The organism is Roseateles aquatilis, from assembly GCF_002205645.1.
Taxonomy (GTDB): domain Bacteria; phylum Pseudomonadota; class Gammaproteobacteria; order Burkholderiales; family Burkholderiaceae_C; genus Roseateles; species Roseateles aquatilis.
In genome coordinates this window covers 57,672-114,071 of the sequence record NZ_NIOF01000013.1, presented here as the reverse complement: position 1 = coordinate 114,071, position 56,400 = coordinate 57,672, and the positions used below count along the sequence as shown (strand labels likewise).

48 protein-coding genes, 1 tRNA gene and 1 other RNA gene (2 of these 50 running past the window's edge) are annotated in these 56,400 nt (G+C 69.4%); 22 read left to right on the top strand and 28 right to left on the bottom strand.

Annotated elements, in window-relative coordinates; all coding sequences use genetic code 11:
• Positions 1–2,410: the 5' portion of a TonB-dependent receptor gene (locus CDN99_RS22485; RefSeq protein ID WP_088387150.1), read on the bottom strand. It extends 32 nt beyond the left edge of the window; the window shows 2,410 of its 2,442 coding nt (coding positions 1–2,410); it begins with the start codon at positions 2,408–2,410; the stop codon falls past the left edge of the window.
• Positions 2,411–2,757: 347 nt separating this feature from the next.
• On the opposite strand from CDN99_RS22485, the gene CDN99_RS22480 reads away from it, so the two are divergent.
• Positions 2,758–4,326, top strand: a complete 1,569-nt coding sequence (locus tag CDN99_RS22480; protein ID WP_088387149.1) for a tryptophan halogenase family protein — start codon at positions 2,758–2,760, stop codon at positions 4,324–4,326.
• Positions 4,327–4,419: 93 nt separating this feature from the next.
• Here CDN99_RS22480 and CDN99_RS22475 read toward each other — a convergent pair whose 3' ends face one another.
• From CDN99_RS22475 to CDN99_RS22440, 7 genes are all read right to left on the bottom strand, one after another.
• The gene (locus CDN99_RS22475) at positions 4,420–5,484 is read right to left on the bottom strand and encodes a LacI family DNA-binding transcriptional regulator (protein ID WP_088387148.1); all 1,065 of its coding nucleotides are present in this window, start codon (positions 5,482–5,484) and stop codon (positions 4,420–4,422) included.
• A 249-nt stretch (positions 5,485–5,733) separates the two neighbouring features.
• Positions 5,734–5,818 (bottom strand) — tRNA-Leu (locus tag CDN99_RS22470).
• 80 nt (positions 5,819–5,898) lie between these two features.
• A complete protein-coding gene (locus CDN99_RS28415) occupies positions 5,899–7,308 on the bottom strand; it encodes an FAD-binding oxidoreductase (protein WP_158218928.1) in 1,410 nt (469 codons plus the stop codon).
• Positions 7,302–8,375, bottom strand: coding sequence for a 2-oxoadipate dioxygenase/decarboxylase family protein (locus tag CDN99_RS22455; RefSeq protein ID WP_088387147.1), 1,074 nt, complete (start codon positions 8,373–8,375; stop codon positions 7,302–7,304). Before CDN99_RS22455 ends, CDN99_RS28415 begins: the two co-directional genes overlap by 7 nt.
• 16 nt (positions 8,376–8,391) lie before the next feature.
• Positions 8,392–9,897 (bottom strand): L-piperidine-6-carboxylate dehydrogenase, encoded by a 1,506-nt coding sequence (gene amaB / locus CDN99_RS22450; protein WP_088387146.1) that lies wholly within the window; start codon positions 9,895–9,897, stop codon positions 8,392–8,394.
• 109 nt (positions 9,898–10,006) lie between these two features.
• A non-coding RNA gene (locus CDN99_RS22445) (sX9 sRNA) lies at positions 10,007–10,080 on the bottom strand.
• 142 nt (positions 10,081–10,222) lie between these two features.
• Entirely contained in the window at positions 10,223–11,317 is a 1,095-nt protein-coding gene (locus tag CDN99_RS22440) for a saccharopine dehydrogenase family protein (RefSeq protein ID WP_088387145.1), read from the bottom strand.
• Between the two features lie 175 nt (positions 11,318–11,492).
• Between CDN99_RS22440 and CDN99_RS22435 the strand changes: the two genes are divergently transcribed.
• The 3 genes from CDN99_RS22435 (at position 11,493) to CDN99_RS28410 (ending at position 12,529) form a co-directional block, all read left to right on the top strand.
• The gene (locus tag CDN99_RS22435; protein ID WP_088387144.1) at positions 11,493–12,002 is read left to right on the top strand and encodes an Lrp/AsnC family transcriptional regulator; all 510 of its coding nucleotides are present in this window, start codon (positions 11,493–11,495) and stop codon (positions 12,000–12,002) included.
• Between the two features lie 126 nt (positions 12,003–12,128).
• On the top strand, positions 12,129–12,263 hold the full coding sequence (locus tag CDN99_RS29540) for a hypothetical protein (RefSeq protein ID WP_259374726.1): 135 nt from the start codon (positions 12,129–12,131) through the stop codon (positions 12,261–12,263).
• A 35-nt stretch (positions 12,264–12,298) separates the two neighbouring features.
• Positions 12,299–12,529: a hypothetical protein gene (locus CDN99_RS28410; protein WP_141100928.1), complete on the top strand. Its 231-nt coding sequence runs from the start codon at positions 12,299–12,301 to the stop codon at positions 12,527–12,529.
• A 41-nt stretch (positions 12,530–12,570) separates the two neighbouring features.
• Here the strand turns inward: CDN99_RS28410 and CDN99_RS22430 are convergent, their stop codons facing one another.
• The 3 genes from CDN99_RS22430 to CDN99_RS22420 are packed head-to-tail and all read right to left on the bottom strand — an operon-like array spanning position 12,571 to position 14,737.
• Positions 12,571–13,470, bottom strand: a complete 900-nt coding sequence (locus CDN99_RS22430; protein ID WP_088387143.1) for a hypothetical protein — start codon at positions 13,468–13,470, stop codon at positions 12,571–12,573.
• Positions 13,471–13,517: 47 nt separating this feature from the next.
• Positions 13,518–14,390, bottom strand: coding sequence for an ABC transporter ATP-binding protein (locus CDN99_RS22425; RefSeq protein ID WP_158218927.1), 873 nt, complete (start codon positions 14,388–14,390; stop codon positions 13,518–13,520).
• Complete coding sequence (locus CDN99_RS22420) at positions 14,387–14,737, bottom strand: GntR family transcriptional regulator (protein ID WP_088387141.1); 351 nt, start codon at positions 14,735–14,737, stop codon at positions 14,387–14,389. The genes CDN99_RS22425 and CDN99_RS22420 overlap by 4 nt, the downstream gene beginning before the upstream one ends.
• A gap of 291 nt (positions 14,738–15,028) precedes the next feature.
• On the opposite strand from CDN99_RS22420, the gene CDN99_RS22415 reads away from it, so the two are divergent.
• The 4 genes from CDN99_RS22415 (at position 15,029) to CDN99_RS22400 (ending at position 18,817) form a co-directional block, all read left to right on the top strand.
• Positions 15,029–15,328: a PadR family transcriptional regulator gene (locus CDN99_RS22415; RefSeq protein ID WP_088387140.1), complete on the top strand. Its 300-nt coding sequence runs from the start codon at positions 15,029–15,031 to the stop codon at positions 15,326–15,328.
• Between the two features lie 89 nt (positions 15,329–15,417).
• Positions 15,418–16,347 carry a hypothetical protein gene (locus CDN99_RS22410; RefSeq protein ID WP_088387139.1) on the top strand — a complete coding sequence of 310 codons (930 nt, stop codon included), beginning with the start codon at positions 15,418–15,420 and terminating at the stop codon, positions 16,345–16,347.
• Positions 16,348–16,349: 2 nt separating this feature from the next.
• Entirely contained in the window at positions 16,350–17,252 is a 903-nt protein-coding gene (locus CDN99_RS22405) for an alpha/beta hydrolase-fold protein (RefSeq protein ID WP_088387138.1), read from the top strand.
• 401 nt (positions 17,253–17,653) lie between these two features.
• A complete protein-coding gene (locus tag CDN99_RS22400) occupies positions 17,654–18,817 on the top strand; it encodes a serine hydrolase domain-containing protein (RefSeq protein WP_088387137.1) in 1,164 nt (387 codons plus the stop codon).
• Positions 18,818–18,884: 67 nt separating this feature from the next.
• On the opposite strand, the gene CDN99_RS22395 is transcribed toward CDN99_RS22400, so the two are convergent.
• Genes CDN99_RS22395 through glnE form a run of 3 tightly spaced genes read right to left on the bottom strand, consistent with a single transcriptional unit; the run spans position 18,885 to position 23,161 of the window.
• A complete protein-coding gene (locus CDN99_RS22395) occupies positions 18,885–19,769 on the bottom strand; it encodes a DMT family transporter (protein WP_088387136.1) in 885 nt (294 codons plus the stop codon).
• 9 nt (positions 19,770–19,778) lie between these two features.
• Positions 19,779–20,396 (bottom strand): rhombosortase, encoded by a 618-nt coding sequence (rrtA, locus tag CDN99_RS22390; protein ID WP_141100927.1) that lies wholly within the window; start codon positions 20,394–20,396, stop codon positions 19,779–19,781.
• Positions 20,397–20,407: 11 nt separating this feature from the next.
• A complete protein-coding gene (gene glnE / locus CDN99_RS22385) occupies positions 20,408–23,161 on the bottom strand; it encodes a bifunctional [glutamate--ammonia ligase]-adenylyl-L-tyrosine phosphorylase/[glutamate--ammonia-ligase] adenylyltransferase (protein ID WP_088387134.1) in 2,754 nt (917 codons plus the stop codon).
• 74 nt (positions 23,162–23,235) lie between these two features.
• Here glnE and CDN99_RS22380 point away from each other — a divergent pair, with 74 nt between their 5' ends.
• The 8 genes from CDN99_RS22380 (at position 23,236) to CDN99_RS22345 (ending at position 36,479) form a co-directional block, all read left to right on the top strand.
• Positions 23,236–27,411, top strand: a complete 4,176-nt coding sequence (locus CDN99_RS22380; RefSeq protein ID WP_088387133.1) for a YhdP family protein — start codon at positions 23,236–23,238, stop codon at positions 27,409–27,411.
• The gene (locus CDN99_RS22375; RefSeq protein WP_088387132.1) at positions 27,408–28,337 is read left to right on the top strand and encodes a carbon-nitrogen hydrolase family protein; all 930 of its coding nucleotides are present in this window, start codon (positions 27,408–27,410) and stop codon (positions 28,335–28,337) included. The genes CDN99_RS22380 and CDN99_RS22375 overlap by 4 nt, the downstream gene beginning before the upstream one ends.
• A 135-nt stretch (positions 28,338–28,472) precedes the next feature.
• Positions 28,473–29,066: a hypothetical protein gene (locus CDN99_RS22370; RefSeq protein ID WP_141100925.1), complete on the top strand. Its 594-nt coding sequence runs from the start codon at positions 28,473–28,475 to the stop codon at positions 29,064–29,066.
• A 285-nt stretch (positions 29,067–29,351) separates the two neighbouring features.
• Positions 29,352–30,359: a methionine ABC transporter ATP-binding protein gene (locus CDN99_RS22365; RefSeq protein ID WP_088387130.1), complete on the top strand. Its 1,008-nt coding sequence runs from the start codon at positions 29,352–29,354 to the stop codon at positions 30,357–30,359.
• On the top strand, positions 30,356–31,039 hold the full coding sequence (locus CDN99_RS22360; protein WP_088387129.1) for a methionine ABC transporter permease: 684 nt from the start codon (positions 30,356–30,358) through the stop codon (positions 31,037–31,039). The genes CDN99_RS22365 and CDN99_RS22360 overlap by 4 nt, the downstream gene beginning before the upstream one ends.
• Before the next feature lie 134 nt (positions 31,040–31,173).
• Positions 31,174–31,956, top strand: a complete 783-nt coding sequence (locus CDN99_RS22355; RefSeq protein WP_088387128.1) for a MetQ/NlpA family ABC transporter substrate-binding protein — start codon at positions 31,174–31,176, stop codon at positions 31,954–31,956.
• Between the two features lie 462 nt (positions 31,957–32,418).
• Positions 32,419–35,493 carry an MHYT domain-containing protein gene (locus CDN99_RS22350; protein ID WP_088387127.1) on the top strand — a complete coding sequence of 1,025 codons (3,075 nt, stop codon included), beginning with the start codon at positions 32,419–32,421 and terminating at the stop codon, positions 35,491–35,493.
• Positions 35,490–36,479, top strand: a complete 990-nt coding sequence (locus CDN99_RS22345; RefSeq protein WP_088387126.1) for an HD-GYP domain-containing protein — start codon at positions 35,490–35,492, stop codon at positions 36,477–36,479. The genes CDN99_RS22350 and CDN99_RS22345 overlap by 4 nt, the downstream gene beginning before the upstream one ends.
• On the opposite strand, the gene CDN99_RS28755 is transcribed toward CDN99_RS22345, so the two are convergent.
• Positions 36,427–38,040, bottom strand: coding sequence for a hypothetical protein (locus tag CDN99_RS28755; RefSeq protein WP_158218925.1), 1,614 nt, complete (start codon positions 38,038–38,040; stop codon positions 36,427–36,429). The genes CDN99_RS22345 and CDN99_RS28755 overlap by 53 nt on opposite strands.
• A 54-nt stretch (positions 38,041–38,094) precedes the next feature.
• Positions 38,095–39,552 (bottom strand): hypothetical protein, encoded by a 1,458-nt coding sequence (locus CDN99_RS22335; protein WP_141100924.1) that lies wholly within the window; start codon positions 39,550–39,552, stop codon positions 38,095–38,097.
• A 261-nt stretch (positions 39,553–39,813) separates the two neighbouring features.
• On the opposite strand from CDN99_RS22335, the gene CDN99_RS22330 reads away from it, so the two are divergent.
• Entirely contained in the window at positions 39,814–41,061 is a 1,248-nt protein-coding gene (locus CDN99_RS22330; protein WP_088387123.1) for a spore maturation protein, read from the top strand.
• A gap of 61 nt (positions 41,062–41,122) precedes the next feature.
• Here the strand turns inward: CDN99_RS22330 and CDN99_RS22325 are convergent, their stop codons facing one another.
• The 3 genes from CDN99_RS22325 to CDN99_RS22315 form a co-directional block, all read right to left on the bottom strand.
• Positions 41,123–42,238 (bottom strand): GGDEF domain-containing protein, encoded by a 1,116-nt coding sequence (locus CDN99_RS22325; protein ID WP_238139660.1) that lies wholly within the window; start codon positions 42,236–42,238, stop codon positions 41,123–41,125.
• Between the two features lie 72 nt (positions 42,239–42,310).
• Positions 42,311–43,132, bottom strand: a complete 822-nt coding sequence (locus tag CDN99_RS22320) for a LytR/AlgR family response regulator transcription factor (protein ID WP_088387121.1) — start codon at positions 43,130–43,132, stop codon at positions 42,311–42,313.
• A 47-nt stretch (positions 43,133–43,179) separates the two neighbouring features.
• Positions 43,180–44,322: a sensor histidine kinase gene (locus tag CDN99_RS22315; RefSeq protein ID WP_238139659.1), complete on the bottom strand. Its 1,143-nt coding sequence runs from the start codon at positions 44,320–44,322 to the stop codon at positions 43,180–43,182.
• A 194-nt stretch (positions 44,323–44,516) separates the two neighbouring features.
• Here CDN99_RS22315 and CDN99_RS22310 point away from each other — a divergent pair, with 194 nt between their 5' ends.
• From CDN99_RS22310 to CDN99_RS22295, 4 genes are all read left to right on the top strand, one after another.
• On the top strand, positions 44,517–44,885 hold the full coding sequence (locus CDN99_RS22310) for a YciI family protein (protein ID WP_088387120.1): 369 nt from the start codon (positions 44,517–44,519) through the stop codon (positions 44,883–44,885).
• A gap of 108 nt (positions 44,886–44,993) precedes the next feature.
• Positions 44,994–45,407: a YciI family protein gene (locus tag CDN99_RS22305; protein ID WP_088387119.1), complete on the top strand. Its 414-nt coding sequence runs from the start codon at positions 44,994–44,996 to the stop codon at positions 45,405–45,407.
• Between the two features lie 95 nt (positions 45,408–45,502).
• Positions 45,503–45,913: a VOC family protein gene (locus tag CDN99_RS22300; RefSeq protein ID WP_088387118.1), complete on the top strand. Its 411-nt coding sequence runs from the start codon at positions 45,503–45,505 to the stop codon at positions 45,911–45,913.
• Between the two features lie 42 nt (positions 45,914–45,955).
• Positions 45,956–47,248, top strand: a complete 1,293-nt coding sequence (locus tag CDN99_RS22295; RefSeq protein ID WP_088387117.1) for an RNA polymerase sigma factor — start codon at positions 45,956–45,958, stop codon at positions 47,246–47,248.
• 11 nt (positions 47,249–47,259) lie between these two features.
• On the opposite strand, the gene CDN99_RS22290 is transcribed toward CDN99_RS22295, so the two are convergent.
• The 4 genes from CDN99_RS22290 to CDN99_RS22275 form a co-directional block, all read right to left on the bottom strand.
• Positions 47,260–47,682 (bottom strand): type II toxin-antitoxin system VapC family toxin, encoded by a 423-nt coding sequence (locus tag CDN99_RS22290; protein ID WP_088387116.1) that lies wholly within the window; start codon positions 47,680–47,682, stop codon positions 47,260–47,262.
• A complete protein-coding gene (locus tag CDN99_RS22285; RefSeq protein ID WP_088387115.1) occupies positions 47,663–47,998 on the bottom strand; it encodes a hypothetical protein in 336 nt (111 codons plus the stop codon). The genes CDN99_RS22290 and CDN99_RS22285 overlap by 20 nt, the downstream gene beginning before the upstream one ends.
• 203 nt (positions 47,999–48,201) lie before the next feature.
• Entirely contained in the window at positions 48,202–49,806 is a 1,605-nt protein-coding gene (locus CDN99_RS22280; protein WP_088387114.1) for a GGDEF domain-containing protein, read from the bottom strand.
• Positions 49,807–49,830: 24 nt separating this feature from the next.
• Positions 49,831–50,790 (bottom strand): LysR family transcriptional regulator, encoded by a 960-nt coding sequence (locus tag CDN99_RS22275; protein WP_088387113.1) that lies wholly within the window; start codon positions 50,788–50,790, stop codon positions 49,831–49,833.
• Between the two features lie 125 nt (positions 50,791–50,915).
• Here CDN99_RS22275 and CDN99_RS22270 point away from each other — a divergent pair, with 125 nt between their 5' ends.
• Entirely contained in the window at positions 50,916–51,707 is a 792-nt protein-coding gene (locus tag CDN99_RS22270) for an SDR family NAD(P)-dependent oxidoreductase (RefSeq protein WP_088387112.1), read from the top strand.
• Between the two features lie 53 nt (positions 51,708–51,760).
• Here the strand turns inward: CDN99_RS22270 and CDN99_RS22265 are convergent, their stop codons facing one another.
• The 5 genes from CDN99_RS22265 to CDN99_RS22245 all read right to left on the bottom strand — a co-directional run.
• Complete coding sequence (locus tag CDN99_RS22265) at positions 51,761–52,066, bottom strand: hypothetical protein (RefSeq protein WP_088387111.1); 306 nt, start codon at positions 52,064–52,066, stop codon at positions 51,761–51,763.
• 192 nt (positions 52,067–52,258) lie between these two features.
• Positions 52,259–52,981, bottom strand: a complete 723-nt coding sequence (locus tag CDN99_RS22260) for an ABC transporter ATP-binding protein (protein WP_088387110.1) — start codon at positions 52,979–52,981, stop codon at positions 52,259–52,261.
• A gap of 17 nt (positions 52,982–52,998) precedes the next feature.
• Complete coding sequence (locus tag CDN99_RS22255) at positions 52,999–54,930, bottom strand: branched-chain amino acid ABC transporter ATP-binding protein/permease (RefSeq protein ID WP_088387109.1); 1,932 nt, start codon at positions 54,928–54,930, stop codon at positions 52,999–53,001.
• Positions 54,931–54,936: 6 nt separating this feature from the next.
• A complete protein-coding gene (locus tag CDN99_RS22250) occupies positions 54,937–55,812 on the bottom strand; it encodes a branched-chain amino acid ABC transporter permease (RefSeq protein WP_088387108.1) in 876 nt (291 codons plus the stop codon).
• A gap of 61 nt (positions 55,813–55,873) precedes the next feature.
• Positions 55,874–56,400 carry the 3' portion of an ABC transporter substrate-binding protein gene (locus CDN99_RS22245; RefSeq protein WP_088387107.1) on the bottom strand. The gene runs 706 nt beyond the window's last position, so only the last 527 of its 1,233 coding nucleotides appear in the window; the start codon falls outside the window, past its right edge — the gene reads right to left on this strand; its stop codon occupies positions 55,874–55,876.

The following is a 56,400-nucleotide window of genomic DNA, read 5'->3' as shown; positions in this document are numbered from 1 at the left end:
TCCGCGGCGCGGCGTACTGGGCGGTCCAGATCGCGTTGGCGAAGGCACCGGAGCTGCCCGCGCTGGTCTTGATCTTCTCGTCCGAGACGTTGCGCACGAAGGCGTCCACGTACCAGTTCTTCTTCGACACGTAGCGCAGGCTGATGTCGGCCGTCGAGTACGCCTTCTGACGGTCCCCGTCGCCGAGGTTGAAGACCGACAGCCAGTTGGCCGTCTGGTAGTGGAAGCTGATGCGCGGCGCGATGGTGTCGCCGTTGGACAGCGGGAAGGTGTGCTCGTACATCAGCTGCAGCGCGAATTTCGGCGCGTGCGGCAGCTCGTTGCCGGTGACGTTCAGGCAGTTGCCGCCCAGCGCGGCGTCGAAGCAGACCGGCAGCGCATAGTCGTTGGACGCCGCCACCAGCGCGCCGAGTTTGGTCTTCGTGTACGCCGCCGACACCATCAGCTTGTCGTCGTTGGTGACCAGGAGGGAGCTCTCGATCTCGACGCCGGAGACCTTCGCGCCCTCGGCGTTGCTGTATGCGAATTGGCGGTTGCCGTTGACGATGACCGGCGCGCTGAACTGGAAGTCCCGGAACTTCATGTGATACGCGCTGACGTTGAAGGTCATGCGGCCGTCCCACAGCGTGGTCTTGTAGCCGACCTCGTAGTTGGTCAGCGACTCGGGCCCGTAGTGCAGGCCGCCGTCGCCGGAGCCGCCGGACTTGTAGCCGGTGGACACGCTGGCGTAGGCCATCGCGGTCTTGCTCAGGTCGTAGGTGGCGCGGGCCAGCCAGGTGGTCTTGCCGCCGGTGTAGTGCGCGTCGTTGATGTTGCCGGCGGTGTAGCCGTTGGCCGGATCGGTCGGATCGATCGTCGCGTTCAGCGGGATCTGCGGCGCGTTGGGATTGGCGGCCCAGAACCAGCCGCGGCCGCCGATGTTCTTGCGATCGTCGTGGGTGTAGCGCAGGCCGCCGGTGAGGTGCAGCGCGTCGTTGACGTTCCAGGTCGCCTGGCCGAAGACGGCCTTGGAGTCGACCGTCTCCTTGGGCTGGATGAACGATCCCGCCCAGTTGATCGTGCCCTGCTGGGTGCCGTTCACGATCGGGATGTCGAAGCGGATGCCGTTGTCCTCGGCGGCGTAGTACAGGCCCAGCACCCAGTCCACCGTCTGCTTCGCGGTGCTCTGCAGCGTCAGCTCATGGCTCTGGCTGCGGTAGCTGGTCCAGACGGTGTTGTCCTCCTGGTGCGTCGCGCCGGTGGTGAAGCTGGTCGGCATGTTGACGCCGAAGTCCTGGTCGTAGGTGCCCGAGCCCTTGAAGTGCGTGTAGCCCGCGACGTAGGCCAGCGCCATGCCGCCGAGGTCGTACTCCATGCGACTGCGGATGGACGTGGAGTCCCGCTTGAGCGAAGGCGCGGTGTCGATCAACGCCGACCAGAGCTTCTCGCCCGAGCGCGGCGTCTGCATCAGGCTCATCGACGGCGTGCCGCGGTCGGCGAACTGCTCCACCGAGACATCCCAGCGGAACTGCTCGCTCGGCTTCCACAGGAAGCTCAGGCGCGCGGCGGTCTGGTCCTGCGCGTTGTACTTCGGTCCACCGGTGACGAAGAGGTTGTAGTTGATCGGCTGGAAGCCGGTCAGGCTGCCGCCGTTGGACGCGGCATAGGCGGTCTGCTGCTGGGCCAGCGTGTACTGCGTGGGCTTCTGGTAGTCGACGTAGCCGTCGTGCTGCTCGTGGATGAAGGCCACGCGCATCGCCGCCGTGTCGCCCAGCGGGATGTTGATCGCGCCCTTGACGCCCATGCGGTTGTAGCTGCCGACGCCGCCTTCCACGTAGCCGGAGTTGTCCTTCAAGACCGGCTTGGCGGTCTTCATGTTGATGGTGCCGACGGTGGAGTTGCGGCCCCACAGCGTGCCCTGCGGTCCGCGCAGGACCTCGATGCCGTCGAGATCGAAGAGCATCGTCGCGGCGCCCTCGGGGCGCGGCGCGAAGACGCCGTCGACGAACAGCGCGACCTCCGGATCGGCGTACTCGGTCTTGGCCGAGTCGTTGCCGATGCCGCGCATCGTGATGCTGACGATGCCGTGGTCGCCCTGCCCCGTGCCCTGCATGCTGGGCACGAGGTTGAAGACGTCGAGCATGTTGGTCACATGCGCGTCGTCCAGCGTGGACGAGCTGATCGCGGTCACCGCGATCGGGGTCTTCTGCAGCGAGGTGCTGCGCTTGGTCGCGGTCACCACGACCTGCGGCAGCGCCTTGGACTCCTTGCCGTCCGCGGCGGTGGCGGCCGGCGAGTTCTCCGCCTGCGGCGCGGGCGCCGGGGCCGGGGTGGATTGGGCGTACGCGGCACCGGTCATCAAGGCGAGGACGGCGATCTGGACGGGCGTGGCCAGGCCGGGACGCGGCCGGCGGAAGGGGCGATCAGTCATGTTGTCTCCTGGTGGGCTCTTCGAATCAAAGCTCTGTACCGACTTCGGCCGTCGTCGACGTCGCGGGAATCTTCCGCTCGTGGCGGTGATGATCGCGACGTGTCCCGACGTTGATCTTGTAGTTTGAGTACATCGTAGTCAGTCGATGACAACGTTGTCAACGCGAAGATTGACATCGTTGTCATTTCACGCACTATCATTTACCCGTAGTCGGGCTACGGCCGGGATCCCCGTATCCATCGGACTCCTGGGCGATCAAGGGTTTGCCCTCAAGGTCGGGCGGGCCACCCGACGCGCGCAAGGCGGCAGGGAAAAGCCGTCCTCGTCATCACAGGAGACAAGCGGACATGAACCCCATCCAGGACGTTCTCATCGTCGGCGGCGGCACGGCCGGCTGGCTCACGGCAGCCTTCCTCGCGAAGCAGCTCGGCACCGCCCGCGGCGGGGTGCGCATCACGCTGGTCGAGTCCAGCGACATCGGCATCATCGGCGTCGGCGAAGGCACCTTTCCCTCGATCCGCGGCACCTTGTCGGCGATCGGCATCGGCGAGGCGCGCTTCCTGGAAGCGTGCTCGGCGACCTTCAAGCAGGGCATCCGCTTCGACCATTGGGTGCGGCCCGAAGGTACGCCGGGGCATGACCACTACTTCCATCCGTTCAGCCAGCCCAGCCAGCGACCGGGCGCGCCGGAGCTGCTGCCCTACTGGCTGCGCGGCGAAGCCGGCGCGGGCCGGGCCTTCGCGGACGCGGTGACGCTGCAGAAGGCGGTGGTCGATGCGCGCCACGGGCCCAAGCGCGCGGTGGACGGGGACTTCGTTGGCCCGCTGAACTACGCCTATCACTTCGACGCGGGCCGGTTCGCGGCGCTGCTGGCGGAGCACGGCCAGTCGCTGGGCGTGAAGCGGGTGCTGGCGACGGTGGACCGCGTGGACCTCGACGAGCGCGGCGCGATCGCCACGGTGCACACGCGCGAGGCCGGCGCGCTGACGGCCGATCTCTACATCGATTGCAGCGGCTTCCGTGCCCGCCTGATCGGCGAGGCGATGGGCTCGCCGTTCAAGCCGCTGAACGACGTGCTCTTCGTCGACCGCGCGTTGGCGATGCAGGTGCCCTACGGACGGCCGGATGCGCCGATCGCGTCATGCACGATCGCGAGCGCCCGGCAGCATGGCTGGATCTGGGACATCGGCCTGCAGGAGCGCCGCGGCATCGGTCACGTCTACAGCAGCCGCCACTGCGACGACGACGACGCGGAGCGCGTGCTGCGCCGCTACGTCGGCCCGGCCGGCGATGCGCTCACGCCGCGCAAGCTGACGCTCAACGTCGGCTATCGCGAGACGCAGTGGACACACAACTGCGTGGCGGTGGGACTGTCGGGCGGCTTCCTCGAACCGCTGGAATCATCCGGCATCGGCTTGATCGAGACGGCCGCCTACCTGATCGGCCAACTGTTCCCGTTCAACGGCGATATGGGCCCGGCGGCCCGGCACTTCAACGCATTCATGCGCGAGCGCTACGTGCGCATCGTCGACTTCATCAAGATGCACTACGCGCTGACGCAGCGGCGGGACTCGGCGTTCTGGCGGGACAACGCGGATCCGTCCAGTTGGACCGGCACGCTGACGGACAAGCTCGCGATGTGGCGCGCGCGGCCGCCGCAGCGCCTGGACTTCATCACGGACGTCGAGATGTACCTGCCGGCGAGCTGGCAGTACGTGCTGTACGGGATGGAATTCAAAACCGACCTGGGCGCGGCGACCGCGGCGCTGACCCGCGCGGACGAGGCACGGCGTGAGTTCCAGGCCATCGCGCAACTCGGCGCCCATGCGCTGCGGGATCTGCCGCCGCATCGCGCGTTGATCGAGCAGATGCTGGCGCGCGCCGGCATGAAGAGCGCGGCGACGCAGGCCGCTTGAGCGCGGCTTCGGCGCACATCGAAACCGGGAGCTCGGATCGGGCGCTCGTCCAGGCGCCCGTGATGCGAGCGCCAGACGCGCCTCCGGCTCGGATCAGGCGCGTTTGGGCCGCGCCGTGTTCTTGGCGCCGAGCGCCGCGGTGGAGTCGCGCACGATGAGCTCGTGCGGCAGCACACGGTGAATGGGCGCCGCCTCGGTCGCGGCGCCGGCATCGCGGGGCGCCCCCACCAGCAGGTCGACGGCCGCGCGGGCCATGTCGTCCATCGGTTGCCGCACCGTCGTCAGCGGCGGCCAGACGCGCGCCGCGGCGGGCGTGTCGTCGAAGCCGGCGATGGACAGGTCGCCCGGCACCGCCAGGCCCAGGCGCTGCGCGGCGGCCAGCACGCCCAGCGCCATCTCGTCGTTGCTGGCGAAGACGGCGGTGGGGCGCTGGCGACGGCTCAGCAACTGATAGGCGGCCTCGACGCCGGTGTCGAAGGTGAAGTCGCCCTGCACGACCAAATCCTTGTCCAGCGCGATGCGGTGCGATTTCAGCGCGGCCAGGTAGCCCTGGTAGCGGCGCTTGGACGCGACCTGCTCCTTCGCGCCCTTGATGATCGCGATGCGCGTGTGGCCCAGGCTGATCAGCAGGTTGGTGATCTCCTCGGCGGCATGGATGTCGTCCATGCGGACGCTCGGGTGGTCGGGGTTGTCCGCGGCGGGGGAGATCAGCACGCAGGGGGTCTGGCTGTCGCGCAGGGCGCTCAGCACCTGCGGGTTGTCGCACAGCGGCGGCGTGAGGATCATGCCGTCCGGACGCAGCGCGGAGACCATGCGGTCGACCTGCATCGGCAGATCGGGCGCGTCGTTGTGCAGGGACTCGACGACGAGGTGGTAGCCGGCCTCGCGGCAGCGCAGCGTGGCGCCCTGCTGAACGCCGCCGACGAAGGCGGCGGACGGGTCGTAGTACAGCAGGCCGATGAGGAAGGACCGCCCCCCCGCGAGGCTGCGGGCGGATTGCTTCGGGCGGTACTTGAGGTCGGCGACGACCTTCAGGACCTGCTCGCGGGTTTCGGTGTGGACGCCGGGCTCCTGGTTCAGGACCCGCGAGACGGTCTTGATCGACACGCCGGCTTCGCGCGCGACGTCGATGATGGTGGCGGGTTTCGGTGGCGGCATGGCGCGGGGGAGTGGTCGCTCGACTGTGCCACATGCGCGGGGCGTCTCGACGGGGCGCTCGTGAGCAAGCTCTTGTGAGAGAAGACACCACGCCGACGAGGCCGCCCGCAGGAGAGGACTCGGTCACGCCAGCGCGCCCCCGGTTTGGACGTCCCGTCCAAACCATTCGAGTCCCCCGTGATGTCCCTCGGACATCACTTCCTGGGCCTCAGAATGAGAAAAGCCGGCTTGAAGCCGGCTTTTCAGATTTGGTGCCCAGGAGAGGACTCGAACCTCCACGGAGTTACCCGCTAGTACCTGAAACTAGTGCGTCTACCAATTCCGCCACCTGGGCTTTCAGGATTTGTCTCCGTCACAACTTGCGTTGCAGCGAAGAATTGGACTGTAGCATAAGTTCGCGAGTTGCCAAACGATTTATGGGCCCCAATCCACTTGACCCATTCGTCCGTGCGGATCCCACACCAGCTGTACGCGCCTCGCCCAGTCCAGGACGCCCGGCTCGACCCGCCCCCAATGCGCCCGGTACGCCGCTTGCAGTTGCGGTCCCACGCCGTGCTCCGCGCTGATGGAGCCGCCCAGCTCGGCGACCAAGGCGTACAGGCCCTCGCGGAGGGTCAGTTCTTGCCCGGCGCTCAGCGCTCCGGCCGACAGCGGCCACACCATGTTGAAGTGCATGCCGCCGTCGCCCAGGTGGCCGAAGTCGGCCAGCTCGACCTGCGGGAAATGCGTGGCGAGCCACGCGGCCCCGCGCTCGCGGAAAGCCATGAAATGCCGGCGCGGCAGCGAGAGGTCGAGCCCGATCACCTTGCCCCGCACCCGCAGCCCTTCGCTGATGCGGTGGCGCAAGCCCCAGATGGCCTCGTCGGCGTCCAGCACGGCATCACGCACGCGGCCGGACTCGAACTCGCCTTCGAGCCAGCCCTGCAGCAACTCATTCAGCGCCAACTGCTCGGCCGGCAACTCGCTGCTGAGCTCGATCAGCATGGCGTAGTCCGGCAGTTGGCCGTCGAACCAGCGCGCCAGGTCCTGGCCGTGCAGGCCGGCCTCCAGGGCCGCGCGGCTGATGCCTTCGAAGGCGGACACCAGCCCGCCCCAGCGCTGCATCACGTCGGCGTAGAGCGGGAAGACCTCGCCCGTCGACGCCGGCGCCACCAGCGCCACCGCGCGCTGACGCGGCAGCGGCGCGAGCTTGATCGTGACCTCGGTGATCAGTCCCAGGCTGCCGGACGAGCCGATGAACAGCTGCCCCAGCGCCATCGCCGAGTTGTCCTTCTGCAGCCCCTGCCCCAGGCGCAAGACCTGACCCGCCGGCTCGGCGAGCACCACCTCCAGCGCCAGCGTGTTGGCGCGGACGTCGCCGTAGCGCAGCATGCGCGTGCCGCCGGTGTTGTGCGCGACCATGCCGCCGATGGACGGATCAGCGCTCAGGTCGACCGGAAACCACAGGCCGTGGGCGGCCAGCCGCTCGTTGATGTCGGACAGCTTGAAGCCCGACGAGACACGCAGCGTGCGGTCCAGCAGATCGAGCTCGAAGACCTGCCGCAGACGTTCGGTGCTGAGCAGCAAATCGCCGGAGGCATCGTCGGGTGTCCCCGCGCGGACCAGCCCGGTGTGCGCGCCCTGCGGCACGACACGCAGGCCGTGCCGCAGGGCGAGGCGGATCACGTCGGCCGCCTCGTCGCGGCTGCCCGGCAGCGCCAGCGCGGCGGCCTGCCCGGCAGCGTAACGCGCGGGCTGCAGGTAACGCGGCTCGATCGCCGCGCCCTCGCTGACATGCGCCTCGCCGCAGCGCGCGCGCGCCTCGGCGAGGAAGTCGCTCAGCACGCGGCGGCCTCGCCGGCAGTGTCCGCGTCCTTGGCGGCACCGGCCGTCATCTTGAAGATGCCGGTGGCGTTGCCCGCGTCGAAGGCCAGGTCCAGCGCGCCGGACGCCTCCAGCGGCGCGCGCTGGATGAATTCGTGGAAGCTGCCCGGCACCTCGCGCATCACGCGCTGGCCGCGGTCGTGGAACTCCCGCATCACGCGCGCCGCCTTGAACGCGGTCTGCCGCACGCGGCCCGTCGCCGAGGTTTCGATCGCGTCCTTCACCGGCCGCTGAAGCGCCCGCTGACCGGCGACGACCGCCTCGATGTCGGCGACGCGGTCGGTCGCGTGATTGAACGCGTTGCCTTCGGTCGAGATCCACGCCATCTCGGCGGACTCGGCCTGCAGCGTCTGGTAGTCGTCGACCTCGAACAGCCCATGCTGGCGCGCGAAGCAGCCGATCAGCCTCGGCAGCAGCGCCGCCGCATCGGTCGTGGGCAGGCCGCCGTCACGCGCGAGATGCTCCAGCAAGGCCAGATCGACCGGCGCCAGCGGATCGCGCGACGTCGACAGCACGCGCGTCACCGCGTCCTGGAAGTCCGCGGAGAAACGCTCGGGATGCAACTCCGAGACGAAGAACTGCGCGATGTCCTCGGGGAAGTCGGCATGGCGCCAGGCGCGGCCGGTCATCTTCAGGCGCGGCAGCGGATAGGTCGCCGCCATCACGAAACCCAGCGGACGCAGCACGCGGGTGATCGCGGCCTCGCCAGGCGGCAACGCGCCCGCGGGCCAGGCCACCGTGCGCAGCGCGCCGTGGTCGAAGACCAGCGACTGCCCGTCGCGCTGCAGGTCGGCCACGTAGGCGGCGGCCATCGGCACGCGCTGCGTGACGTCGAGGAACAGCGCCATGTTCAGCGCCTGCGCCAGCTCGGCGCGCTCGATGCGATCGCCGACCGGCCGCAACAGGCCCGGCACCACCCGCAGCCGCCCGAACGCGGCCTGCGCGGCCGGCTCGCCCAGCGCAACGCTCAGCAGATGGAAGACACCGGTGCCGGACGCGGCGACGGCACGAGCTTGCGGATCAGCCATGGTCGTGGTCGCCCCCTCAGACATCGAACTTCACGCCCTGCGCCAACGGCAGTTCACGCGAGTAGTTGACGGTGTTGGTCGTGCGACGCATGTAGGCCTTCCAGGCATCGGAGCCGGACTCGCGGCCGCCGCCGGTCTCCTTCTCGCCGCCGAAGGCGCCGCCGATCTCCGCGCCCGAGGTGCCGATGTTGACGTTGGCGATGCCGCAGTCGGAACCGCTGGCGCTGACGAAGGTCTCGGCCTCGCGGATGTCGTTGGTGAAGATCGCCGACGACAGGCCCTGCGGCACGTCGTTCTGCAGCGCGATCGCCTCGTCGAGCGTCTTGTACTTCAGCGTGTAGAGGATGGGGGCGAAGGTCTCGTGCTTGACGATGTCGGTCTGCGCCGGCATCCGGACCAGCGCGGGCGTCGCGTACCAGGCTTGCGGATACTGCTGCGCCAGCGCGCGGTCGCCGCCGCTGACCTCGCCGCCCTGCTCGCGCGCGGCGGCCAGCGCCGCCTGCATCGCGTCGAAGCCGGCCTTGTCGATCAGCGGACCGATCAGGTTGCCGGCCTCGATCGGGCTGCCGATCTTGAGCTGCGCGCGGGCGCGGTCCAGGCGGGCGACCAGTTCGTCATGGATGGATTCGTGCGCGATCACGCGGCGCGTCGTCGTGCAGCGCTGGCCGGCCGTGCCGTAGGCGCCGAACAGGATGCCGCGCACGGCCAGGTCCAGGTCGGCGCTGGGGGTGACGATGATCGCGTTGTTGCCGCCCAGTTCCAGCAGGCAGCGGCCGAAACGCGCCGCGACGCGCGGGCCGACGGCTCGGCCCATTCGGGTCGAGCCGGTGGCGGAGACCAGCGCGACGCGCGGGTCGTCGACCATCGCTTCGCCGACGGACGCGCCGCCGATGAGGACCTGCGACAGGTAAGCCGGCGCGCCGGCGTAGCGGGCCACGGCCTTCTCGAACAGGGCCTGCGTCGCGAGCGCCGTCAGCGGGGTCTTCTCGCTGGGCTTCCAGACGCAGGTGTCGCCGCAGACCAGCGCCAGCGCCGAGTTCCAGGCCCACACCGCGACCGGGAAGTTGAAGGCCGAGATGATGCCGACCACGCCCAGCGGCAGGTACTGCTCCATCATCCGGTGGCCGGGACGCTCGCTGGCGATCGTCAGGCCGTGCAGTTGGCGCGACAGGCCGACGGCGAAGTCGCAGATGTCGATCATCTCCTGCACCTCGCCCTCGCCTTCGCTGGTCACCTTGCCGGCTTCCAGCGAGACCAGGCGGGCCAGGTCGGCCTTGTGGGCGCGCAGTTCCTCGCCGAACAGGCGCACCAGCTCGCCGCGCTTGGGCGCCGGCACGTTGCGCCAGGCCAGGAAGGCCGCATGCGCCCGCGCGACGGCCTCGGCCATGTCGGCGGCCTCGGCCTCGTGCACGGCGCCGATCACGGCGCCGTCGATCGGGCTGCGGACGGTCATCGAGCCGCCCGTCGCGGCGGCGGCCGGCACGCCCAGGGCGGCCAGCAGATCGTGGGTGGTGGAAGTCATCTTTGGATTCTCCTTTGTCTCTGACTGCTTGATCGCTCGCCAGTGCGTCGCGCGGCTCGATCCATCGCTGCCCGGTCCGACGCGGCTCTGTCTGGTCTGTCGTGCCTCGGTCTGTCGGCCGTAGCGAGCGGCCGTCAGGCTAGGCGGACGGCGCGCAGGAACCGGAACGTACTTCCTGTACGTGAGGATTCCGAGCACCGGTCAACGACGCATGAGGGCTGCGCAGTAGGCCCGCTCACGGCAGGAACCGGAGCGTACTTCCTGTACGCAAGGATTCCGAGCACCGGCCAACGACGCATGAGGGCTGCGCGGTAGGCGCGCTCAATCAGCCGATGGACTCGACTTGTCTCGATTGTTGATACGCCATGCCGAAGCGGTTGGACAAGAAGTCCGGCAGCGCCACTTCTTCCTGGCGGATGAAGCCGCGCTGCGGCAGCTTGCCCTCGCGGAACAGATCGACCGCGGCGCAGATGCCGGCGGCGGTGGTGATCTGGATCGCCGACAGCGGCTGGTCGCCGTCGCGCTGCGCGAAGATCTTGCGGGCGAAGACTTCCTGCAGCAGCACGCCGTTCTTCATGCCGGAGACGGTCACGAACACCAGCACCACGTCCTGCATCGTCGCCGGCATGCTCTTGCGCATGATGGCCTTGAGCGCTTCCTGGTCGTTCTTCAGCTGCAGGTCGTCCAGCAGGAACATCATCAGGTCGCGGTGACCCGGGTAACGGACGGTCTTGTAGTCCAGGTTGCGGACCTTGCTGTCCCAGGTCTCGCACAGGGTGCCCAGGCCGCCCGAGGTATTGAAGGCCTCGTACTCGACGCCGTCCAGCGAGAAATGCTCCAGTCCTTCCAGCGGCAGGGCCGCGATGACGTCGCCGTCATGGATGGCCTCGCAGGGATGGCAGTACTCGTTGATCAGGCCGTCGACGCTCCACGTCAGGTTGTACTTCAGGGCGTTGGTCGGGAACGCCGGCAGCGCGCCGACGCGCATCTTCACGTCGTGCAGCGTGTCGAAGCTCTTGGCCAGGTGATGGGCGACGATGCCGATGAAGCCGGGCGCCAGGCCGCATTGCGGCATGAACGCGGTCTTGGCGCCTTGGGCGATGCGCTTGATCTCCTGCGTCGCGGCCACGTCCTCGGTCAGGTCGAAATAGTGGCAGCCGGCTTCCAGCGCCATGTGCGCGGCGGGGATCGCCAGGTGGTACGGCAGCGCGTTGACCACGACCTCGTTGCCACGCAGCGCGGCGGCGAGCTGCGCGTTGTTCTCGGTGTCGACGGTCTGCGTGGACAGGCCCTGCGCGGCCAGCTGCTTCAGCGCAGCCTCGTTCTTGTCCATCACGGTGACCTGGTAGTCGCCGCTGCCTTGCAGCAGTCGCGCGATCGTCTGGCCGATGTGTCCGGCGCCCAGCAGTGCCACTTTCATGTCTTGCTCCTTGTGATCCGAGGAAATCGGAGGGATGTCGAGATGCGATGGCCGCAGTCTCCCAAGGGGCGCCGACGAAAGAAAGCACGAGTTCGACGAAAAATATTGATATCGTGACGATCCGTCAGCCGAATCATTCATTTCGGCGAAATCGAGGGTTTATCAGGAGGCCGTCATGAACGCGAGGAAATCCGCCCCGTCCCCCGCCGCGGTGGCGACGTCCACCGCGCAGCCGGCGCCCGCCGCCACGCTGCGCGACCGCACCGACCGCGATCTGATCGCGCTGCTGCAGGCCAATGCCCGGGAGAGCACCGCCGACCTCGCACGCAAACTGGGCGTGGCCCGCACCACCGTGGTGGCCCGGCTCGCGCGGCTGGAAGCGGAGGGACTGATCGCCGGCTACACGGTGCGGCTCGGCGGCGAGGCGGTGGAGCGCGGCGTGCAGGCCTTCGTCGGCATCACCGTGGAGCCACGCGCCGGGCGGGAGGTGGTGAAGCGGATCTCCCGGTTGCCGGAGTTGCGCCAGCTGGCGTCGGTCAGCGGGGAGTTCGACTACATGGCCACGCTGCGCGCCGACAGCACGGCGCGGCTGGACGCGCTGCTCGACGAGATCGGCGAGATGGAGGGCGTCATCAAGACCCACACCTCGGTCCTGCTGGCCTTGCGTGTCGACCGGAGCGCCTGAGCGGCGCGGCGTTCATGTCAACTTCGTGAGCGTGCGTAACTCCCGGTGTTCGGGGCGGTGGCGCGTCAACGGCGCGGGTTGGCATGCCGTTTGCACGTGAGACGTCGCCAGCTCCAGGAGCGCACCATGTCGAAGCCCCCCGTCACCGCCAAGCACGTCCCGCCGATGGTCATCGGCTTGAAGGCTCTCGCCGTCGTGGCGGTGGCCTGGGGCGCGGTCTATCCGGCGTTGCTGTGGGGACTCGGCGCGGTGCTGCCCTGAGGGGCGACACGATCCCGTCGCTCCAGGAGTCCGCCATGAAAGCCCCCGCCCGCCTCGGTGGCGCCGCGCCTCGCGCGCCATCTCCGCTCGTCCCCGCTTCTTCCGCTCCGGACCATCGGTGGCGTCGCGCGTTGCTGCGCGCGGCCGGCATCGTCGCGCTGATCCTCGTCGCCTTCGCGGCGATGGCCTTGCTGGACCGCGCCGAGGGTGACCTGCGCCAGGTCCGGGCGCCCTCGTTCGAACCGGCCGTCACCGCGGTCGCTTGACCGGGACCGGGCCGGCCGCGGTCCGGTCCGGCCCATGGATTTCAGAGCTTGCGCTGACGCTGCAGGACCAGCAGCCAGAAGCAGCCCGCCGCGACCGCCAGTCCGATGAAGAACTGCGGCTGCAGCGCGTACTGCAACGCGCCGGCCAGGTCCACGCGGGCCCCCTGCGGGAACTGGTACAGCATCTGGAAGAAGGCTTCCATGCGCAGGTGGCCCTCCTCGCCGGTCTCGATGATCATGTTGTGCACGCCGAAGACCAGCGACCGGCCGACGCCTTCCATCTGATGCCCGATCACGCGGGCGACGACCTCGGCGGCGTACTCGCCCTTGTAGAGCTTCAGGAAGGCCGCGACGGCGATGATCAGCAGCGGCGCGCCCCAGCGCTTGAGCCAGGCCGAGGCGGCCATCAGCGCCAGCGCGATCGGCGCGAGCCACAGCGCGGCCAGCACCATGCCGACGGCCAGCCGGATCGCGAGCCACAACCCGAACTGGAACAGCGCCGGCCATTGCATCTGATGGAGCGCGACGAAGCCGATCTCCTTGACCGCCATCGCCACGCCGACCAGTCCGCCGCCGACCACGGCGATGGCCATCGCCGCCAGCGGCATCAGCAGCCCGTGCGCGACCAGCGGCGCGGCGACGCTGGCGCCGTGGCTGCCGGGCAGCGAGGCCCAGAACTCGATCGAGCGGTCCTGCTGGTCGCGTCGGGCCAGGCCCATCAGCTGATAGCCGGACACCGCCAGCGTCAGCGCCAGCACCAGGCCCAGCGTCATCAGGCCGGCGACCAGGGCCACCGGCTCGGGCGAGACGGCGTCCAGGCCGTCGACCTGGCTGAACGGCACCAGCACCATCAGCACCAGGATGGGCCCGGCGATCAGGCCGATCCAGGCCCACTTGTATTGCAGCCACTCGCGCAGCAGCAGCGTGTTGAAGAGCGTCATCGGATGTCCTTTCTTGTCTGCCTGAGGCGTGTCGTCGCGCGGCCCGATCAGAGCTCGCGGCCCTGGATCTCGGGCTTGCGGGTCAGGGCCATGAACAGGTCGACCAGGCTGGGCCGCACGCGCTGGCCCAGGTGCGAGATCGTCTCCGGCGGCGCGCCGTCGAACAGCGCCGTGTGGCGGCCCTGCAGCCGGTAGCGCAGCAGCGGATGGCCGGCGGCGACGGCATCGGCCGCCTCGGGATCGTGGGACAGCGCGACGAAGCGCGAGTCCATCTCCTCCAGCGAGATGTTGAGCACCAGCCGGCCCTCGTCGAGCATCATGACGTCGGACAGCAGCGACTCGACTTCCTCGACCTGGTGGGTGGAGATGAGCACGCTGCGCTCGCCGTCGCACCATTCGTCGATGAGCATCTCGTAGAAGCTCTTGCGCGACATGACGTCCAGGCCCAGCGTGGGCTCGTCCAGGATCATCAGCTTGGCGTCGATGGCGGCCACCAGCGCCAGGTGCAGCTGGGTCACCATGCCCTTGGACAGGTGCTTGACCTTGTCCTGCTCGGTCACCGAGGTGCGCTTGAGCAACTGGCGGGCACGGTCGGCGGAGAAGCGCGGCTGCAGGCCGCTCATCAGCGTGATCAGCTCCGACACGCGGGCCCAGCGCGGCAGCACCGCCACGTCGGGGATGTAGCAGAGCTCGGTGAGCAGCTCGTTGCGCCGGGCATGCGGGTCGCGGCCGAGCACGGTGAGCTCGCCCGCCGGGCGCTTCAGGCCGACCAGCGCCTTCATCAGCGTGGTCTTGCCGGCGCCGTTATGGCCCAGCAGTCCGACCACCCGGCCCGCCGGGATGGTGAAGGACAAGTCCTGCAGGGCGGCCTTGCTGCCGTAGTTAAGGCTGAGGTGCTTGGCCTCGATGAGCGTCTTCATGCGTCCTCCCATTTCAGATCCTTGGCGGTCAGGCCCAGGCGCCGGAGTTTCTCCCGCAATCGGGGCCATTCCTCCTGGAGGAATTGCTCGCGCTCGGTGCGCAGCAGCCGGATGCGGGCGCCGTCGCGGACGTACATGCCCATGCCGCGACGGCTCTCGAGCAGGCCTTCGTCCACGAGCGCCTGGAGGGCGCGGCTGACGGTCAGCGGGTTGATGACGTAGCGGCTGGCCAGCGTCCTGACGGACGGCAGGGCTTCACCTTCGGGCGGATCGCCGTCCAGCAGTTGCGCCGCCAACTGGTCGGCGAGCTGCTGATAGATCGGCGCTTGATCGTTCCAGCTGTGCATGTCGCGGGGCGCGGACGCGCCGGTGTGTTGCTGATGTAGCACACCATATCAAGCCACCGGGGGCCGCCCCAGCAACGCGCGACGGACTGCAGAAAAGGGGGGATGAAGCGGGGAACCGGTTGGGGTCTACCTGACCAGGGGCAGTCCATCCCAGCCCCGGGGTGCAGCCCCCCCCCTCGCGGGTGCATCTTGCAAAAGGCGGAACATCCAACCGATCAGGGCGTTTGTCCCATTCAACCCGAAAACACGATCTCCATTGACCAAATAACTCTATATATGTAGAGTTATTTGATGATCCGCAAACGCGCACCCTCACCCCAAGCCGTAGGGCTACTCGCAGAACTGGCCCGTGCGCCACGAATCTGGCATCACGGCTATGAACTGACCAAAGCCCTGGGCATCAAGTCCGGCACGCTGTACCCGCTGCTGATGCGCCTGGAGGGCCAGGGCTTGCTGGAGGCGGAATGGCGCGAGTCGGACCAACCAGGACGCCCGGCGCGGCACGCCTATCGATTGACGGCTCAGGGATTGCAGGCAGCTCGTGACGCCACCACAACGGGCCCCGGCGAAACCTTCCCTGTCGCATCATGAATTCGCAGGCAGCGCGCATGCTGGCACGGCTGTGCATGCGATGGGCACGGCGGCTTTGCCCACCAACACAGGGTGTCTGGATCGACGCCATGGCGGCCGAGGTCGAATGCATTGCCGGTGACCGCGAGGCCCTGTTCTTCGCGGTTGGGTGCCTACGGCTCATGGCTGCAATGGCAGTGACCAGTGCGGCGACGCCGCTGCGCGTCGGTCTGGTGTGCGGATGCGCAGCGACCTTGCTGGGATGCGCCGTCATGTGGAGCATGGGCGCGCCGCGGAACTATGTGGTGCTCAACGGAGCCTCCTTGCTGCTGGCCTGCGGCGTGATGGCGTGGAAACCTGCGCGGACGCTTGCCCTATCCCGGCCGCTGGCTCCCATTGCCTTCGGCTTGGTGATGCTGGCCACGGCGCTCTTCGGCGTCGAGGTCGACGACACAGCGCGTTGGCTGGTCCTGGGGCCGCTGAGACTGCAGCCCAGCCTGGTGCTAGTGCCCATGATGGTCGTGATCCTTGCCGCCCGCCCGACTCGAGCGGCCTCGCTCGGGGTATGCCTTGCGGCGCTGGCACTGGCCCTGCAGGCGGACGTGGCGCTCTCCACCGCAGTGCTGATGGCGCTATTGCCGCTCATCCTGCGCCGGCGGTCCTCAACATTGCTGATCTGGCTGGTGGCGACCTGGGCCGCTGCCGTGCACAGAGCCTCATCCAGCGCAGATGCGCCCTTCGTCGACGGCATCGTAGCGATGGCATTTGGCAGTAGCGTCTTCCAGGGCACGCTGCTCTGCGCCGGGCTGGCCGCGCTTATCGTGCCGGCCTTGTGGTTCAGGCGGGAGGATGGGGCGCAGACCTCTACGGCGCTTGCTTCTTTCGGCTGCTTCTGGGGCGGCCTCGCCGTCGCCAGCCTGCTGTGCCATGGCGGAGCACCACTGGTGAGTTTCGGCGGCAGTGCGGTGCTGGGCTACTTCCTGAGCCTAGGTTCCCTTCCAGTCCCTGAACCTCGGACTCCAGCCATCGAGGACACCTAGACATGCAGCGACTCAACCTTGTCTGGCGCAAGCCGTGGCGCTACCTGGCCATCGCGCTGATGGCCGCCGCCGCACTCTACGGCGCGTGGGCGGAGTTGACCCGCACACGCGGCTCCCAGGCGGTGACTTTTGTTCCAGCCAAGCAGGAATGCGCCATCGCCGGGCCGCTGCGCTACTGCGTCAATCGCGCCGTGGGCGGCACGAACGGAGACTTCGTTTATCACCTGCATGGTCGCGGCCTCGACGAGCAGATCTGGAACGACGACACCTACTTCACTGCCATGCTGCAGGCGCGCTGGCAGGAGACGCGGGTATTGCCACCGACCGTGATCTCGATCTCCTATGGTCCGACCTGGCTACTGACGCCCAAGGGTCGCAAGCCCGACAGCGGCCTGCTGGACGATCTGATGATCCGCATGCCGGAGATCGAGGCTCGGGTAGGAGCGCCCAGGCGCCGCATGCTGATGGGTGAATCCATGGGCGGCCTCAATGTGCTCATCGCCGGCCTGTCCTACCCGGCCCGATTCACCAAGGTCGCTGCGCTATGCCCAGGCGTCTATGCAGACTCGCCATTCGATTCCTTGGGTACCCTGTGGGCCTCGATGGGGCGAACGGGCGCGAGCCCCAAGATCATTGCAGGCATCTGGCTCCTGGCCAGGCAGTACGTGGGCGACGCCGACGAATGGCAGCGCATCTCGCCGCTCAGCCTCATCGAACGCGCCGGACCCGGCACGCCCGCGCTGTACCTGTCTTGTGGTCTGTACGACGCCTACGGCAACTACGAGGGCACGCAGCGCCTGGCAGAGGCTGCTCGGCGACGCGGTGTCAGTGCGGAGTGGCATCCTCTGTACGGCGGGCACTGCGCGGTGGACGTGGATTCGCTGACGGAGTTTTTAGCGAAGTGAGGTCAGCGGCCAGTAAACCCATCTTGAACGCCGAGACGGTGCCATTCAGGATGGTCCTGGAGCGTTCAACGTTCAGTGAGACGGCAGTTCAGGGTGCCGTGAGGTGCTCGCCGCCAAGGCTTTGCCCAGCTGGCCAGATCAGGTTTGACATGGGTGAGAACCGACAGAACCGGTTGGAGGCGACGCCCGGTGCCTGGTGGCCCGCCCCCTCACGAACTCGCCGGCAGGGAAAACGACCTTGACCGGGGTGGCGCGATCGCCGCCAATCCGCGCCTCTGTGGGGCGGTTTTTCGCCCCTTGTCATCACATGCTGGGATTCGGCCGGCCGCTCATTCGCCGCGCCGCGCATCCAGTCTCATAACAAGTGCAGGGATGCACAGTTCAATCGGGGAGCACCGCCAATGGTGAATGGAATTTCGGCCGCGATCGGCCTGGTCGCGGTTCTGAGCGGGTTGGGCGGCAGCGCCCATGCCGCCACGCCGTCCGCCTCGGACATTGAAAACAAGACTGCCGCGATCGAGCGTGTGTTGCAGGGCGAAATGACCGCCCGCGGCATTCCCGGCGCGCAGATATCGATCGTGCAGCGCGGCAAGGTCGTATTCACCGGCGCCTATGGCCAGGCCAATGTCGAGGCGGCGACGCCGGTGACGAAACAGACGGTCTTCGGCATCAATTCCATCAGCAAGGCGGTGACCGGCGTCGCGGCGATGCAGCTCGTCGAGGCTGGCAAGCTCGACCTCGATAGGCCGGCGGTCACCTATGTCGACTCGCTGCCGGAATCCTGGAAGGAAGTCACCGTTCGGCAACTGCTCACCCACACGTCCGGGCTGCCCGAAATCGTGGATGACAACGTCCGGGCCATCGATGGCGCCGAACCCGCCGCCGCCTGGGCGAAAGTACAGGAGCTGCCGCTGAATTTCCCGCCCGGGACGCGCTTCTCCTACACGCAGACGAACTATGTCCTGATGGGCAAGGTCATCGAAAAGATCACTGGCAGGTCCTTTTCCGATTTCGTGCGCGAGCGGCAATTCAATGTCGCGGGCATGAAGCAGACGGGCTTTGCGCAACCTGCCGGCACCCAGCCCCAGGTGGCTTCGCTCTACACCTACATGACGTTGTTGATGAAGGGGATGAAAACCGTCGGCGTCGAGCGGAGCAAGGATCTGCTGCCGCGTCAGGAGGTCATGCTCGAGTACGTGTACCCGACCGGCGGCGTCCAGAGCACGTCCACGGATCTGGCGGAATGGGTCCTGGCCTTGCAGAAGCTGAAACTGGTCAGCAAGGGCAGCCTGGAACAGCTGTCGAAACCCCTGACGCTGAAGGACGGCACGTCCCGCGGCTTCAATGCCAGCGTCAATGCCTATGGATTGGGCTGGCCCAGCATGCAACGTCCGGCGCATCCGGCCATCACGCTCATCGGCGGGGAACGCGCGGCCGTCTTCATCTATCCCGAGGACGACCTCTCGATCATCGTGCTGACGAACCTGATGGGCGCCGCACCCCAGAAGTTCATCGACAAGATCGCCGCGATCTATATCCCCGGCCTGAACGTCGAGAACAAATAACCGGCCTTCGAATCGCCCGATCCAGGCCGTCCGGTCGCGCTTCCAGCCGGCGCGACCCGGACCCGTCTCAGCGATTCACCATCACGATGCCCACCGCCAGTCCCGCCAGCGCGAGCATCAGGCGCGGCGTGATCGGTTCGCCGAGCAGCAGCGCGCCGGCCAGCAGGCCGAACAGCGGCGTGCTCAGTGTGAAGCTGGACAGGCGGGTCGCCACGTAATGGCGGATCAGCCAGAACCACAACAGGTAGCTGACGAACGACACGATCACCGCCTGGAAGGCGAACAGCCCCAACAGGCGCCAGGACCAGGCCAGCGGCAGGATCTCGCCGGTGGCCACCGCGCCGGCCCCGAGCGCGAGCGCGGACACCGCCAGTTGGTAGAGCAGCGTCTTCTCGGCGCTGGCCGTGGACAGCCGCGTCCCGCGGATCGCCAGCGTCGTGCCGGCCCACAGCAACGCGGCCAGCACGCCCAGCGCATCCCCCAGCCACTGCATCGCCTGGCCGCCGCCCCGCAGCCCCTCGCCGAAGGCGAAGGCCACCGCGCCGAACGCGATCACGAGGCCGGCCGTCTGCCGCAGCGTCAGTTTCTCCGACGGTGAAATCAGCGGCATGCCCAGCGCCACCACGAACGGCGAGAGGTACAGGAACACCACCATCCGCGACGCCGTCGTGTACTGCAGGCCCACGAAGATGCAGGCGAATTCAGCGGCGAAGAGCAGCCCCGCCAGCATCCCGCCCGGCAGGCTGCCGTCGCGACGGAATAGCGCAATGCCTCGAGCCGCGGCGAACAGCCACACCAGCACGCCGGCCACGCCCGAGCGCAGCGCGGCCTGCCACAGCGGGCCGATCTCGGTCAGCGCCGTCTTGGCGGCGACCTGATTGAGACCCCACGACAGGCAGCATCCGAGCAGGATGGCCACCGCCGTGCCGTCGAGATGCTGCTTGCGTTCCATGGCGCCGGATCATGCCCGGCGGCGTGCCCAGGCCTGCGCGGCCAACGCACACAACAGCGCCGCGCAGACACCCGCCACCAGCCCCGTCAGGTGGGCCAGCGGCGCGATGGCGATGCCCCAGCCGTCCCAGTGCCGCAGCGGTGGTCCGGACAAGGGCCGTTCCGCCGCCACCTTCACGATCAGGCCCAGCCCGATGAGGAGGCCGATGACGCGCTCGCGCCCGTGAGCGTCACGCCGGCGAATCATGCCGACCACCGCCACCGCGACCCCGGCATGCAGCACACCGGACAGGCCGCCGTAGCGCGTCAGGTGGGGCTCCGCCAGCAGGCCGAATTGCGTCAGCGGCCAGGCCAGCAGCCACGCCGCCGCGTCGCGCGGCGACAGGCGCGCGGCCAGGCCCAGCAGGCCGAGCACCGCGCAGCCCGCCAGGTTGGCGATCAGGTGTTGGGGACTCCAGTGCAGCAGGGCCGCGGTGATGGCCCGCCACGGCTCCCGCCAGGCCAGCTCGGGCCGCCATTCCATCGCCGCCTGGACATCGGGCGGCTGAGCCCACGCGAGCGACGCGCCGGCCGCCAGGACCAGCGCGACCCACATCCACGCGCGTCCCGCCACGGCCCCCGCACGCATGGCGTCGGACGTCAGCCGAAGACGGCGCGCCACAGCGCCAGCACCGCGTCGCGCTGCGGCGCCAGCGCGTCGGCGGCCTCGCCGTCCAGCGCGGTGGACTGCTCGTTCAGGCGCGCCCGGTGCTGCACGCGGCGCAGCTCGCGGTAGGCATCCGCCGCCTCGCGGCCCACGTCGGCGGGCAACAGGCCGGCCGCCTCGGCGCGCTGCAGCAGCGCGATGTTGCCGGCGTTGGCCAGCAATTCCGGATGCGCCGCGGAGTGCGCCAGGATCAGGTACTGCAGCGCGAATTCCGCGTCCACCATGCCGCCCGGGCTGTGCTTCACGTCGAAGAAGCCCGCCCGCACCGGCCGCGCGGCGCGCAGCTTGTCGCGCATCGCGACGACCTCGTCGCGCAGCGCCTTCGGATCACGCGGCGCCGTCAGCACCGCGCGGCGCGTGGCCTCGAAACGCTCGGCCAGCGAGGCGTCGCCGGCGCAGAACCGCGCCCGCGTGATCGCCTGATGCTCCCAGGTCCACGCGGTGTTGCTGCCGCGTCCGGCCTGGTAGTTCTCGAACGACGCCAGCGACGTCACCAGCAGCCCCGAATTGCCGTTGGGCCGCAACGCGGTGTCGATGTCGAAGAGCTCGCCCGCGGCCGTGCGCAGCGTCAGCCAGGTGATCAGCTTGCGGATGAAGGCGCCGTAGATCTCGCTGGCGTTGTCGTCGTCGTCCTCGAAGAGGAAGACCACGTCCAGGTCGCTGCCGTAGCCCAGCTCCTTGCCGCCCAGCTTGCCGTAGGCGATCACCGCCAGCCGAGGCGACGGACGGTGCTTCTGCTTGAGCCGGTCCCAGGCCCACGCGATCACGCATTGCAGCGTGGCGTCGGCCAGCAGCGAGAGCTCGTCGGCGACCTGCTCGACGCTGATCTGCCCCTCCACGTCCCGCACCAGCGTGCGGAAGACCTCGGCGTGATGCGCGCGGCGCACGCTGTCCAGCAGCGCGTCCTCGCTCGCCTCGCCGTGATCGGCCCAGGCGTCGTGACGCGCCTGCAGGTCCTGGATGAAGGCGGGGCCGTCGAAGCGCTCGTGCAGCAGCCGCGCGTCGGCCAACTCGTCGATGACGCCGGGGTGCTGCATCAGGTAGCGCATCGGCCAGCGCGCCAGGCCCAGCAGCCGCAGCAGCCGTCCCTGCACCGCCGGCCGCTCGACCAGCAGCGCCAGGTAGCTCTCGCGCCGCAGCAGCGGCTCGACCCAGTCGACGAAGCGCTGCGCCGCGTCCATCGTGCATTCGCCCTGGCGCACCGCCAGCGCGGCGCGGCCGATCAGCTTGGCCAGCCGCAGGCGCGATTCCTCGCGCAGTCCCTGCACGCGCGGCTGCTGCGCCCAGCGGCGCACGTTGGCGGCCAGCTCGGGCTGCAGCTTGTCGAGGAACTCCTCGCTGTCGATCGGCAGCGGCGGACCGCCGCACATGCCGGTCCTGCAACCGCCAGCCGCCGGCGCCACGCCGTCGTGCAGCAGCGCGTCGAATTCGGTCGCGACCAGCTCGCGCACTTCCATCAGCCTGTCCATCAGCGGGCAGGCATGGCTGTCGCAGGTCAGGCACAGGCTGCGGGCGATCCAGCCGATGTCCTCGTCGGCGCCCGGCAGGCAATGGGTCTGCTGGTCGTCCAGGTACTGGATGCGGTGCTCGACACGGCGCAGGAAGTCATACCCCTTGGCCAGCGCGGCCGCCGTCTCCGGCTTCATCAGCCCGCGCGCGGCGAGTCGACTGAGCGCCTTGAGCGTCGAGCGGGTGCGGATCTCGGGGAACTGCCCGCCGCGCACGACCTGCAGCAGCTGGACGATGAACTCGATCTCGCGGATCCCGCCGCGCGACAGCTTGACGTCGTTGGCCCGCTCGGGCCGGCCGGCGGCGCGGCGCTGGGCCTCGTCGCGGATCTTGCGGTGCAGTTGCCGCAGGCCCTCGAAGACACCGTAATCCAGATAACGACGGTAGACGAAGGGCGTCACCAGGCTGCGAAGCTGCAGCGCGCGCCCGGTCCGGACGCTCTCGCGCGGCGCGACCACGCGGCTCTTGAGCCAGGCGAAGCGCTCCCACTCGCGGCCCTGGACCAGGAAGTATTCCTCCAGCATCGCCATGCTCACGGCCGGCGGTCCCGAGTTGCCGTTGGGCCGCAGCGCCAGGTCGACGCGGAAGACCTGCCCGTCCTCGGTCACGTCGCCGATCAGCGTCGACAGGCGGCGCGACAGCTGCGCGAAGTATTCGTGCGCAGAGATCCGCTGCGGGCCCTCGGTCTGGCCGTCGTCCTCATAGACGTAGATCAGGTCGATGTCGGAGGAGACATTGAGCTCCCGCCCGCCCAGCTTGCCCATGCCGACGACCCAGAAGTCGATCTCCTGGCCGACCGCGTCGCGCGGCTGGCCGTATTGGGCGTCGAGCTCGGCGCGGCAATGGGCCACGCCGATGTCCAGCGCGGTCTCGGCCAGGTGGGTCATGGCCTGCGTGATGTCGGTCATCGCGGCGCCCTGCTCGACGTCGAGCACGGCCAGCCGCTCCATCACCAGCTGGCGCATCACGCGCAGCGCGGCGGGCAGCGGGCGCCCTTCTTGCCGGAGACGATCCACCACGGCCCGCATCGTCGTGTCGTCCGGCAATCCGGGCGGCAGCAACGGCAGGTCGGCCGCGTAACGGCGGCGGATGCGCTGAACGAAACGGCTGTGGTCCGCGGACGCGGCGGGGGTCGAAACGCCTGCCGTGTCAGAGGTTGCCGAGGCAACTGAATCCATCGGTAAAGAAAGCTCTCGCTGGCTCGTGGCCGGAAACGGCTGTGCTAGATTCGGCCTCCGCCGTTTCCTCTTACATGTCCTCGTCTGCCGTCACCCGTACTGACTCTGGTTCCGCGGTCGCGACGCGACACTGGGGGACGCGCTGCGCCCTCTGGCTCGGACTCCCCCTGCTGGGTCTTTTCACCCTGCTGATGGCGGCCTGGCTGGCGCTGCACTGGGCGATTCTGCCCCACATCGACGACTGGCGCCCCGAGCTCGAAAAGCAAGCCACCAAGGCATTGGGGGTACCCGTGCGGATCGGCGCGATCAGCGCCAATTCCTCCGGCTGGATCCCCGCGCTGGACCTGCGCGATGTCCGCGTCATCGATGCCAACGGCCACGAGGCCCTGCATCTGCCGCGCGTCAGCGCCGCCGTGTCGGCCCGCTCGCTGGTGGCGATGGAGCTGCGCTTCTCCCAGTTGCTGCTGGACAGTCCGGAACTCCTGCTGCGCCGCGACGCGCAGGGCCGCGTCTTCGTCGCCGGGCTCAGCGTGGACGGCGCCGCCGACGCGCCGACCTCCGAGGCCGCCACCGACTGGTTCTTCGAGCAGCACGAGTTCGTCATCCTGCACGGCCGCATCCGCTGGGTCGACGAGCTGCGCGCCGCGCCGCCGCTGGAGCTCTTCGATCTCAACCTGGTGCTGCGCAACGGCCTGCGCCGCCACCGGCTGCGCGTCGACGCCACGCCGCCGGCCGGCTGGGGCGAGCGCTTCACGCTGCGCGGCGAGTTCACCCAGTCCCTGCTGGACCGCCCCGGCGCGCTGCAGCACTGGAGCGGCCAGCTCTACGGCGACCTGCCGCGCACCGACGTGCGCGAGCTGCGCCGCTACGTCGACCTGCCGTTCGAGCTCAACGAGGGCGACGGCGCCCTGCGCGCCTGGCTGGAGCTGGACAAGGGCCAGCCGCGCAGCCTGACGCTGGACATGGGCCTGCGCGCGGTCAAGCTGCGCGTCGGGCCAGGCCTGCCGGAACTGGCGCTGGCGCAGATCGGCGGCCGGCTGGTGCTGAAGCAGACGCCGCAGTCGATGTCGCTGGAAGCCCGGCAGCTCGGCTTCCAGGCCGGCGACGGGCTGGACTGGCCGCGTTCCGACTGGATGCTGGACGTGAAGCGCGATCCCAAGACCGGCGCGCTGACCGGCGGCGACTTCCATGCGCAGCAGCTGGACCTGGCGCTCGGCGCGCAGATCCTGGCGCGCCTGCCGCTGGCCGAATCGCAGCGCCAGCTCATTGCGGACATGAAACCCGGCGGCCTGCTGCGCGAGCTTCAGTTCCACTGGGACGGCCCGATCGACACGCCGCACGCCTACCGCGCCCGCGGGCAGTTGCAGGGGCTGCAACTGGCGGCGGCCGCGCCGGAGCCGCCGGCCGAGCCCGGCTCCGCGCCGCCGACCGGGCGGCCCGGCGTCAGCGGCGCCGACCTGCAGTTCGAGGCCACCGAGCAGGGCGGCACCGCGACGCTGGCGATCCGGGACGGACAGATCACCGTGCCGGGCGTCTTCGAGGAAGCGCTGGTCCCGCTGAAGCAGGCCGAGGCCGCGCTGAGCTGGCACGCGCAGCGCCCGCCCGCGCCCGCCGGCCGGCGCGCCCCGGCCCCCGCCGCCGTTGTCAGCCCGCTGGCGGCCGCCTCGGTGCCGGCCGCGCCCGCGTCGGCGGCATCGGCGCCGCACGTGCAATGGACGGTGAAGTTCGCCGGCGTCCGGCTCGTCAACGAAGACCTGCACGCCGAGCTGGACGGCGTCTGGCAGAACGGCGACGGCAAGCGGCCGCACGACTCGGGCAAGCTCGACCTCACCGGCCGGATCGACGAGATCCGCGCGCCGCGCGTGCTGCGTTACCTGCCGTCCACGATGGGACCCGACGCGCGCCGCTACATCCGCGACGCGATCCGGGACGGTATCGTCCACAAGATCCAGGTGCGACTGCAGGGCGACATGGCGGAGTTCCCCTTCGACGCGCCACGCAGCAAGGGCCAGTTCCGCGTGGTGGGCCAGGTGCGCGACCTGACGCTGGCCTACGTGCCCAGCCATCCCGCCGAGGACGACCACCCCGCCTTCAACTCGCCCTGGCCCGCGATGGAGCAGCTCAACGCCGAGCTGGTCTTCGACCGCGCCGCGATGAACATCCGCAACGGCCGCGCCCGGCTGATGGGCGTGGAACTGACCAACGTCCAGGGCGCCATCCCCGACCTGTACCACCACCAGCCGGTGCTGGAGATCGACGGCCAGGCGCGCGGCGCGCTGGCCGACGGCCTGCGCTACGTGCGGGCCTCGCCGGTGGCCGAGCTGACCAGCCACGTGCTGGACAACACCGTCGCCAACGGCCCGCTGGCGCTCAAGCTCAACCTGCGGCTGCCGCTGAACCACATCGACGGCACGACGGTGAAGGGGCAGGTCCTGCTGACCGGCAACGACGTGCGGATCCGTCCGGACACGCCGCTGCTGGGCCAGGCCCGGGCCCGCATCGACTTCGACCAGAAGGGCTTGCAGATCCGCGGCGGCCAGGCCCGCGTGCTGGGCGGGGATGCCAGCTTCGAAGGCGGCAGCCTGCCCGACGGCAACATGCGTTTCGTCGCGCAGGGCGCCGTCACGGCCGAGGCCCTGCGCGCCGCGCCGGAACTGGGCCTGACGCATGCGGCGTCGGTCATGAGCGGGCAGGCCGCGGTGCGTTTCGAGCTGGGCATCGTCAAGGGCCAGACCGAGGTCACCGTGTCGAGTCCGATGCAGGGCATCGCGATCGACCTGCCGGCGCCGCTGCGCAAGAGCGCCGAGGAATCCTGGCCGCTGCGTGTCGCCACGCGCGCGCTGGCGGCGCCGGCCGGCACGCAGCGCGACGAGTTGCGTGTCGAGGCCGGCCCGGTGCAGGCCGTCTACCAACGCGACGTGACCCACGAGCCCAAGGTCCTGCGCGGCGCGATCGCGGTGCGCGAGAAGCTGCCCGACCTGCCCGCGCAAGGCGTGGTGGCGCGCGCGACCTTCGACCAGTTCAACGCCGACGCGTGGCAGACCGCGCTGCCGGCGCTGACCGGGGCGAAGGACACGGGCGTCGACCTCGACGGCGCCATCGACGATGGCTACGCGCCGGCGCAACTGACGCTGAAGGCGCAGACGCTGCAAGCGGCCGGCCGCACGCTCAACCGCGTCAACGCCGCCGTTTCGCGCGACAGCGCGGGCGCGGGCTGGCGCGTCTCGGGCGACGCGGAACAGCTCAGCGGCGTCATCGAGGTGCGCGCGGCCAAGGCTGGCCAGCCGGGCCGCGTCTTCGCGCGGCTGACCCGCCTGTCGGTGCCCAAGAGCGACGCCGATTCGGTCGAGCAACTGCTGGACAAGCAGCCGCGCTCGGTGCCGGCGCTGGACATCGTCGTCGACGACTTCGAGCTGCGCGGCAAGCACCTGGGCCGGCTTGAGATCGACGCGCAGCAGCAGAGCGACGCACGCGACTGGAAGCTCAACAAGCTGCTGCTCAAGAGCCCCGACGCGACGCTGACCGCCGCCGGCCAGTGGGCGCCGGAGCCCGGCCGCGCCCCGCGCCGCACCGACCTGGACTGGAAGCTCGACGTGGCGGACGCCGGCAAGCTGCTGGAGCGGCTCGGCCAGGGCCAGGTCCTGCGCGGCGGCAAGGGGCAGTTGACCGGCAAGGTGTCCTGGCAGGGCTCGCCGCTCTCGCCCGACTACGCGAGCATGAACGGCCAGTTGAACGTCTCGATCGACTCGGGCCAGTTCCTGAAGGCCGAGCCCGGCGTCGGCCGGCTGCTCGGCGTGCTGAGCCTGCAATCGCTGCCGCGGCGCCTGATGCTGGACTTCCGCGACGTGTTCTCGGAGGGCTTCGCCTTCGACAACGTCATCGGCGACATCCGCATCGCCAAGGGCGTGGCCCGCAGCGACAACCTGCGCATGCGCGGCCTGCAGGCGGCGGTCATGATGGAAGGCACCGCCGACCTGGCGGCCGAGACGCAGGACCTGCACGTGCTGGTCCTGCCCGAGATCAACGCCGGCGGTGCCGCGCTGGCCTATGCCGCGATCAACCCGGCCATCGGCCTGGGCGCGTTCCTGGCCCAGTGGCTGCTGCGCAAGCCGATCGTCGCGGCCAACACCGAGGAGTTCCGCGTCACCGGCACCTGGTCCGATCCACGCATCGAGCAGCTGCCGCGCCGCGCGCAACCGCAGGGCAACTACAACGGCACGTCGACCGCGCAAGGGGAGTCCGTCCAATGAGTTCCGCTTCTCCGCAATCCACTGGCGCCGGCCCTGGCTCGCACGCCTCGGGCGCCCCGGCCACCGCGGGCGCGCCGGTCACGGTCGCCGCCGTCCAGATGGTCTCCGGCACGTCGCTGGAGGCCAACCTCGCGCGCGCCGGCCACTGGATCGCGCAAGCCGCGCGGCAAGGCGCGGCGCTGGTGTCGCTGCCCGAGTACTTCTGCCTGATGGGCCACCAGGACACCGACAAGCTGCCCTTCGCCGAGCGCCCCGGCGACCTGGACGCGCCCATCCAGGGCATGCTCAGCCGCGCCGCCCGCGAGCACGGCGTCTGGATCCTCGGCGGCACGCTGCCGATGGCCATCGCCGGCGCGCCGATCCCGGCCGACCGGGTGCGCAACACCACCTGCGTCTTCGCGCCGGACGGCTCGCTGGTCACGCGGTACGACAAGCTCCACCTCTTCTGCTACGACAACGGCCGTGAGCGCTACGACGAGGCCCGCGTGCTCGAAGCCGGCGAGGCGCCGGTCACGCTGGACGCGGCGATGCCCGGCGGCGGCCCGTCGCTGCGCGTGGGCCTGTCGATCTGCTATGACCTGCGCTTCCCGGAGCTCTACCGCGCGATGAGCTTCAGCGCCGGACAGGCGCCGCTGGACCTGATCAGCGTGCCGGCCGCGTTCACCCACACCACCGGCCAGGCGCACTGGGAACTGCTGCTGCGTGCCCGCGCGGTCGAGAACCAGGCCTACGTGATCGCCGCCGCGCAGGGCGGCACCCACGAGAACGGCCGCCGCACCTGGGGCCACAGCATGGTCGTCGACCCCTGGGGCGAGGTGCTGGCCTGCCTGCCCGAGGGCGAAGGGCTGGCGCTGGCGCGGCTCGATCCCGCGCGCATCGCGCAGGTCCGCTCGCAACTGCCGGCGCTGCAGCATCGGCGGCTCTGAGCGGCCGGCCGCCCGTCGAGGCGCGGTCGCGTCGCCCTTGTCCGGTCTTGACCCGGTCGTTGCCTGAACGTTGGGCCGGGAATGCCGCCCACTTCCGACGATCGCCCCGTTCTTCCCGGAGGCAAGATGCCCGCCATGATCGACCGTCGCCCCGCTCTGCCCGCCCGCTCCGCGCCGCTGGCGCTGCTTGCCGCCGCGGCCTGCGCTTGCGCGCTGGTGGCGGGCTGCGGCGCGCCGGCCCGGCCGCTGGAATCGTCGCTGACCGACATGGACTCGCTGCAGCTGCGGTCCTGGATCAGCCCGCAGTTGCGTCGCAACATCGACCTGCTGCCGGTGACCGGCGGTCAGGAAACCTCGCGCTGGTGGGGCACGCGCTTCAACGCGATGAGCCTGAACCAGGCCTATCAGGAGTCGCTGCGCCGCCTGGGCCTGATGCCCGACGTGCCGGAGACGGGCCGCTTCCAGCTCAAGGTCGAGGTGCTGGCGCTGGCGCAGCCCAACGTGCCGATGGGGCCGGAGGTCGCGATCGCCGTGCGCTACACCCTGAGCGAGCGGGCCGCCGGCGGTGGCAACGTGCTCTACCAACGGGTGCTGCGCACGACGCAGAAGGCCGGCATCGACGACAGCCTCAACCCGACCGAGCAGCTGCGCATCGCCACCGAGGCGGCGCTGCGCAACAACATCGCCGAATTGATCCGCGAGCTGGCCTCGCTCCCGCTGCCCGGCTGAGCGAGGCGCCACCACCAAAGGCGGGCGCCGAGGCCACCGCGCCGCGGATCGACATCAGATCGATCACGCGCGGACGACGTGGCCGCGACGACCGGCAAGCCGCGCCGCATTGCATCCCCGCCGCGAAGGCGCCCTCCTCCATATGCGAAAACGTTGCATTGGCGGGTCGGCATATGCATATAAGCATTCATTGCTTGCCATTTCCCGGGTAATCCCTAAGGATCACGGCTTTTCGCCCCAAAGAGGCGCACGCCGGCATCGGTCGCCAGCGCCCTTCATGTCTCCGTGATCCAACTCGAACAGCTGCACAAGTCCTACGAAGTCGACGGCCGCCGCGTGCCGGCGCTGCAAGGCGTGGATCTGCGCGTGGAGGCGGGCGAGGTGTTCGGCATCATCGGCGCCTCGGGGGCGGGCAAGAGCACGCTGCTGCGCGTGATCAACCTGCTGGAGCGGCCCGACAGCGGCCGCGTGTCGGTCGCCGGGCGGGACCTGCAGGCGCTGGACGCCGCCGGGCTGCGCGCCGCGCGGCAGAAGATCGCGATGATCTTCCAGCACTTCAACTTGCTGGCGTCGCGCACCGTGGCGCAGAACGTCGCCTGGCCGCTGCGCATCGCCGGCTGGGACGCCGCCCGCATCGGGCCGCGCGTGCAGGCGCTGCTGGCGCGCGTCGGGCTGGCCGATCAGGCGGACAAGTACCCGGCCCAGCTCTCCGGCGGCCAGAAGCAACGCGTCGGCATCGCCCGCGCGCTGGCGCTGGACCCGCAGGTGCTGCTGTGCGACGAGGCCACCAGCGCCCTCGACCCCGAGACCACGCGCGCGATCCTCGATCTGCTGGCCGAGCTCAACGAGGAGCTCGGGCTGAGCATCGTCCTGATCACCCACGAGATGGACGTGGTGCGCCGCGTCTGCGACCGCGTGGCGGTGCTGGAGGACGGCCGCATCGTCGAGCAGGGGCCGGTGGCGCAGGTCTTCCTGCATCCGCGCTCGGCCACGGCCCGGCGATTCGTGCTGGCCGCGGAACATGTCGACGAGGGTGACCAGAACGACGATCACGCCCACGTCGCCGGCAGCCTGTGGCGGCTGACCTTCTTCGGCGAGCGGACCTATGAGCCGCTGCTGGGCGAGGTGGCCCGCCAGGCCAACCTGGACTTCGGCATCCTGGCCGGCCGCATCGACCGCATCAAGCGCGAGCCCTACGGCCAATTGACGATCGCGATCAGCGGCGGCGACCAGGCCACCGCGCGACGGCTGCTGGCCGAGCGCGGCGTGCAGATCGAGGAGCTGCGGGCATGAGCGCCACCACCACGTTGCTCGACACGCTGCGCGCGATCGACTGGGCCGAGATCGCCTCCGCCGGCGGCGACACGCTGCTGATGCTGGGCGGATCGCTGTGCTTCACCACGCTGCTCGGCTTGCCGCTGGGCATCGCGCTCTACCTGTTCGACCGGGGCCGGCTGGTCTCGTCGCCGAAGCTGTATGCGCTGCTGTCGCTGGTGGTGAACGTGCTGCGCTCGCTCCCATTCGTCATCCTGCTGATCGTGCTGATCCCGTTCACCTTGCTGGTCACCGGCACGTCGCTGGGCGTGGCCGGCGCGATCCCGCCGCTGGTCGTCGGCGCGACGCCGTTCCTGGCGCGGCTGGTCGAGACCGCGCTGCGCGGCGTCGACCGCGGCATCGTCGAGGCCGGCCAGGCGATGGGCGCCAGCACGCGCCAGATCGTCTGGCAGGCGCTGCTGCCGGAGGCCTTGCCCGGCCTGCTGTCCGCGCTGACAGTGACCGCGATCACGCTGGTCGGCTACACGGCGATGTCCGGCGTGATCGGCGGCGGCGGCCTGGGCGACCTGGCGATCCGCTTCGGCTATCAGCGCTTCCAGACCGAGGTCATGGTCGTCACCGTCGTGCTGCTGCTGGTGCTGGTGCAACTGCTGCAGATGCTGGGCGACTGGCTGGTCCAGCGCGTGTCCCACCGTTGACCGGACGTCACCAGTCGTCCCACCCGAACCCGAGCCTTCCCCGCTTGCCCGCCGCGCGGCCCTGACCGGCCCGCGGTCATCACAAGGATCGCCGCCGCCGGCAGCGCGATCCGACCCTTCAGAGGAGTTTGAGCATGAAGAAGCTGTTCACCGCCGCCATCGCGGCCCTGTCGCTGGCCGCCGCCGGTACCGCCTCGGCCGAGAAGCTGACCGTCGCCGCCACCGCGGTGCCGCACGCCGAGATCCTGAACCTGATCAAGCCCGAGCTGGCCAGGCAGGGCGTGGAGCTGGAGGTCAAGGTCTTCACCGACTACGTCCAGCCCAACGTGCAAGTGGCGGAGAAGCGCCTGGACGCCAACTTCTTCCAGCACAAGCCCTACCTGAACGAATTCAACAAGGGCAAGGGCACGCATCTGGTCGCCGTGGCGGCGGTGCACGTGGAGCCGTTCGGCGCTTACTCGACCAAGCACAAGACCCTGGCCGCGCTGCCCGAGGGCGGCACCGTCGCGATCCCCAACGACCCGACCAACGGCGGCCGCGCGCTGCTGCTGCTCGACAAGGCCGGCGTGATCACGCTCAAGGACAAGACCAACATCCTGTCCACCACCAAGGACATCGCCGGCAACCCCAAGAAGCTGAAGTTCCGCGAGATCGAGGCCGCCACGCTGCCGCGCATCCTGCCGCAGGTGGACCTGGCGCTGATCAACACCAACTACGCGCTCGAGGCCAAGCTCAACCCGGCCAAGGACGCCCTGGCGATCGAAGGCGGTGAGTCGCCGTACGCCAACTGGCTGGTCACCCGTGACGACAACCAGAACGCGCCCGCCGTGAAGAAGCTCGCCGCCGCGCTTCAGTCCGACGCCGTCAAGCGTTTCCTGCAGACCCAGTACAAGGGCGCCGTCGTCCCGGCGTTCTGACCCCGAGAGACCCGGCACGCCCACCTCGATCCTCTCCCGAGGAAGGCGGTGCGGCCGGGGTCTGCGCCGGGCTTGAGGGTCCTGGAGGGAGCCCTCGTGCCCCGGGCGGGCCCGTGCCCTGAAGGTGGCCGTGGGGTACCGCTCGGTCCTCTCCCGAAGAACGCGATACAGCGGGGGTCCGCGCAGGGCTTGAGGGTCCTGGAGAGAGCCCTCGTGACCCGGGCGGACCCGCGCCCTGAAGGCGGCAGTCGAGGCCCCTGCGCAACCCGCGCCCTGCTCCGGCCCGCCTCCGACGTCGTGCACCGTTACGCATAGCGCCCCGCAACGACGGGGCGCTTGCATTTGAGCCGGACTTCCCGCGCATTTGTGCCGCTTACCCCCGACCGCTTGGCCTCACCATGACGGTTTCGTATTTTCTGTCCGGGTGACGGCCTCCCCCTCCCCCGTTCCCACGTCCTCCCCGTGTCCGAACTCACCGCGGTTCTGCCGCAGTTTTTCCTATTCCGAGACGGCGCGCCGACGCTGCTGCTGACCGGCAGCTACGCGTGGCCGCTGGTGTTGCTGTCGCTGACGGTGGCGTCGCTGACGTCCGGGCTGGCGCTGCAGGTCGCGGGCATGGCCAAGCGATCCGCGGGCTGGCATCGTCAGGTGATCCTGGCGACCGGCGCGCTGGCGATGGGTGGCGGCATCTGGGCGATGCACTTCATCGGCATGCTGGCCTTCGAGCTGTGCGCCCGGGTCAGCTTCGACGCCACGATCACCGCGGCCTCGATGGTGCCGGCGCTGGCGGCGTCGTGGGTCGCCTTGGCGCTGCTGGCGCGTCACACGCTGGACCGCTGGCGCCTGGTCGTCGGCGGCGTGCTGGTGGGCGCCGGCATCGGCGCGATGCATTACACCGGCATGGCGGCGATGCAGATGTCCGTCGCGCTGCGTTACGACCCGCTGTGGTTCGCCGCCTCGATCGTCGTGGCGGTGCTGCTGGCGATGCTGGCGTTGTGGATCCGCTTCGGCCTGGCCAATCGGTTGAACCGATTCCTGGCGATCGCCCTCGGCGGCCTGGTGATGGGTTGCGCGATCGCGGGCATGCATTACACGGCCATGGGCGCGGCGCGTTTCGTCGGCCTGGCCGACGGTCCGTGCAACACCAGCATCGAGGACGCCGGCTGGCTGGCGCTGGCCGTCACCGTGATGGCGCTGGCGATCAGTGCCATCACCGCCGGCGCCAACGGCCTGCTGGTGCTGCGCCGCCTGAACCGCGAGCTGGTCGACGAGCGCGGTCGCATGCTGGTCATGGAGAGGGCCCTGCGCGACAGCGAGACCCAGTACCGCACGCTGATCGAGAACAGCCCCGGCGTGACCTTCCGCTGCCGGCTGGACGCCGACTGGAGCATGGTCGTCATCAGCGAGGCGGTCGAGGCGCTGACCGGCTGGACCGCGCAGGACTTCCTGGCCGGCCGCCAGCACTTCGCCACGCTGATCCACCGCCGCGATCAGGCACAGGTCAACGCGGCCGTCACCGCGGCCATCGCCGCCGATCAGCCCTATGCGATCGAGTACCGCGTCCACACCCGCGACGCCGGCGAGCGCTGGGTGTCCGAGCGCGGCCGCGCGATGCGCGACGCGCGCGGCGAGCCGCAATGGATCGACGGCGTGATCCTGGACATCACCGAACCCAAGCGCCTGCAGCTGCAGCTGGAGGACGCCAAGGAGCGCGCCGAGGCCGCCGCCGCCGCCAAGAGCGCCTTCCTGGCCAACATGAGCCACGAGATCCGCACGCCGATGAACGCCATCCTCGGCTTCACCGAGCTGCTGCTCGACACCACGCTGAACGACGCGCAGCGCCGCCACCTGACGACGGTGCGCGGCTCGGCGCGCTCGCTGCTCGGCCTGCTCAACGACATCCTGGACACCGCCAAGCTAGACAAGGGCGCGATGGAGCTGGAGAGCGTCGACTTCTCGCTGCGGACCGTCTGCGAGCAGGCGCTGAACTCGCTGCGCCTGCTGGCCCAGCGCAAGAACCTCGGCCTGCACCTGGACTACCCGGACACCGAGCCGCGCTTCTTCCAGGGCGATCCGCTGCGCGTGCAGCAGGTGCTGCTGAACCTGGTCGGCAACGCCATCAAGTTCACCGAGCAAGGGCAGGTCACGCTGCAGATGCGGCAGGAGGGCGGCCACATCCATCTGGCGGTGCTGGACTCCGGTATCGGCATCGCGGCCGACCGCCTGGACCGCATCTTCGACGCCTTCGCGCAGGCCGACGCGTCGACGACGCGCCGCTTCGGCGGTACGGGGCTGGGCACCACGATCTCGCGCCAACTGGTCGAGCGCATGGGCGGCCGCATCACCGTCGAGAGCACGCTCGGCGCGGGCAGCATCTTCCACGTCTGGCTGCCGTTGCCGGCGGGCGAGGCCTCGCGCAGCGACACCGACACGCAGGAGTCGACCGTCACGCTGCCGCCGCTGCGCCTGCTGGTGGCCGACGACGTGGCGCAGAACGGCGAGCTGCTGCAGTTGATCCTGGGCCGCGAAGGCCATCAGGTCACGCTGGCGTGCGACGGCATGCAGGCGCTGAAGGCGTTCTCCGACGAGCGTTTCGACGCGGTGCTGATGGATGTGCACATGCCCATCCTGGACGGCCTGGGCGCCACCCGCCGCATCCGCAACTTCGAGATCGCGCAGGGGCGCGTCCACACGCCGGTGGTCGCGCTGACCGCCAGCGTGCTGGAAGAGGACCGCCAGGCGGCGCTGGCCGCCGGCATGGACGGCTTCGCGGTCAAGCCGGTGGAGCCGGCGCGGCTCTTCGCCGAGATCGCGCGGGTGCTGGGCCTGAAGCCGCCCCGCTCCGCCGACGCCGCCGGGCCGGCGCCGACCCCGCGGCGCGCCGACACGGTCGTCGTGACCGGCGAGCTCGACTGGCAGCAGGGGCTGCGCCTGTGGGGCAGCGTCACCGCCTGGCATCGCGGCCTGCGCCGCTTCGCCGACGAACAACGCGGCGGCGTCGCGCGGCTGCATCAGCTGACGCAGGCACGCCAGTGGATCGAGCTGCGCGGCCTGGTGCATCGCTGGCGCGGCGTGGCCGGCAGCCTGGCGATGCCGGCGTTGCTCGCCGCCGCGCTGCCGGTGGAGCAGTCGCTCCGGCTGGGTCGCGAGGAAACGCTCACCGCCGAGATCGACACCCTGGCGCTCGCGCTGCAGAACACCCTCGACGCGATCGCCGAGCTGGACGGCGCGCCCTCGGGCTTCGGCACGCCGGAACCCGAGAACGCATCGGCGACGACACCGCGCGCGGAGGGCGGCGGCACCGACGCGGCCGCGCTCAAGCGACTGATCGACCAACAGGCCGCCGCGCTGCGCCGCAGCGAGCTCGACGACGAGACCTTCGTCGCCTTGCGCGACCTGCTCGGCCCCGACCGCACCGCCGCGCTGGGCCGCGCGCTGGACGACTTCGACTTCGAGGCCGCGCTGCAGGCCCTGCAGTCGCTCAAGCAACAGCAGGATCAGGCGCGCCTGCAAGCGGTGGAAGGAGCCGCGCCATGATGGCGGACCATCGCCCCAAACTGCTGCTCGTCGACGACGAGCCGGCCAACTTGCAAGTGCTGCGCCACGTGCTGCAGGACGACTATCGGCTGCTCTTCGCGCGCGACGGGCACAAGGCGCTGGAGCTGGCGCGGACGGAATCGCCGCAGCTCATTCTGCTGGACATCATGATGCCGGGCCTGTCCGGCCTGGACGTTTGCCGGCTGCTGAAGTCGCAGCCGGCGACGCGGCAGACGCCGGTGATCTTCGTCACCGCGCTGGCCGACACGCGCGACGAGACCGAGGGCTTCGAGGCCGGCGCCGTCGACTACATCGCCAAGCCGATCAGTCCGCCGGTGGTGCGGGCACGGGTGCGCACCCACCTGTCGCTGGTCCGCGCCGAGGAACTGCGCGAGACCCGCCTGCAGATCGTCCAGCGCCTGGGCCGCGCGGCCGAGTACAAGGACAACGAGACCGGCTGGCACGTCGTGCGGATGAGCCACTACTCGCAGTTGCTGGCGCTGGCCTCCGGATGGTCCGAGCAGGAGGCCGACGACCTGCTGCATGCCGCACCGATGCACGACATCGGCAAGCTCGGCATCCCCGACGCGATCCTGCAGAAGCCGGGTCCGCTGACCGAGGCCGAATGGACGGTGATGCGCCGCCATCCGACCATCGGCGCCGAGATCCTCGGCGACCACACCACCGGCCTGCTCGGCATGGCGCGGCGCATCGCGCTGGCCCACCACGAGAAGTGGGACGGCAGCGGCTATCCCGAAGGGCTGGCCGGCGAGTCGATCCCGATCGAGGCGCGCATCGTCGCCATCGCCGATGTATTCGACGCGCTGACCAGCGTGCGGCCCTACAAGCCGGCCTGGCCGATCGAACAGGCCGTGGAGCACCTGCAGGCGCAGGCGGGCCGGCACTTCGACCCGGCCCTGGTCGAGCGCTTCGTCACGGCGTTGCCGCAGATGCGGGAAGTGCGGGAGCGATTCCTGGAGGAGTGAGCGCGATGTCGTCCGGCTCCGTATCCACGAGAGCGCGCCCATGGACCGAGGGAAGGTCCGTGCCCAGGTAGAGCCAGTCGTTATTGCCTTGCCCGTCCAATGGCAGCTCGTCCATCGGCTGCGCCCTCACGGACGTCTTCCGCTGGAAGTACTCCACCACCCTGCTCTTGCCATTGAACCGCACGTAGGTCGCGCCGGGTTTCGGTGCCTGGGACGCGTCGGCCGAATCCCAAGCGCTCACGCGCCGCGTCGCCGCATGACGGTCAGGCAATTCGGTACCGAGGTACTCCCAATCCTCGCCGTCCAGCCCATCCACTGGCAGCGAAGCGCCCGTCTCGGCAACGCGCCGGAAGAACGCAGGCGCCTGCCCCGCCTCGGCGACCCGGAAGCAAAGCTCGCCGAACTTCGCAGACGGACAGTCCTCGCTACGTGCGCCCAGCACCTGCTTCGCGAGCAGGCGGGCGTCGTTCGACAGACCGTCCTTCATGAGCATCCGATACACCCATGGCCAATGGGCGCTCATCCGCGAATGAAGTGCAGCACCGCCGCTCACGACGCCCACCAGCAAGTCCTTGCCCGACTTGTCGTGCCACGCCAGCAATCCGGCGCCGTTGTCTCCAGATTGGAAGGGAGGCATGACTCTGACACCGTAGGTGCCGGTGATGGAACCCCGGTGGGGACGCAGATGCACCGGCGTTCGATCCTTGCCCATGCCCACGATGGCGATGACCCGATCATCCACGGCCCGGTCCGGCATCACGGGCGTACCGAATTGCGCGCGGAGCAGGCCTCCCAAGTGATAGCGGCTCAGCAGCGACCGCACGCCCTCCTTCTCCTCGGACGTTGGCGGGGAGGTGGCCCTCCCCGATGAGCGCGTCAAGCGCGGAACATCGCCTATGAAGCGCTCTGGCTCCTGCTGCCGGATGCGACTCACCGAGCGATACACCAAAGGACGCTCAGACAAGGACGAACGGTCCACAAACCCCCACCCTCGCTCGTCAAGCGCCACGTCCCAGTAGTAGTCGTAGGTCGCATGTCGATAGGCGGTTGCACCGTAGGTGTTGAAGCTCCCTCTATAGAAACTCAGGCGAGTACCCAGCGTCGGGGCATCCGCCCCGGTCGTTGCCGAAAGCGGAACGTCCCTCAACAAGCGTTGTTCGAAGCGGTAGGTGGGAATCCTGACAAAGCGCTTCTCCTTGCGGTTTCCAGCATCGCCCGCCTTGGGCGCGCGGACGGGCTCGTCCAACAGCAGCGATGCCAGAGGCGCCGGGTCCGCGCGAAGCACCTTCGCCGCATCCAGGCTGTCCTGCACCACCTTGCCGGGATGAGTCGTCCCCGTCCGAATCTGCTTCATGTCGCCACGAGGCTTGAAGGTCGGCGGCTCGCCGGACCCGGCCACGCCGAGTTCTGCAAAGCATGCGGCGTGGCTCAGCACAACGCGCGACGTGAGCAGCGTACCGGCACAACTGCCGTTGCCAAACGCCCAGAGCGGGACATCCGCCTCGGGGTTCGGATCGGCGTTGGCGCCGCACGTCATCGCCAGGCCGAGCATGCCGGCCACGCCTGCGCGCGTGCCCCGTCGGAGGACATGTCGAGCAGGTGGATTGCTTCGACTTCATGATTGCACTCCGTGCCCCGACTCATTCGTCCCTGCAGACTCGGGGCCTTCCGCCGAGTCGGTCGCCGGCATTGACGGGGCCGTGGACGGGAACGCCCCAGGTGGGCGCCAGTTCAAGACCTCATGTCGCGTCGGCAGCGCGGTCCCCAGCGACTCCCACCACACGTTGTCGGCGTCGTCGTCAGGCAGGCTCCAGTAGGTTCCGTCGGCCGAGAGCGCACGCAGCCGATAGAAGCGCTGCTCGCCGGTGACGGCATCGCGCCGGCCATACACATCCCCGGGAACCCCTCGTCCGCCTTGCTCCCAGGTCTTGAGCGCGAGGACTCGACGCGCGAGATGGGCGGCATCGTCGCGCAGGCCCTCGGCCAGCATGACGCGATGGACGTCCGGCCAGTGCCTGACCAGTCGAATGTGCAAATGGCCTGGCGCCGTCGACAAACCCACCAGCGCGCCGGGCACGTAGAACTCATCTGACGGACGCGGACGCGTCGCCATCAGCCCCGCGCCGCTGTCCGCCCGAACGAACGGCGGCTCGACCGTCGGACGCTGCGGCGTGGGCGACGGGAGCGCGTGCCGCGTGATGCCGTCGGCGGCGCTGCCGACCAGCGGCAGCAGCCATTCGTCGGCCGCCGCCGCGTCGCGGCCGCCCAGCGCCAAGGTCGTCGCCACGCCCAGCAGATCGTCGCCGCTCGCCCACGGCCGCGCAGTGGTCAGGAAACGCCCCGGCTCCGAACTGCGCAAGTACGCCAGCGAACGGTAGGTCAAGGGCATGTCGGCGGGGGCGCCCACACGCTGCAACTGCCCGTCCCCGGCCACCAGCTGATAGCCGAGGTGAACCGTGGGGCCCGTGCCGGAGCGCCATTGCACGGACCGCGGTCCATAGGCATAGACGCGGGTGCCCGCGCGGCGGTCATCGCGCCTGGCGCCGGTTGGGTCTCGGAGCAACCGGGCCTCGCGGCGATAACTCGCCACCGGCGCTCCCGATGAGCGCAAGGGCTGCGATGCCGCCTCGGCCGGTGGTGAGGCCCGGCCGGCCGCGACCGCGGCTCGCGCCTCGGAGGCCTGATCGAAGACGATCATCAACAGCCCTGCAGGAGGCGCGGCCTGAAGCTGCGGGTCGTTCACCAGTCGGCCTTCGAACGACCGTCCAGTGCTGCGCTGCGCGAAGGTGATACGGCCGCTGCCTCCGGGCAGCACGGCCGGGCCGCCGCAGTAGTAGGTCGTCAGCGCGACGCGTGGCGTGATCAGGGTCGCGGAGCAGCTGTCATCGCCCAAGGCCCAGGCCGGGATGCGATAGAGCCGCGCCGAGGGCGCGGGCCACCTCGCGTCGGTGGATGCGCTCACCGCGAGCGACGTGCTCAGCAAGGCGGCTGCCACCCAGCAGGCGGTCCGGCGCGGCGTGGCAAGGAAACGTCGGCCGATGGCCGGGAGAGGGCGGGAGACAAGATCGATCATGCGGAACTCCAACCCTTCATGGCGAGAAGGGCAGGTCCATTCTTCGAGAGCCCCCCCGCGGGCTCAATGGCTCCAACCGGGGCTCGCGCGTCCCGGCACCGCCCGCGATCGGCGCACGCGCGACGGGTCCGAGTCGTGTCATCCGCGCTCCGGCCACGGCCGTCCGCCGGCGTCGCCGGTTATGACCCGCCCCCACAAGGTGATGCTCGCAATCCCGAGTCCGGCGGCCGGCGCCGCGCGGTGCCGGAATAATCCGCCCCCATGGTTCTCAACTTCATCTGGATCGGGTTCTTCCTGATCGGCTTCGCGGTGGCCCTCGTGCGTCTGTTGCAAGGGGACCTGACGATCTTCACGCAGGTGCTGACCGGCATCTTCGACACCGCCAAGACGGGCTTCGACATCTCGCTCGGGCTGGTCGGGGTGATGAGCCTGTGGCTGGGCATCATGAAGATCGGCGAGAACGCCGGCGTGATCCAGCTGTTCGCCCGCGCGATGGGGCCCTTCTTCGGCCGCATCTTCCCGGAGGTGCCGCGCGGTCATCCGGCCGGCGGCTCGATGGTGATGAACTTCTCGGCCAACATGCTCGGCCTGGACAACGCCGCCACGCCGCTGGGCCTGAAGGCGATGAAGGAGCTGCAGGAGCTCAATCCCCGCAAGGACACCGCCAGCAACGCGATGATCATGTTCCTGGTGCTGAACACCGCCGGCATCACGCTGATCCCGACCTCGGTGATCGCGATCCGCCAGGCGATGGCGGTGGACCAGGGGCTGGTCGGCTTCAACGCCGCGGACATCTTCCTGCCGACGCTGGTCGCGACCTTCATCTCGTTCATGTCGGGGCTGGTCGCGGTGGCCTGGGTGCAGCGCATCAACCTGTTCAGCGCGCCGGTGCTGGTGTTCGTCGGCGGCTTCATCGCGATCATGGCCGCCGTCTTCGGCTGGCTGCACAGCTATCCGCCGGAGCAGATGTCGCAGTACATCGGGTTGCTGGGCAGCGGCGTGATCCTGAGCATCATCGTGACGTTCATCGCCGTCGGCGCCTGGCGCCGCATCAACGTCTACGAGTCCTTCGTCGAGGGCGCCAAGGAGGGCTTCGGCGTCGCGGTGCAGATCATTCCGTACCTGGTGGCGATCCTGGTGGCGATCTCGGTGTTCCGCACCACCGGCTGCATGGACTACATCGTGCGCGGCATCGCCGCCGGCGTCGGCGCGCTGGGCCTGCCCACCGACTTCGTGCCGGCGCTGCCCATCGGACTGATGAAGACGCTGTCGGGCAGCGGCGCGCGCGGCCTGATGGTGGACGTGCTCAAGACCTACGGCGTCGACAGCTTCGAGGGCAAGCTGGCCGCGATCATCCAGGGCTCGACCGAGACGACGTTCTACGTGCTGGCCGTCTACTTCGGCAGCGTGAACATCAAGAAGACGCGTTATGCGCTGACCTGCGGCCTGCTGGCCGACCTGGTCGGGCTCGTGGGCGCGATCGCGGTGGGGTACTGGTTCTTCAAGTGAGGAACGACGTCCGCGCCGCCGGGGGCGAGTCGCTGGAGGCCGGATCGTCGGCGACCGGCCGTCACTCGACCCGGTTCCGCCCGTTCGCTTTCGCGCGATAGAGCGCCACGTCCGCACGCGCGAGCAGCGTGTCCAGGCTGGTGTCTCCGGGCTGCGCCCAGGCCACGCCGATGCTCGCTGAACACGGCGGAACACCGGGCGCCGGCTCGTGCGCGAGCAGCGCCGTCCTCACGCGCTCGGCGGAGGCCCGCGCCGCGTCGGCGCCGGTCGACGGCAGCAGGATGACGAACTCCTCGCCGCCGTAGCGGCCCAGCCGGTCGGTGCCGCGCAGCGCCGCCCGGATCGCCGCGGCCGATCCGGCCAGCACCCGGTCTCCGACCAGATGTCCGTGGCGGTCGTTGACCTGCTTGAAGTGGTCGAGGTCGAGCAGCAGCAGCGACAGCGGATGCTCGTAGCGGCGCCAGCGGTCGAACTCCTCGCCGCCGGCCTGCAGCAGCGCGCGCCGCGTCAGCGCGCCGGTCAGCACGTCACGCGTGGCGAGCAGCTCGAACTCCTGCCGGACGCGCTCGCTGGACATCAGCAGCACGCCCACGCTGAGCAGCAGCACGCTGAAGCAATAGCTGGCGATGTAGGCGTTCTGCACGAAGGTCGGCGTGAAACGCGAGGCATCGGCGGTGTCGACCCAGAACGTCGCCGCGCCGCGCAGCACCAGCACGACGGCCTGCAGCAGCAGCGTCGCGATGCACAGCCACGCCGCGAACCCCCGTTCGGTGCGCGCGCCGTGCCACAACAGCAGCCGGGCATGCGCCAGCACGCAGGCCGTCATGGTCCCGGTGAACAAGACCATGCGGACGCGGTAGTCGGGTCGGATGAAGAACCACGTCAGCAGCGCCAGGCTGAGCAGCGCGATCCCGCCCCAGAAGCGCCAGGTCACCGGCCGCTCCAGGAAACGCTGCGTCCCGAAATAGAACAGCCCGCAGCCGGTCAGCAGCAGCGCGTTGCCGGTCTGAGCGATGAGGATCTCCGGCAACAAGCCGTGCGCCGCGTAGACGCCGGCCGACGCCGCGCAGGCCATCGGCGCCAGCGCCCAGAGCAGCAGGCCCTGGATGCCCGACGGGTAGTTGCGGCGCATGCCCAGCAGCACGGCCCCCATCACCGCCGCCATCAACGCGGTCATGACAGTGATCGAGCGGGGGTCCAGCGACTGCATGAGACCGGCAGTGTAGGCCGCCCCCGCGAAAACGCGGCGTCACATCGCCTTGAACAGATGCACGTAGGCGCGGCTGACGGGCAGCTCGCTCGCATGCCCGCGCACCCGCACGAACAGCCGGCTCAGGTCGTCGCGCCGCGTGCCGGCGACGTAATCCAGGTTCACGATCGTCGAGCGGTGCACCTGCCAGAAGCGCTCGCCGTCGAGCTGGGCGGCCAGCTCCTGGATCGGCGTGCGGATCAGGTACTCGGCCGTGGCGGTCTGGACGCAGGTGTACTTGTCATCGGCGCGGAAGAACATCACCTGGTCGACGGGGATCTGATGCGTCAGGTCGCCCTGCATCGCGCGCACCCAGCGCAGCGGACCCGTCGTCGTCGCCACCGGCGGTTGCAGGCGCTGCAGCGCCGCCAGCAGCCGCGCATCGAGCCCGGCGTCGCCGTCTGCCCCAGTGGCTTCATTGGCCCCGTCGGCCGTCACGGTCTTCGCCAGGGCCCGCCGGACGCGATCCACGGCGCGCGTCAGCCGGTCCGCCTCCACCGGCTTGAGGACGTAGTCGATCGCCTCCTGCTCGAAGGCCTGCACCGCGTACTGGTCGTAGGCGGTGACGAAGACGACCCGCGTCGCGCCCTCGATGCCCTCGGCGACTTCCAGCCCGGTCAGGCCGGGCATCTGGATGTCGAGGAAGGCCAGATCCGGCCGCAGCGCCGCGATCTGTTCGGCCGCCTCCTGGCCGTTGCGGGCCACGTGGACGATGGTCAGCTCGGGCCAGACCTCCGCCAGTTGGGCCGCGAGCGCGCGGGCCAGGTGCGGTTCGTCGTCGGCGATCAGGGCGGTGGGCCGGGAGGCGGAGGTCGAGGTCATGTCGCGCTCGTGAAGGAATGGGGAAAAGAGGGGCGGCACTCGGGCGCTCAAGCGTCCAGGGGCAGCCACAGGGTGACGCGGCAGCCGGGGTCGGCGGCGGTCAGGGTCAGCGTGGCGCGATCGCCGTAATGCGCGAAGAGCCGTTCGCGCAGGTTGGCCAGCGCCATGCCATTGCCGCCGCGCCGCGAGGCACCGGGGCCGATGCCGTCGTCCAGGACTTCCACGCGCAGGCCGCCGCCTTGCAGCTCGGCGCGCACGCGGACGGTGCCGCCCTCGATCTTGGGCTCCAGGCCGTGATGCACGGCGTTCTCCACCAGCGGCTGCAGCAGCATCGGCGGCAGCGGCACGCGCCGGGCTTCCTCGCTGGCGTCGATCTCGAAACGCAGCCGGTCCTCCATGCGGGTGTGCAGCACCCGCAGGTAGGCGTCGGCCAGCGCCAGCTCGTCCTCCAGCGGGCCGCTCTCGCGCCGCAGGCCGCCGAGCGAGGCGCGCAGGTAGGCGGTGAACGCGCCCAGCATCGCCTTGGCCTTCGGTGCGTCGTAGTCGATCAGCGAATGCACGTTGGCCAGCGTGTTGAACAGGAAGTGCGGCTCGATCTGGCCTTGCAGCAGGCGCAACTGGGCCTCGGTGGCGCGGCGCTCGGCGACGATCTCGCGCTTCTTCGCGTCGAACCAGAAATGCAGCACCAGCGTGATGCCCAGCGACAGGATCGCGGTGAACAGCAGCACCTTGCCGCCCTGGTTGAAGTCCAGCCGCACCCAGGCCCCCAGGCCGGCCAGCCACATGCCGGGGACCCAGCCGAGCAGCACGCCGAGCATCGGCACGCCCGAGAAGAACGCCGTCCGCCGCCAGGCCGGCCAGCGCAGGATGCCCGGCCGGCCGCCGACCCGCGGGATCAGGATCGTGAACAGGATCTGGATCAACACGCCGATGACGAGGCAGACCGTCAGGTTCTTGCCGTACCAGAAGAGCCACGCGTCCAGGCTTCCCCACCGGGCCACGCGCGCGTTGAGCACGAAGCTCAGCACCGTGAAGCCGATCGCCAGCGTGGCGGAGAACAGCAGCGTCCACACCCACTGCAGCCACTGCGGCCCGCTGGGCTGGGCCTCCACGCTGATCCAGGACTGCCAGGAGGCGCGGAGCCGGCGCGGGTCGCGCCAGAGGGGGCGGGAATCGTTCGGGAAGCTCATGCGGCGCAGTGTAGGGAGCCGGTCCGGACGCCCCGGACCGGGAAACGACGGATCGACAGCCGGCGGCGCGGATCGACGCAAGCCCCGACCGCCAGCAGGGACTGACCTTTGGCAGGGAGCGGGGGGGCTGGTGTCAAATGGCCCGCGACCGCCGCGCCACGTGGCGATTTTCGGCATCCGCATCGGAGACCTCCATGAGCTACATCCTGTTGATCAACGAACCGGTCGGCCAGCGCGAGGCGCGCACGCCCGAGCAAGGCCGCCAGGTCTATGCCGAGATGACCGCCTTCGCCGAGCAGTTGGCCGCGCAGGGCCTGCTGCGCGCCGCGCAGTCGCTGCAATCCGTCAACGGCGCGACCCGCGTCAGCAAGCGCGAGGGGCGGGTCGCCACGATCGACGGCCCCTTCGCCGAGGCCAAGGAGATGGTCGGCGGGTTCTTCTGGCTGAACGTGGACACGCTGGAGGCGGCCCTCGCGATCGCCCGCGAATGCCCGGCGGCCGAATGGGCCACCGTGGAGGTGCGCACCCTGGTGCCGTGTTACGAGGAATCGAAGGCGTCCTGAGCGGACGGTTTTTTTGCGCCGCAGGGGCCGGGGGTGTCGAAATCCCGGCGTCCGCATCGTCGTGCCTGTGTAGCCGCCCCGTGTCCAGGGCGGCCCCAGGAGAACCCGATGCGATACATGATCATCATCAAGGCGACACCCGGCTCCGAGGCCGGCGACGCGCCGACCGAGGCGCTGATCGATGAGATGGCGACCTTTCACGAGGAGCTGGCCCGCGCCGGCGTGCTGCTCGAGGGCATGGGACTGCACCCCAGCCGCGAGGGCTGGCGCGTCCAGCACGCCGCCGACGGCACGCGACGCATCGTCGACGGTCCCTTCGCCGAAACCAAGGAACTGATCGCCGGTTTCACCGTGATCCAGGTGCGATCCCGCGAGGAGGCACTGGAATGGTCGCGCCGCTTCCCGGCGCCGCACGGCCGGCGCGTCGCCGCCGAGATCGAGATCCGCCGCGTCAAGGAGATCGAGGAGGTCGGTGCCGCCGAATCGATGAACCGCTTCCGCGCGATCGGGCTCGGGGACTGATCGGCCGCTCGAACGGGCGGCGATCCTCCGGACTCGTCGCCCTCCCCTCCACTCGCCCCATTCCATTCCTTCCTCAACGCTTTCAGGAGCCTTCCATGCGTCACCAACAAATCTTCGTGAACCTGCCCGTCAAGGACATCGAGCGCACCCGGCGCTTCTACAGCGCGATGGGTTACGAGTTCAATCCGCAGTTCTCGAACGAGCAGGCGCTGTCGATGATCATCTCGGATGACATCTACGCGATGCTGCTGGTGGAATCCTTCTTCCAGACTTTCACGCCGCGAGCGATCTCGGACGCGCACGCGTCGACGGAAGTGCTGACCTGCCTGTCCTGCGAGAGCCGCGCGCAGGTGGACGAGCTGATCGCCAAGGCTGTCGCCGCTGGCGGCACGGTGCCGCGCGAGCCGCAGGACATGGGCTTCATGTACTCCCAGGCCTATGCCGATCCGGACGGGCACATGTGGGAGCTGATGTACATGGACATCACGCAATTCCCGGGCGCCTGAGGCGGCCCCGCCCGAAACCCTTCCTTTCGAATCGAGCCCTTCATGCCCGAGGACATCCATCGCGCGATCTCGACGGTCTGGCGTCTGGAATCGGCCAAGATCATCGGCGCCGTCGCGCGGCTGACGCGCGACGTGTCGCTGGCCGAGGAACTGGCGCAGGACGCGCTGGTGGCGGCGCTGGAGACCTGGCCCCAGCAAGGACTGCCGGACAAGCCGGGCGCCTGGTTGATGACCACCGCCAAGCACCGCGCGCTGGACCGGCTGCGGCACGCGAAGCTGAGCGGCGACAAGCTGGAGCAACTCGGCCATGAGCTCGATGCGCGCGAGGCCATGATCGTGCCCGACTTCGTCAACACCCTGGACGAGGACCGCGCCGCCCGCGAGATCGGCGACGACGTGCTGCGGCTGATGTTCTGCGCCTGCCATCCGGTGCTGAGCCTGGAGGCGCGCGTGGCGCTGACGCTGAAGCTCGTCGCCGGCCTGTCGACCGCGGAGATCGCGCGGGCCTACCTGCAATCCGAGCCGACGGTGGCGCAGCGGCTGGTCCGCGCCAAACGCACGCTGGGCGAGGCCCGCGTGCCCTTCGACCTGCCGCGCGGCGCGCTGCTGGCGGAGCGGCTCGGCTCGGTGCTGGAGGTGATCTACCTGATCTTCAACGAGGGCTACACGGCGACCAGCGGCGAGCAGTGGATGCGCAAGGACCTCTGCGACGAGGCGCTGCGGCTGGCGCGCATGCTGGTCAACCTGGCGCCTCAGGCGTCCGAGGCGCACGGCCTGCAGGCGCTGCTGGAGCTGCAGGCCTCGCGCGCCGCGGCGCGCGTCGACGAGCAGGGCCAGCCGGTGCTGTTGCTGGAGCAGGACCGGGCGCGCTGGGACGGCCTGCTGATCCGGCGCGGGCTCGCGGCATTGACGAAGGCCGACGAGCTGGCGACCCAGTCCGGCGAAGGGCGCGGGCTCGGCCCCTATGCGCTGCAGGCGGCGATCGCGGCCTGCCACGCGCGGGCGCATCGTGCCGAGGACACCGACTGGACACGCATCGCCGCGCTCTACGAAGCGCTGGCGATCCGGCATCCGTCGCCGGTGGTGGAGCTCAACCGCGCGGTGGCGCTGTCCATGGCCTTCGGCCCGGCGCTGGGGCTGGAGCTGGTCGATCAGTTGATGGACGATCCGGCGCTGAAGCAGTATCACTGGCTGCCCAGCGTGCGCGCCGATCTGCTGGCCAAGCTCGGGCGCAATGCCGAGGCGAAGGTGGAATTCGAGCGCGCGGCCGGGATGACGAGCAATGAGCGGGAGCGGGCGTTGCTGCTCAAGCGGGCGAGGGAGCAGGGGCACTGAGGCCCTGGGGGTCAGAACAGTTCGACGCCGGCGCGTTCGGCGGCGGCGCGAAGCCCGCGATCCGTGGTTGCCAACTTGGCGCCGCGCTCGATTGCAAGCGCCAGATACAACGCGTCATAGCCTTGCACGTGATGTTGGACGGCCCAATCGACATGCTCGGGCAAAGGCAGGATGTCGTCATCAAGTCCGACTTCGTAGAGGTCGATCAGCTCGGCGTAAGCCTCAATCCTGTTCCGTGGCCATGCCTCGGCGCGGCTTCGCTTCAACATCGCGTGCGCGCATTCCGCATTGAAGACATAGGGCGCGATCAACTGCGCTCCATTGCTCAACGCGGCATCGGCTAGCCGGCTGCTGTATTGATGCACCGCCTCGCTGTCGGTGCTCAACACCATCCAGCCGAGTGCCGCGCTGGCATCAACCACGATGGTCGTCATCGCGAGCCTCCCTGATCCAGGTCACGACATCGGCCCCGCCGGGAGGCTCTTCCAGAAGCTCTGGATGCCTCGAATAGAGCGCCAGCATTTTTTCCGGCATGTCGTGGGCCCAGAAACCCTTGCCCTCTCGACGCGCGAGTCGCCGCTCGGACCTGCGGCGGATGAGCCGATTGATGGCCTCCAACTGCCGTCGGGCAGTGACCGAGTACGGTCCGGGAATGACGTCGAACGCATCGAGCGTTTGAACGGCCGCCGCGAGCATGGGCGGCGCGTGCGCGTCGTGCGTGATGGCGGGGGTATCGACGATCCGGTTCATGCGGCCTCCTCACAGGCGATTGCAAAAGAAGGCGGTCAGTCTAGAGACGGGTCAACCGACAACCTGTTGCTTCCGCGCCGATGTCGAATCGCACGTTTTTGCGTTTCTGATTCGAAACACACGCGCGCAAACCTCGATGAACACGGCCATCCCGGCCGCCTGCGCAGTCGACCGAATCGATCCGGTCGGTCGATTCCGGCCGATCAATCGGTCGAATCGCCCTCGTCGTCGTCCATCAGCGTGACGCCGGCCATGGCCGCGCCCTGCCGTTCCCGCTTGGCCGCGTACATCGCCGCGTCGCTGCGCGCGAGCAGCGATTCGAGCGTGTCACCGTCCTGGCGCTGCGACGCGCCGATGCTGATGCTCACCCGCAGTCCTTCGGACACGCCGCGCCAGTCGTGGCGCCGCACGGCCTCGTCGAGGCGGCGGCAGGCCTGCTGCGCGATCTCTTCCGTCGCGCCGCGCAGCAGCAGGACGAATTCGTCGCCGGCCAGGCGCGCGGCGATGTCGTGTTCGCGGACATGCTGGCGCATCAGGCGCGCGATCTGGCTCAGCACTTGATCGCCGACCAGGTGGGAGTGCCGGTCGTTGACCTGCTTGAAGTGGTCGACATCGATCAGCGCCAGGCTCACCACGCCGCCGGCCTTCAATTGCGCCCGGGCATGCGCCTCGAAGCTGCGTCGATTCGCGAGGCCCGTCAGCGGATCCTCCATCGACAGCTTCTCCAGCCGCTGCGCCTCGTCGGCGAGCTGCGCGCGGTCGCGCTCGCTGCGGCGCGCATCGAGCTGCCACTGCACCGTTTCCTCGCGGCTCGCGAGACTGGCGATGCGCACGCGCGTCTCGCGTTCGCGCAGGGCGCGCATGCGCTGCAGCGCGCGTTGCGGCTGCCCCTGCTGTTCCTCGATCTGGCTGGCAATCAGCTCGCCGAGCTGCGCCAGCGGCTCGTGCTGGACCGCGTCGGCCTGCGTCACCAGTTGCGCGGCCGCACGCCGGGCTTGCGGCCACAGCCGCCGCGCCCAGGCCAGCTCCGCCTGCACCCAGCCCGCCAGCGCGGCGAGCCAGTGGCGCTCCTGCTCCGGCAGCAGCATCAGCGCCTGCTGCAGCTCCGGCTGCGCCAGCGCCGACGCGCCCTTCCAGATCTGCGCCAGCGTCTGCATCAGCGTCCACCAGCAGCGGGTTTCCGCGTCGCCTTCCGGCAGCAGGTGGCGCGCGTTGATCAGGTGCCCTTCCAGCGCGCCGAGCGGCGGCAACTGGCCACGTTGCTCGCGATCACCGGCGAGCGCCAGCAGCGTGCTCATCGCCAGCCACAGGCAGGCGGTCAGCGGGCTCAAGCGCGGTTTGCAGGCATTGGCCGCGTCGGCGGCCTGCCGCAGCACCTCGCCGGCCTTGTCGAAATTCCGGGCCCAGACATGGCACGCGCCCAGGTCCTGCAACGCCACCACCAGCGCCGCGCCGTCGCCGCGTTGCTGCGCCAGGCGCAGGCCGAGCAAGGCGGCCTCGATCGCTTCCTCGTGATGGCCGGCCAGCGACGCGCTGTGTGCCAGCACCGACAGCGCGCCGGCCTCGCCGGACGCGTCGCCCTGCTGCCGGAACAGCCGCGCGGCGAGCTCGCTGCGGCCGCGGGCGTCGCCGGGCCGGTGCAGCGCGCGGTCGCAGCGTGCCAGGTGCAGCAGCGCCTGCGCCTGCTGCGCGTCGTCCCGCTCCTCGAGCGCCATGAGCAGCCATTCCTCGCCAGGCGCCTGAGCGGCGGCGGGGTCGCCGGACTGGAGCGCGGCGCGGGCTTGCTGGGGGAGGTGATGCAGGTCCAAGGCGGGAACGGATCGCTGGGAGGTTCAGGACGACGAAACCGAGGATGCAGAGGATAGCGGCAACAGCCGCGGCGTCAGCAGATCGGCCAGCCATTGCATGAAGGCCTGAACGCGCCGCGGCAGCTGGCGGCGATGCGCGTAGAGCAGATGCACGGGCATCGGCGCGGCGCGCCAGCGCGGCAGCACCTCGACCAGCCGCCCGTCCAGCACCTCCTGCTCGGCGCCGTGCCGGGGCACCTGGATGAGGCCCAGCCCCGCCAGACACGCCGCCGTGTACGCGCCGGAATCGCTCACCGTCAGCGAGCCCCCCATGGGCACGAAGTGCGCCGCGCCGTGGTCGTCCACCCATTCGAAGCCGGGGCAGCGCTGGCCCAGCGTCGTCACGTACTGGACCAGCCGATGGTCCGCCAGGTCTTCCAGCGACATCGGCGTCCCGTGCCGGGCCAGGTAGGCGGGGCTGGCGAGGTTGGCCATCTCCATCGCGCCCAGCGGCCGCGCCACGAGGGTGGAGTCGCTCAGCGGCCCCACCCGCAGCACGCAGTCGAAGCCCTCGCGCACGACGTCGACGCGGCGATCGGTGCTGCTCAACTCGACCTCCAGCCCGGGGTGCGCGGCCAGGAACTCCGGCAACCGCTGGATCACGACGTCATGGGCGACGCGCATCGGCATGTCCACGCGCAGCCGCCCGCGCAAGCCGCTGGCGGCGGGCTGGAACATCGTCTGCATGTCGTCGAGATCGGCGAGCAGATCCTTGCAGCGCTCGTAGCAGGCCTGCCCGTCCTGGGTCAGCTGCACGCGGCGCGTCGTGCGGTGGAACAGCCGCGTGCCCAGGCTCGCCTCCAGCCGCTGGACGGCCGTGGACGCGCTCGCCTTGGGCAGCCCCAGGCTCTGCGCGGCCTGGGTGAAGCTGGCCAGTTCGGCCACGCGGACGAAGACCTGCAGGGTCTCGATCGAAAGCGGTGGTGTGGTGAGAGGGTCGCTCATTTGTTCATCCCACATGAACGGTCAAATCGTTCTCTGGTGATTTATACGACAAGAACGGATCAATACAGTCCCGTCATCGATCTCTGGATCGCTGTCTTAACCCGTCTCAACCGGCAGGAGTTCCCATGACCACGACCACCGACACCACCCCCAACACTGCGCCCTCGAAGATCGCTGTGATCACCGGCGGCAGCCGCGGCCTGGGCCGCAACGCAGCGCTGCAGTTGGCGCGTCGCGGCATCGACAGCGTCGTGACCTACCGCAGCCAGCAGGGCGAGGCGCAAGCGGTGGTGGACGAGATCCACTCGCTCGGCGCCCGTGCCGCGGCGCTGCAACTCGACGTCGGCGACAGCGGCAGCTTCGCCGCCTTCGCCCAGGCCCTGCGGCAGGCGCTGCGACAGCATTGGGGGCGGGACCGCATCGATCACCTGGTCAACAACGCCGGCATGGGCACGCATGCGTCGCTGGCCGAAACCACCGAGGCGCAATTCGACGAGCTGATGCGCGTCCATCTGAAGGGCCCGTTCTTCCTGACGCAGGCGCTGCTGCCGATGATCAACGACGGTGGCAGCGTGCTGAACGTGTCCAGCGGGCTGGCGCGTTTCTCGCTGCCGGGCTACGGCGCCTACGCGACGATGAAGGGCGGCATCGAGGTGCTGACGCGCTACATGGCCAAGGAGTTCGGCGCCCGCGGCATCCGCGTCAACACGCTGGCCCCCGGCGCGATCGAGACCGACTTCGGCGGCGGCGCGGTCCGGGATCAGGCGGGGCTCAACCAGTTCGTCGCCTCGGTGACCGCGCTCGGCCGCGCCGGACTGCCTGACGACATCGGACGGGTCGTGGCCTCGCTGCTGTCCGATGACAGCAGGTGGGTCAACGCGCAGCGGGTGGAGGCGTCGGGCGGGATGTTTGTTTGAACCCCACCGCCCAAGACGCGCGAAGGGGGATCGCTCCCGCACGCGTCAAGGCGTCATGCCCGGACATGAACGGCTCGCCGCTCTTCATGCGGCAGATCGAGCACCTCGGTCAACAAGGACTGCAGCTCCTCCGGCCCGCATTCGACCGCCTGCCTCAGCAGCCGGAACTGCAGCGAGACCGCCGCCGGCGCGAGCGCCCGGCAGCCAGCATGGAAACGGGACAAAAGCCACGCCACCTGATCGAACAGCTGCCGCTCCAGCAACTCGACCGGCGTCTCGGCCTCCCTGTGGAAGGGGTAGATCCCCTGCGCCTGCCACGCCTCCACCGGAGGCCGATCCTGATTGATCCCGCTCGTCATGCTTCACCTCGACTGCATCAAAGCCCTGGGGGCGATGTCTGCACTCTAGGCAGGACGTCCGCTGCCAGCACCTGCGCGTTCGCGGTCGACGGCGCACCAAATCCGACTGCTTGAAGCGGCGCGCTGCCCGATGAAAGTCGGCGTAGTTGTCTCGAGAAAACTCAGCAGCCCCGGCCGGGGCCGGCGACCGCCTCAATGCCCCCCGCCCAGATACGCCGCCTTCACCGCCGGGTCCGTGCGCAGCTTCTCCGCCGGGCCGTGCAGCGAGATGCGACCGTTCTCCAGCACGTAGCCGTAGTCGGCCACCGCCAGCGCCGCGGCGGCGAACTGCTCGACCAGCAGCATCGTCACGCCCTGCGACTTCAGCCGCTCGATGATGCGGAACACCTCTTCCACCAGGATCGGCGCCAGGCCCATCGACGGCTCGTCCAGCAGCACGACTTCCGGATTCAGCATCGTCGCCCGCGCCATCGCCAGCATCTGCTGCTCCCCGCCCGACAGCGTGCCGGCCAGTTGCTGGCGGCGTTCCTTCAGCCGCGGGAACAGCTCCATCGCGCGCTCCAGGTCCGCGGCGACGTCACCCTTGGGGCGCGCGCCGGTGTAGCGCGGGAACGCACCCAGGCGCAGGTTGTCGGTGACGCTCATCGTCGCGAAGACGCGGCGGCCCTCCGGAGAATGCGCCAGCCCGAGCCGGGCAATGTGATACGACTCCAGCCCATCGATGCGCTTGCCGTTGAGCGTGATCTGGCCGGCGCTGGGCGCGATCATCCCGGACACCGCCCGCATCGTCGTGGTCTTGCCGGCCCCGTTGGAGCCGATCAGCGTCACCACCTTGCCCTTGGGCACTTCCACCGAGATGCCGTGCAGCACCTCGACCTTGCCGTAGCCGGCATGCAATTGATCGATCTTCAGCATCTGCGTGTGCTCCGCGCTCAGGCCGCCTGGCCGCCGAGGTAGGCCTCGATCACCTTGGGATCGGCCTGCACCTGCGCGGGCCGGCCCTCGGCGATCTTCTGACCGAAGTCGAGCACCGACACCGTGTCGCAGATGCCCATCACCACGTCCATGTGGTGCTCGATCAGGATCACCGTGATGCCGTGGTCGCGGATCTTGCCGATGATGTGCATCAGCTCCTTGATGTCGGGCGCGGTCAGTCCGGCCGCGGGCTCGTCCAGCAGCAGCAGTTGCGGGTCGAGCGCCAGCGCCCGGGCGATCTCCAGCAGCCGCTGCTTGCCGTAGGGCAGGTTGCGCGCCTCCTCGAACGCGAGGTCGGACAGGCCGACGAACTCCAGCAGGCTCAGCCCGCGGGCCCGCGCCGCGGCGTCCTCGCCCGCGTACCGCGGCGAGTGCAGCGCCACCTGCAGCAGGTTGCTGTCGAAGCTGTGATGCAACGCCACCATCACGTTGTGCAGGGCGCTCATCTCGCCGAACAGCTGCACGTTCTGGAAGGTCCGCGCGATGCCCGACAGCGCGATGTCCGCGGACGTCCGCCCCACCAGCGAGCGGTCGCCGAATTTCAGATCGCCCGCGGTCGGCACGTAGATGCCGGTGAGCACGTTCATCATCGTGCTCTTGCCCGATCCGTTCGGCCCGATCAGGCCGTGGATGGTGCCGCGCCGCACTTGCAGGTCGACGTTGTTCAACGCCTTCAGGCCGCCGAACTGCATCAGCACGCCGCGCGCGTCGATCAGCACCTCGTCGTTGCCGCCGGCCTTGACGATGGCGTCGGCCGGCTTCGCGCCCACCGGACCGCCCTCGCCCACGGGCCTGGCCTTGATCTGCATCGCGCCGCGGATGAAACCGACGATGCCGTCCTGCAGGTAATACACGACGAACAGCGTGATCAACCCGAAGACGGACAGCCGCCAGTCGGTCATCGTCTGCAGCACGAAGGACAGCCCCGCCAGCGCGATGCTGCCCACCACCGGAATGGCGGCCTGCCCGGCGCCGATCTTGCCGCGCCGGTAGGCGATCACCGTCACCACCGCCACCACGACCGCGAAGATCACCGAGACGTAGCGGAACAGCTCCAGGTCGTCCAGCAGCTTGGGCAGCAGCACGATGATGGTCGCGCCCAGCAGCGCGCCGCTGCGGGTCTTGCGGCCGCCCATGATGATGGCCAGCAGGAAAAGCACCGTCAGCTCGAAGTTGTAGGTGTTGGGCGAGATGTACTGCTCCGAGTAGGCGTACAGCGCGCCGGCCAACCCCGCCAGGCCGGCGCTGATGACGAAGGCATAGACCTTGTAGCGGTACACCGAGACACCCATGCAGTCCGACGCCACCGGGCTGCCGCGCAGCGCCTCGAAGGCGCGCCCGAGGTGCGACCGCAGCACGCGGTGCACGAACACCAGCGACGCGATCAGCAGCACGCAGACCAGCCAGTAGAACTCGGTCTCGTCGAGCTGGTGGCCGAGCAGCTTGGGCTTGGTCAGCGTGATGCCCATCGGCCCGTTGGTGAGGAAGTCCATCTCGTTGATCAGGATCTGGATGATGGTGCCGAAGGCCAGCGTCACCATCGCCAGGTACGGCCCCGTCACGCGCAGCGCCGGCAGCGCCAGCAGCGCGCCGAACGCGGCCGTGATGCCCACCGCCATCGGCAGCGTCACCAGCACCCACAGGTTGAACTTGGTGATCAACACGCCGGCCGTGTAGGCGCCGATGCCGAACAGTCCGGCGTGGCCCAGCGAGACCTGCCCGGTGTAGCCCACCACGATGTCCAGGCCGAAGAGCACGATCGCGTAGATCATGATCGTCTCGACCAGGTGGATGTAGTACGGGTTGCCGGAGACGAGCGGGAACACGAACAGCGCCACGATGGCGACCGCGGCCGCGACGAATTTCTTGGGATCGATCGTTGCTTTCATGGACCGTCAGACCTTCTTGATCGCGGTCTTGCCGAACAGGCCGGCCGGCTTGAGCGCCAGCACGATCAGCAGCAGCACCAGGCCCGGCACGTCCTTGTAGCCGGTGGAGAGGTAGAAGCCGGTGGTGGTCTCGGCGATGCCGAGGATGATCCCGCCGACGATGATGCCCATGCCCGAGGTCAGGCCGCCGATGATCGCCACCGCGAAGGCCTTGAGCCCCAGCACCGCGCCCATCGTGGCGCCGGTCAGCGTCAGCGGCGCGATCAGCACGCCGGCGAAGGCCGCCGTCAGCGACGACAGCGCGTACGAGAAGGTGATCACCAGCCCCGTGTTGATGCCCATCAGCTTGGCGGCGTCGCGGTCGTTGAAGGTGGCGACGACGGCGCGGCCGTAGATCGAGCGGCGGTTGAACAGCTCCACCGCCAGCATCATCAGCAGCGCGCCGACGACGACCAGGATCTCCATCGGCAGCACATTGGCGCCCAGGAACTTCAGCGGCGCCTCCGGCAGCGGCGACGGGAACTTCAGGTCGTCCCGGCCCCAGACGTTCTCGGCCACGTTCTTGAAGATGATGCCCAGCGCGATGGTGGACATGATCCAGCCGAACTCCGACTTGATCTTGATGGCGGGCCGCACGCCGATGCGCTCGACGAAGGCGCCCTGCAGCGCGCCGAACAGGCACACGATGGGGATCATGAGCCAGTAGTTGACGCCATGTCCGACCAGCGTCAGGCCGACCAGCGCGCCGAGCATCAGCGCGTCGCCCTGGCCGAAGTTGAGGGTGTCGGAAGTCGAGAAAGTCAGCTGGTACCCGAAGGCGATGACCGCGTAGATCATGCCGAGCGCGATGCCGCTGAACACCAGTTGGGTCAGGATCTGCATACGGAGTCCGGAACTGCTGGGGATGAAGAAACGGCCGCTCGTGGCGGCCGTTTCGCGGGGCTTACTTCTTCTGGGTCAGGGCGCCCTTGGCGTTCACGTCCTTGACGCGCACCTCGGAGGCCTTCTTGAAGTCGTCCGGGTAGGCGTAGACCACGCGCTGGCCCTTGACCTCGCCGAACACCGGGATGTTGGCGGTGATGGCCTCGTGGTCGGTCTTGGAGAAGGGCTTGTTGTAGGTCGTCACGACGCCGTCGACGGGCGCCTTCAGGTCTTCCAGCGCGGCCTTGATCTTGGGGCCGTCGGTGCTGCCGGCCTGCTTGATCGCGGCGGCCAGCAGGTAGATCGAGTCATAGCCCTGCGCGGCGGACACCGGCGAGTCGATGCGGCTGTTCTTCGGGTTGAACGTCTTGAGGTAGTTGACGATGAAGGACTGCCGCTTGGGCGTGGTCGGCTCCTGGATGAAGGTCTGCGGCATGCGCGCGCCCTCGCCGCCGGGGCCGGCGTTGTCGATGTAGTTGGCCATCGACAGGGTCCAGCTGCCGATCATCGGCACCTTCCAGCCCAGCTTGGTCATGCCGTTGGCGATCT

Coding starts and splice junctions, on each gene's coding strand:
- CDN99_RS22480 (WP_088387149.1), top strand. CDS start 2,758: ATGAACCCCATCCAGGACGTTCTCATCGTCGGCGGCGGCACGGCCGGC.
- CDN99_RS22475 (WP_088387148.1), bottom strand. CDS start 5,484: ATGCCGCCACCGAAACCCGCCACCATCATCGACGTCGCGCGCGAAGCC.
- CDN99_RS22455 (WP_088387147.1), bottom strand. CDS start 8,375: ATGGCTGATCCGCAAGCTCGTGCCGTCGCCGCGTCCGGCACCGGTGTC.
- amaB (WP_088387146.1), bottom strand. CDS start 9,897: ATGACTTCCACCACCCACGATCTGCTGGCCGCCCTGGGCGTGCCGGCC.
- CDN99_RS22440 (WP_088387145.1), bottom strand. CDS start 11,317: ATGAAAGTGGCACTGCTGGGCGCCGGACACATCGGCCAGACGATCGCG.
- CDN99_RS22435 (WP_088387144.1), top strand. CDS start 11,493: ATGAACGCGAGGAAATCCGCCCCGTCCCCCGCCGCGGTGGCGACGTCC.
- CDN99_RS29540 (WP_259374726.1), top strand. CDS start 12,129: ATGTCGAAGCCCCCCGTCACCGCCAAGCACGTCCCGCCGATGGTCATC.
- CDN99_RS28410 (WP_141100928.1), top strand. CDS start 12,299: ATGAAAGCCCCCGCCCGCCTCGGTGGCGCCGCGCCTCGCGCGCCATCT.
- CDN99_RS22430 (WP_088387143.1), bottom strand. CDS start 13,470: ATGACGCTCTTCAACACGCTGCTGCTGCGCGAGTGGCTGCAATACAAG.
- CDN99_RS22425 (WP_158218927.1), bottom strand. CDS start 14,390: ATGAAGACGCTCATCGAGGCCAAGCACCTCAGCCTTAACTACGGCAGC.
- CDN99_RS22420 (WP_088387141.1), bottom strand. CDS start 14,737: ATGCACAGCTGGAACGATCAAGCGCCGATCTATCAGCAGCTCGCCGAC.
- CDN99_RS22415 (WP_088387140.1), top strand. CDS start 15,029: ATGATCCGCAAACGCGCACCCTCACCCCAAGCCGTAGGGCTACTCGCA.
- CDN99_RS22410 (WP_088387139.1), top strand. CDS start 15,418: ATGGCGGCCGAGGTCGAATGCATTGCCGGTGACCGCGAGGCCCTGTTC.
- CDN99_RS22405 (WP_088387138.1), top strand. CDS start 16,350: ATGCAGCGACTCAACCTTGTCTGGCGCAAGCCGTGGCGCTACCTGGCC.
- CDN99_RS22400 (WP_088387137.1), top strand. CDS start 17,654: ATGGTGAATGGAATTTCGGCCGCGATCGGCCTGGTCGCGGTTCTGAGC.
- CDN99_RS22395 (WP_088387136.1), bottom strand. CDS start 19,769: ATGGAACGCAAGCAGCATCTCGACGGCACGGCGGTGGCCATCCTGCTC.
- rrtA (WP_141100927.1), bottom strand. CDS start 20,396: ATGCGTGCGGGGGCCGTGGCGGGACGCGCGTGGATGTGGGTCGCGCTG.
- glnE (WP_088387134.1), bottom strand. CDS start 23,161: ATGGATTCAGTTGCCTCGGCAACCTCTGACACGGCAGGCGTTTCGACC.
- CDN99_RS22380 (WP_088387133.1), top strand. CDS start 23,236: ATGTCCTCGTCTGCCGTCACCCGTACTGACTCTGGTTCCGCGGTCGCG.
- CDN99_RS22375 (WP_088387132.1), top strand. CDS start 27,408: ATGAGTTCCGCTTCTCCGCAATCCACTGGCGCCGGCCCTGGCTCGCAC.
- CDN99_RS22370 (WP_141100925.1), top strand. CDS start 28,473: ATGATCGACCGTCGCCCCGCTCTGCCCGCCCGCTCCGCGCCGCTGGCG.
- CDN99_RS22360 (WP_088387129.1), top strand. CDS start 30,356: ATGAGCGCCACCACCACGTTGCTCGACACGCTGCGCGCGATCGACTGG.
- CDN99_RS22355 (WP_088387128.1), top strand. CDS start 31,174: ATGAAGAAGCTGTTCACCGCCGCCATCGCGGCCCTGTCGCTGGCCGCC.
- CDN99_RS22345 (WP_088387126.1), top strand. CDS start 35,490: ATGATGGCGGACCATCGCCCCAAACTGCTGCTCGTCGACGACGAGCCG.
- CDN99_RS22335 (WP_141100924.1), bottom strand. CDS start 39,552: ATGATCGATCTTGTCTCCCGCCCTCTCCCGGCCATCGGCCGACGTTTC.
- CDN99_RS22330 (WP_088387123.1), top strand. CDS start 39,814: ATGGTTCTCAACTTCATCTGGATCGGGTTCTTCCTGATCGGCTTCGCG.
- CDN99_RS22325 (WP_238139660.1), bottom strand. CDS start 42,238: ATGACCGCGTTGATGGCGGCGGTGATGGGGGCCGTGCTGCTGGGCATG.
- CDN99_RS22320 (WP_088387121.1), bottom strand. CDS start 43,132: ATGACCTCGACCTCCGCCTCCCGGCCCACCGCCCTGATCGCCGACGAC.
- CDN99_RS22315 (WP_238139659.1), bottom strand. CDS start 44,322: ATGAGCTTCCCGAACGATTCCCGCCCCCTCTGGCGCGACCCGCGCCGG.
- CDN99_RS22310 (WP_088387120.1), top strand. CDS start 44,517: ATGAGCTACATCCTGTTGATCAACGAACCGGTCGGCCAGCGCGAGGCG.
- CDN99_RS22305 (WP_088387119.1), top strand. CDS start 44,994: ATGCGATACATGATCATCATCAAGGCGACACCCGGCTCCGAGGCCGGC.
- CDN99_RS22300 (WP_088387118.1), top strand. CDS start 45,503: ATGCGTCACCAACAAATCTTCGTGAACCTGCCCGTCAAGGACATCGAG.
- CDN99_RS22295 (WP_088387117.1), top strand. CDS start 45,956: ATGCCCGAGGACATCCATCGCGCGATCTCGACGGTCTGGCGTCTGGAA.
- CDN99_RS22290 (WP_088387116.1), bottom strand. CDS start 47,682: ATGACGACCATCGTGGTTGATGCCAGCGCGGCACTCGGCTGGATGGTG.
- CDN99_RS22285 (WP_088387115.1), bottom strand. CDS start 47,998: ATGAACCGGATCGTCGATACCCCCGCCATCACGCACGACGCGCACGCG.
- CDN99_RS22275 (WP_088387113.1), bottom strand. CDS start 50,790: ATGAGCGACCCTCTCACCACACCACCGCTTTCGATCGAGACCCTGCAG.
- CDN99_RS22270 (WP_088387112.1), top strand. CDS start 50,916: ATGACCACGACCACCGACACCACCCCCAACACTGCGCCCTCGAAGATC.
- CDN99_RS22265 (WP_088387111.1), bottom strand. CDS start 52,066: ATGACGAGCGGGATCAATCAGGATCGGCCTCCGGTGGAGGCGTGGCAG.
- CDN99_RS22260 (WP_088387110.1), bottom strand. CDS start 52,981: ATGCTGAAGATCGATCAATTGCATGCCGGCTACGGCAAGGTCGAGGTG.
- CDN99_RS22255 (WP_088387109.1), bottom strand. CDS start 54,930: ATGAAAGCAACGATCGATCCCAAGAAATTCGTCGCGGCCGCGGTCGCC.
- CDN99_RS22250 (WP_088387108.1), bottom strand. CDS start 55,812: ATGCAGATCCTGACCCAACTGGTGTTCAGCGGCATCGCGCTCGGCATG.